This window comes from Gluconobacter albidus, from assembly GCF_002005485.1.
GTDB classification, from domain to species: domain Bacteria; phylum Pseudomonadota; class Alphaproteobacteria; order Acetobacterales; family Acetobacteraceae; genus Gluconobacter; species Gluconobacter albidus.
In genome coordinates, this window is the sequence record NZ_CP014689.1 from 744,567 (window position 1) to 800,865 (window position 56,299).

A 56,299-nucleotide genomic window follows, 5' to 3' on the forward strand; every position below is an offset into this window, starting at 1 on the left:
CGGAAATTGCCCGCTTTGCCGTGCCACTCCAGACGTCAGGGGAAGGACAGTCCGGATCATGACCAGTAAGACCTCCAGCGGAAACAACAGCAAAACTCACAGCGCCAAACTGCCGGATGTTCCGCCGGTCGTGAACGCGGAAGAGGCGCAGGCGCAGGCAGCCATTCTGTCCAGTGCGCTGCCTTTCCTGCGCCGTTATGCCGGGGACACGATTGTCGTCAAATACGGCGGTCATGCCATGGGTGAGGGTAAGCTGGCGCATGCGTTTGGCTATGATATCTCGCTGCTCAAGCTGGTCGGGATCAATCCGATCGTCGTGCATGGTGGTGGTCCACAGATCAGCGCGATGCTGGACCGTCTGAAAATCCGCTCCGAATTTATCGACGGCCTCCGGGTTACGGACCAGTCGATGGTCGACGTGATCGAGATGGTGCTGTCAGGCAGCGTCAACAAACAGGTCGCCGAGCTGATCAACCGTGCGGGGGCGCTGGCCGTTGGCATTTCCGGCAAGGATGGCGGGCTGATTCAGGCGCGTCGTCTTACCCGGACGAAACGTGATCCAGACAGCGAGATCGAAAAGGTCATTGATCTCGGTTTTGTCGGACAGCCGGAAAAGATTGATCCGCGGGTCCTGTATGCGCTGCTCGGGGCCGGGCTGATTCCCGTTATTGCTCCGGTCGGCGTAGGTGCAGACGGTGAGACCTATAACATCAACGCCGATACGGCGGCGGGTGCAATCGCAGGTGCAGTGCATGCTTCGCGTCTGTTGATGTTGACGGACGTTCCGGGAGTGCTGGATGAAAACGGCAAGCTCATCGAGGAACTGAGCGCGGAAGAGGCCCTGCGCCGGATTGCGGATGGTTCGATTTCGGGAGGAATGATTCCGAAGGTCGAAACCTGCCTTGAAGCCGTTCGCCAGGGTGCGAAAGCTGCCGTCATTCTGGACGGCCGGGTGCCGCACAGCTGTCTGCTGGAGCTTTTCACGCGGGCAGGCCCGGGGACGCTCATCAAGGCATAACCGGTCTCTTGTTCAGACCGGACTACAGATTATGGCGCTTCGTGTGAGAAGCGCCATAATCTGTTTTCAACCAGCCCTTCCTGCAATGCCAGCATTCCGCGCTCCAGCAGGGTCTCGGGCGTTTCCTCTGCATTGGCTTCGCGGGAGACGAGGCCGAGTTGCAATGGAAGATGGACAGGCGGGTCGATCAGGATGGGGATTCCGTGCGCAGTCATGCGCTCGGCCCGTTCGGCCGCTGCGAAGCGGTCGCCGCCATCCATCCAGAGTCCGAAGATATTGTTGCCGATGCGACCGATGGCATCCGTCGGACGAACTGCCTTGCGGAGGAGGGCAACGCATTGCCGGAGGGCTTCCTCCCCGGCTTCGAATCCCCGTGTTTTTGACAGTTCCGTCAGACCAGGAACGCGCGCGATGATCAGGGTCGCAGGCATGACCTCCTGATCGAGACGGCGGGTACGGCGTTCTATTTCCGCCTTCAGCCCTTTCCAGTTCAGAAGATTGGACGAAATGTCATAGTCGGAGTCGAACAGGATCCGGCGATGAATGCTGTCCAGTTCCCAGAAACCTGCAAGCAGCGAACACACGGCCTGACACAGCTTTTGCTCCTGCGGTGACCATGAGGTGGCTCGCCAGACGATAAGACACATCTGTTCGAGACTGCGGATGTTCTCGCGGCAGATCATGGCATGACGCGTACCGGCTCGGAAAACGATCGTCCCTGTCTGCGAGGGGCTGGCGGAGAGAACGGCCTGAATGTCGTCTGTCAGGCTTGAAGAACTGTACAGGAGTGTATCTGGAGCCGCCGTATCAAGCAGGGCTCCTTCGGCGCCGAGCGGCTCCAGCAGGGCTTCCATGGCAGCAGCGGCGGCCAGTCGCGGGACGATGGCCTTGCGCAGAGCGGTCGTCACGTCGGCAAGAATGGCAATCCCATCGTGGTCTGCAGGCGAGGCCGTCCCGCTTGCAGACGCGGATAGCGGCTCCGAAACAGCTTTGAGGGTGCCACGTGTTCCGGTGATCTGTCCCTCGTCATCATGGAACGGGCGAGAAGAGAGGATCACCGTCAGAGGCTCGCCCTGTGGCGTCGTGATGGTAGCCGCCGTGCCCGCATGGGACTGAAGGATGTCTACAGAGTCGCATAATGCGCTGAAGGGACGCCCGATCAGAGACGTGGTCGGCTGCCCGAGCCAGGTGTCCGGGGAAATGAGGATGATCCGACCGCGACTGTCTGTTTCGAAGACCAGATCCACGGCCTGATAAAGCAGGGACCGCCAGCGTTCGCGGCTTTCCAGCGTGGACGCCAGCATGTTCCGCAGATCCTGCGGAGTCCTGTCGGATGCGGACGGGTTCATGAACTGGGACAACAGGGAACGCATATCAGGCAAGGGTGACATATCCCGCAGAAAGCTCGAGGTCGGGCCAGCCAGTCAAAGCCCTCCGTTTTCATAAGCGTGGCGGGTTAAGAAGTCATGAACAACGCACGAAACTGTGCAGGTCGGAATCGGAGGTAAAGATCCGTTGACATGCACCGTCGGGAACCGCATGTTCCGGCGGATTTCTGCTTTTCTGACCGGACCGACCTGATGCCGAATGCACCTCTTCGTACTGCCATCGAAGCCCTGTGGGAGCGTCGTACGACTCTCAGCGCCCGTACGGAAGGCGAAGACCGCGACATCGTGGAAAAAGCCCTGTCCGCGCTTGATGCCGGTACCCTGCGCGTCGCCGAGCCCTCCGAAAACGGCTGGATCGTTCACGAATGGCTGAAGAAGGCCGTCCTGCTCTCGTTCCGTCTGAACGACAGCCGTGTCATGGAACGCGGCTGCGGCGGTGAACCGGCTTTCGACAAAGTTCCACTGAAGTTTGATGGCTGGGACCAGTTCCGTTTCGCCGAAGCCGGTTTCCGTGCCGTTCCTGGTGCGATCGTGCGCCGTTCCGCGTTCATCGCGCCCAATGTCGTGCTGATGCCGAGCTTCGTGAACGTTGGCGCACGCGTCGACAGCGGCACGATGATCGATACCTGGGCAACCGTCGGTTCCTGTGCCCAGATCGGCAAAAACTGCCACATCAGCGGTGGTGCGGGGATCGGTGGCGTTCTGGAGCCGCTGCAGGCTGCGCCGGTCATCATCGAGGATGACTGCTTCATCGGTGCGCGTTCGGAAGTGGCCGAAGGCGTTGTAGTCGAGAAGGGCTCTGTCCTCTCCATGGGTGTGTTCCTTGGTGCGTCCACCAAGATCGTGGACCGTGCGACGGGCGAAATTTTCATGGGCCGCGTCCCGGCCTATTCCGTCGTCATTCCGGGTACGCTGCCGCCGAAAGAGCCGGGCATGCCGTCGCTGGCCTGTGCGGTGATCGTCAAGCGCGTGGATGAGCGGACCCGTTCCAAGACCTCCATCAACGACCTCCTGCGCGACTGAGTGTCGTGAGCGGATCACACCTGCCGACAGATCCCGTGACACTGGCACGGGATCTGCTGCGTTGTCCGTCCGTGACCCCGGCCGATGGTGGCGCGCAGGCGCTTCTGGCAGGTGTGCTGGAAGGGATGGGCTTTGAGACAGTCCATCTTCCTTTCGGCCCCGCGGAGGCCCCGACGCCCAATCTGTATGCCCGGCTGGGTACGGGACGCCCCGCGCTCTGTTTTGCGGGCCATACGGATGTCGTGCCGCCCGGCGAAGGCTGGGCGCATGATCCGTTTGCCGCCGTGGTTCAGGACGGGCGGCTTTATGGACGCGGTATTGCGGACATGAAAGGCGGCGTGGCCTGTTTCGTGGCCGCCGTGGCGCGGCGTCTGGAGCAGGGGCCATTGAAGGGTTCCGTTTCCCTGCTGATTACGGGAGACGAGGAAGGCCCCGCGCATTTCGGAACGAAGCCGGTCATTGAATGGCTGGCGGAACGGGAAAAGCTTCCGGATTTCTGCCTGCTGGGTGAACCCACGAATCCCGAGGCTTTGGGTGATGTCATCAAGATCGGCCGACGCGGCAGCATGAACGCTGTTGTGACGGTGCAGGGCATTCAGGGGCATGTGGCGTATCCGCATCTGGCGGACAATCCGGTTCACCGTCTTCTGGCAGCGTTTTCCGAACTGACGGCGCGGGAGCTGGATGCGGGCAGCGAGTGGTTTGATCCGTCTTCGCTTCAGGTTACCAGTATCGACGTGGGCAATTCCGCGACCAATATCATTCCGGCGCAGGCCGTCGGGCGGCTGAATATCCGCTTCAATGACCTTCACACCGGATCCGCTCTAACGGCGTGGATCGAGGATGTGGTCCGGCGTCATGCGCCTTCAGCGGACGTACAGGTGTCCATCAGTGGCGAGGCTTTTCTGACGCAACCCGGAGAGTCGGTCACGTGCCTCTCGGATGCTGTGCGTCAGGTGACGGGGCGCACCCCCCGGCTCGATACGGGCGGCGGCACGTCCGATGCACGCTTCATTGCTCGCTATTGCGAAGTAGCGGAGTTCGGGCTCGTCGGCGCAACCATGCACAAGCGGGACGAGAATGTTGAGCTTGGGACGCTGGAGGATCTGACACGGATCTATCTGGCGTTCATGGAAGGATACGGGCTGTGAATTCCGGACGGCCGGGCCCGTTTCCACCCTCTGGAACCATGGCCATTCCGCTGGGCGTGTGGCTTCTGGGGCGCGGGCGGTCCGAAGGGATCAACTGTTTCGCGCCCGGAGCAGGGGCGCTGTTTGCGGCTCTGGCACCCACGATCGCGCTGGCGCTCATCGGTGTGTGGATGGCGTTCATGCTGCCGCCTGCGGAAAGGATCATGGGGCTTGTGCGGGCTGTGGTGCCGCTGGTGTGCACACTGTTGCAGCTTGTGGTGTCGGAGCTTTATGCGGCTTTCCTGAGCCGTAAGGGGCTGTGGGCGCGTTATGCTACGGCGTCCTTGTGGTGTGGGTGGTTGCCGCTCGCGCTGCTGATTATGGCGCAGGGTGTGCTGCATCTCGTGATGCCGGGGGCTGCTGCCTCCGGTCAGGCGCTGGCAGGTCTCGCTTTTGGTGCACAGCTCTATACGCTGTGGCTGACCTGGTATGTGACTAAAGTCGGGCTTGTGACGACGGGGTGGCAGGCTTTCGTCATGACGCTTCTGCAGACGCTGCCGGTAGCAGCGCTGCTCTGGGTGCTGTGGCTTCTGCCGCCGCATTACAATGCGATGGTGGACCTGCTTGGGGTGTCGTTTTAGGTTCTGCGGAACGGATTGTCGGGATAGCCGACATCCATCAGGCAAAGCCCTTCGGGCGGGGCTGTCTGTCCCGCGGCGCAGCGGTCTCTGGCCTCCAGAATCTCGACAGTTTTCTCGACAGGCCACAGGCCTGCGCCAATCATCATCAGGGTCCCAGCTATGTTGCGGACCTGATGATGGAGGAAGGAGCGTGCCTTCGTGTCGATCATGACCAGTTCGCCATCGCGACGGATGTTCAGAACGTCCAGCGTGCGGACAGGGCTTCTGGCCTGACAGGCGACCGCGCGGAATGACGTGAAATCATGAGGGCCGAGAAGATGGTTCGCGGCCTGCTGCATGCGATCCACGTCCAGCGGGCGCTTGATGTGCCAGACGCGGTTTTCCATCAGACCCGGGCGGGCAGGTCGGTTGAGGATCGTGTAGCGATAGCTGCGCCATGTGGCGGAGAAACGTGCATTCCATTCCGGCCCCACTTTCGCGGCTTCCAGCACAACGACGCGGTGGGGCTTAAGATGATAGCCCATGCCATCGCGGATCTGGCGGGCGTCGATCGGGGCGTCATCCGGGAAATCGAGATGGATGACCATGCCTGCGGCATGAACGCCTGCATCCGTACGCCCGGCGGTGATGCTGGGGACGGGCCGGTTGCGCACGAGCTTCGCGGCGGCGGCTTCAATCAGGCTCTGAATCGAGATGCCGTCATTCTGTTTTTGCCAGCCAAGATAGCCGGTGCCGTCATATTCGATGCGCAGGGCCCAGCGGTTCAGACCGGAGGACTCTGCGACCTGCGTTTCAGACAAGGCGCGTCCCTTTCGGGAGAGGCTGGCCGCGCAGGAAATCGGCGGCGGACATCATGCTGCGTCCCGGCTTCTGGATGCGGTCGATGCGAATCGCGCCGGTGCCGCAGGCGATCGTCAGAGCGTCGTCGAGTGTGGCACCGGGGGAGGAACCGTGGGTTGCGTCCGGCAGCGGGATGGCTGTGCCGATTTTCAGCACGACACCATCAAGCGTCGTAAACGCGCCGGGCCAGGGCGTGAGGCCACGGATCTGGCGGTCGATCTCGGAGGCCGATCTTGTCCAGTCGATACGGCCATCATCGCGGGTCAGGCGCTCGGCATACGTGACGCCGTCTGCGGGCTGCGGCACGGGTGTCGGCTGTTCGACGAGGGCACGCACGACCAGACGGCCGCCGATTTCGGACAAACGGTCGTGCAGCGTGCTGGCGGTATCGGTCGCGCTGATGGGCGTGGCTTCCTCCAGCAGGACCGCGCCGGTGTCGAGGCCTTCATCCATCTGCATGATGGAGACGCCGCTCTGGGTGTCGCCTGCGAGGATGGAGGACTGGATGGGGGAGGCGCCCCGCCAGCGCGGCAGAAGGCTGGCATGGATGTTCAGACACCCCAGACGCGGGGCGTCCAGCATCTCTTTGGGCAGGATGAGGCCATAGGCGGCGACCACGGCGGCGTCGGCATTCAGGGCGGCGAAAGCAGCGTGCTCCGCCGCGTCCCGGCGAACACGCGCGGGCGTCCGTACCTCGATCCCGGCCGCTTCGGCCGCTTCATGAACCGGCGAACGACGCAGCGCTTTGCCACGTCCTGCCGGTCGCGGCGGCTGCGTGTAGACCGCAACCACCTCGTGACCGGCGTCGAGCAGAGCGTGCAGCGCCGGGACCGAAAAGTCCGGCGTTCCCATGAAAATCAGCCGCATCGGGGATCAGCGCCTTCCGAGCTTCTGCTCTTTGGCAAGGCGGCGCATGATCATGTTGCGCTTGAGCGTCGAGAGATGATCGACGAACAGGATGCCGTCGAGATGGTCCATCTCGTGCTGGATGCAGGTGGCGAGCAGGCCCGATGCATCACGCTCGATCGTTTCTCCCGCGAGGTTGCGGTACCGGACACGGATCGATTCGGGGCGGACAACTTCGGCATACTGGTTCGGCAGCGAAAGGCAGCCTTCCTCGCGGGCAGCCATCTGCTCTGAATCCGTAACGATTTCCGGATTGATCAGCAGCATGGGCTCACGCGGCGCATCTTCCTCGGCCACATCCACCAGAGCAAACCGCATGCCAAGACCAACCTGTGGCGCGGCGAGGCCGATGCCGGGGGCCTTGTACATGGCGGAAAACATGCCCGGAAGCTGGTCGCGAATGAAGGTGATGTCTTCAGGGCGCACGTCGCGGGTGACCTCCCGCAGCACGGGCTGGGGGGCGATCAGGATCGGGGTGGGCGGCACATCGTCGATGCCGGACAGAAAATCGAATTCGCTCATGCCCTGCGATGTAGCGAGCGCAGGCTTCAAATGCCAGTGCAACATGCCATGAACGTCGGTTTTGCAGATGCTCAGGTGAGAGCAGAGCTTGCATCTGCGGGGGTGGACACCATATCGTAGGGTCAGCCGGTCGCCGCATAATGGGGCCGGTCCTGTCTGTCTCGCTCATGGAGGAGGCTCTCGCCCTATGTCCGGTCGCCTGTTTACGTCCCCGATGTTCCTCGGTTTCGATCACCTCGAGCAGATGCTTGAGCGTGCTGCCAAATCGACGTCCGACGGGTATCCCCCCTACAACATTGAACAGCTCAGCTCTACGGCCCTGCGGATTACGCTGGCTGTTGCGGGCTTTGTCATGGACGATCTGCAGATTACGCAGGAAGACAACCAGCTTGTGATTCGTGGCCGTCAGACGGATGACAGCCAGGGACGCATTTTCCTGCATCGCGGCATTGCGGCGCGGCAGTTCCACAAGGCGTTCGTGTTGGCGGAAGGCATCGAAATCGGTGGAGCATGGCTTGATAACGGCCTGCTGCATATTGATCTTCTGCGTCCCGAGCCTGAGGTGCGGGTTAAGCGGATTGCAATTTCGCAGGGGCGACGCAGTCCGGCACCAGCGCCGACGGTTCATCACGAAGTGGTGCCGCCCGTTGTGAAAACCCGTCGCACGACGCGTCCTGCGCGCGATATCGACGACGAATAAGACCGGTCGCGCGGTCGCATCTTTTACAGACTGAACTCAAGGTCGGTCGGCAGACGCCGCCGCGGCTTCAGAAGGAACTTGAATTGAACAATCCCTTCGAAAATGGTGATCGTTCGGACGACAAACTCCCTGCGGATCTGCGCCGCATCACGGGACCGCAGCTCCTGACTCTGGGGATGTCGCGTCTCGCCTATGTCAGATCCGTCATGCATGACGGTGAAATGCTCGTGGCTATCCATGCCGCCGATGGCACGCCCATGGCAGTTGCTGAAGACGAGGAAAGCGCACTCGACGCCATCCTCGAACATGAAATGATCCCGACCCTGCTTCAGTAACCTCCCGCCTCAGTAACCGACGTCAGAAAGTCCACGCCCGTGAGAAAAAACGCCGATATTTCCCGTCACCTCGAAGAGCAGCGCCTTGCGGGCGTCGTCGTCCATAACGGGCTGGCCTATCTGGCCGGTCAGGTCGCGGACGACGCTACCCTCGACACGGAAGGGCAGACAGTCGACATCCTGCGCCAGATCGACGCGCTTCTGGCCTCGCTGGGAACGGATAAGAGCCGGATTCTGTCGGTGCAGATTTTCCTGACGGATATCGCGGAAATCGGGGCGATGAACCGGGCCTGGGATGCATGGCTGGACACGGACAGCAAACCGGCCCGCGCTACGGTTGAAGCCAAGCTGGCCGTTCCGGAATGGCGCGTGGAAATGACGGCGATTGCTGCGCTGAAATAAGAGCCTGCTGCTGAATGCTGAAAAGCCGTCTTTCCATCGGGAAGGCGGCTTTTTTTGTGGCGGCAAGAGCCGGTTCAGACAGAGAACAGAAACTCTCTCAGCTGCCTGTCCCGTTCGGGGTGCAGGGGCAGCTCATAATTGTCGATGTCTGATACGGCGGTCAGCGATAATGCATTGACCAGCCACACGCCTGTCACCGTTTTGAGGTCCTGCGGCAAAAGACGGCCTTCGGTACAGAAGCCGCCTTCCAGCAGTCGGGCGCGGGACGTTCCCGGCAACGCGCCGTCATGGATGGGAGGCGTCTGCAGACGCCCTTCCTGCAGGAACAGGACGTTTGCAGCGCTGGCCTCGGCAACAGCCCCTGTCATTCCCAGAAGAAGCGCATCATCCAGGCCGGCTGCGACGGCTTCCATGCGGCTCATGATGGACGACAGACAGGCAAGCGATTTCACGCGCGCCAGAGGAGAGCCCCCATCGCGCCGGTAGCGGCCAAGCCCCAGCCTGACGGGGGCAGGCACGGCCAGCGCGGAAGCAGTCGCCTGAATCAGGACTGTGGGTTGCGGCGTAACAGGCGGTACCAGACCGCGTGGCCCGGTGCCGCGCGTGACCGTCAGGCGCAGCGATCCGTCTGACAGCCCCGTAGCATGCAGCAGATCGGAAACGGCCTGTGTCAGCAGTGTCGGGTCCGGCGTGGGCAGACGGAGGATCGTGCATCCTTCCTCCAGCCGTGCCAGATGCCGTGCCAGATGTGGCGCCTGTCCGTTGGCGACGCGAATTGTTTCAAACAGCCCATCAGAGAGTAGAAATCCCCGGTCATTCGGAGCGAGATGCGCGTCTGTCGCGTCCAGGAGGCGGCCATTGAGCCAGACAGGAGTGCTCATGCCTCAAACGCTTTCAGGATCGGGGAGACTTTCAGAAGCATTTCCTCATATTCCCGCATAGGATCGGACAGCACGGTAATGCCGCCTCCTGCGCCGACGGAAAGGCTGTTGTCCGCTCGCGCCATGCTGCGGATGATGACGGAACTGTCCATGGCCCCATCCTCGCCGATACGGAACAGGCTGCCGCAATAGGCCCCACGGGCAGAGGCTTCCAGAAGGTCGATGATCTCCATGGCGCGTTTTTTTGGTGCCCCTGTGACGGAACCCGGCGGAAGCGTGGCCTGAAGCAGATCAATGGCGTCCAGTTCGGGACGGAGTTGCGCCTGAACGACCGAGACCAGATGCAGGACGTGGGAAAACTGCTCAACCTTCGACAGCTGGGGAACGCGAACAGAGCCGATCTGTGAGACACGACCGATGTCGTTTCGCATCAGATCCGTAATCATCAGGTTTTCGGCGCGTTCTTTTTCGTCCGCAGCCAGTGTCCGGCTGTTCCGGGCTGTTTCTTCGGGCGTGTGTCCAAGAGAAATGGTGCCCTTGATCGGGCGCGTTTCGATTAGCCCGCCCCGCGAGAGAGAAATGAAACGTTCCACGGAGGCGCTGAGCAGCGAAAAATCCGGCGTCTTCAGATAGGCCCCGAACGGAGCCGGGGAGGTCTGGCGCAGTGTCCGATAGGCAGCCAGCTCATCGAAAGCGTCAGCACACTCCGCAACCCAGCGCATCGTCAGATTGGCCTGAAAAATATCTCCGGCCCGGATAAAGGCGATGATGCTGCGAACCGCATCCATCCAGATGTCCCGCGGCTGTTCCGGCCGAAAATGCAGGGAGGGTGTGATGGGGCGGATCGTCGGCGAGGTTAATTCGGGTGCAGGGTGTCCCCTCCGGCTGATCCACCAACAGCGTTCTTCATGCCGGTCGAACGCCAGCACGTCTTCAAAAGAGGCCGCCACCAGTCTGGGCGCAGAAGAAACATGGCGGGATGGAACTTTTTCAAGCGCCATGCCCGCTTCATAGCTCATCATACCGACCACCCCGCCGGTGAAGGGGATGATATCCTCTGCTTCGGGGCAACGGGTCGAGGCGGCGGCCATATCGCGCAGATGCGTCCAGACATCACCCTGTATGGATATGCCATTCCTGCGAAGGCTCCCCGCGTGCCAGTCGAGGGTTTCAGCAGGAGACAGGCACAGAAAGGACCAGCGGGCGCGGTCGTCCGTGTCCGGGCCTCCGCTATCGAGAAACGCGGCCCAGGGGGCGGAGTCCATGGCGGAAAGCGCCTGTTCGGGAGGTCTCCAGGGAATTTCAGTGAGAGGCAGCGGGACGCTAGACATTCAGGCTCCGTAAGGGAAATTCTGTCAGCCTGTCAAAGCCCCGGAGTCTTCAGGCCGTACGGCGCAGCCGCTTGCGCTGGCTGGATTTCGCAATGCCCAGCCCCTCGCGATATTTCGCAACCGTGCGGCGCTGGATGGAAAAGCCTTCCTTTTGCAAAAGGACCGTCAGGGCATCGTCGGACAGGACGTTGTCTCCTTCGGCCGAGACGAGCGCCTGTAGACGATGCTGGATCGCGTGAGCGCTCTGGGACGTGCCGTCTTCGGACGTCAGGGCTGTGGAGAAAAACAGCCTGAGCGGGACGGTGCCCTGTGGCGTGTCGATATATTTGCTGCTGACGATGCGGCTGATGGTGCTTTCGTGCAACTCCGTGCGCTCGGCGATGTCGCGCATGGTCAGCGGGCGCAGGGCGGCGGGGCCATTGCGCAGGAAATCGGCCTGATGCTGCACAATCGCGCGGCCAACCGCGAGCAGGGACTGTTTGCGGCTGTCCATCGCGCGGATCAGGGCCGTGGCCTCTGCCGCACAGGCAAGAAGCGTCCTGCCGGAATCCATGCGTCCATTAAGCTGCGCGCGCATCGTGTCATCAAGCCGGAGTTTCGGCAGCAGGCGCGTGTTGAGGGTCAGACGGAAGCCGGCGCCGTTGAAGCGAACGATCAGATCGGGTTCGATGGGGGGCTCAGGCGGTGGCAGGGTCAGGCCGGGACGCGGATCGAGCGCCTGGATTTCGGCGAGCATCTCCAGCAGGTCGTCCTGCTCAAGAGCGCATTTTTCGCGCAGCCTGCGCCAGTCGCGCCGGGCGAGAAGGTCCAGATTGTCGAGGAGGGTCTGCATCGCGGGATCAAGGCGGTTGCGGACGCGGAGCTGCGCCGCCAGACATTCTTCAAGCGATCGGGCGAAAAGCCCGACAGGTTCAAGATGCATGAGCCTCTGGCGGATCGCTTCGAGCCTTGCGACCTCCATGCGAAGGTCGCCTGCAAGATCCGCTACCGAAACAGGAAGGCGGCCGCTTTCGTCCAGACTGTCCAGAAGATGCAGTGCCGCATCCTGTTCGTCCGCAGGAAAAGACAGGCGGATCTGGAGGATCAGATCATCCCGGGTGGACGGAGGTGGTGCCGCTGCTTCCGGGCGTTCAGAAGCACTGGTGAAGCGGTCCGGGTCGTCGTCGTGAAACTCTTCCGGATCGGGGGTAGGATCGGCCGCGGTCTCGCCGGGCTCCAGGACGAGGAGCGGATTGGCTTCGCAGATCTGCCGCAGGTGCTGGGCGAGGTCGATCTGCGTGTATTGCAGCAGTGCAATCGCCTGACGCAGCTGGGGCGTCATGACGAGAGACTGCGACTGACGCTGGATCAGGCCCGGGACAAGCATCCCGGCATGTTACAGCGAGAAATTCTCTCCGAGATAGACCCGGCGGACATCTTCGTTCGCAACAATGGCTTCGGGCGTGCCTTCCATCAGCACCTGCCCACCGTGCATGATGTAGGCGCGGTCGATGACTTCGAGCGTTTCGCGGACGTTATGGTCCGTAATCAGCACGCCGATGCCACGATCCTTCAGATGCGAGACGAGATCGCGGATTTCACCTACGGCGATCGGATCAATACCGGCGAGCGGTTCGTCGAGCAGGATGTAGTTCGGCTGACTGGCCAGCGCACGGGCGATTTCCAGACGGCGGCGCTCACCACCGGAAAGGGCGAGCGAAGGCGAGCGGCGTAGATGGGTGATCCCGAATTCGGCCAGAAGGCCGTTGAGCATCAGGTCGCGCTTTTCCGGGTCGGGTTCGACGACCTCAAGGGCGGCCATGATGTTCTGCTCGACATTCAGGCCACGGAAAATACTGGCTTCCTGTGGCAGGTAGCCGACGCCGAGACGGGCGCGGCGATACATCGGAAGCTGTGTGATGTCCGCACCGTCCAGCGTGATGGTGCCGGTGTCAGGCTGCACGAGACCAACGATCATGTAGAAGCTGGTCGTCTTGCCCGCGCCGTTCGGGCCGAGGAGGCCGACTGCCTCGCCGCGCTGCACCTGAAGGGAGACGTTTTTGACGACGGCACGCTTCTTATAGGACTTGCCGATGCCGCTTGCGACCAGACCAGTTGCGGGGGACTGAGAGGGGATATGGCTGTCTGTCACTTGGGTGCCTGGCTGCTGTTGGCCTCGTTTGGCACGACGAGCCCCTGAATGGGGGAATCCGTGCCCGGCAGCATGGTTGCGATGCCGGTCTTCATGTTCACGATGGCCTGCGAGCCATTGTTCTGGTTCTGCCCCTGCGTGACATGCACATGGCCGATCAGGCGGGCGATCTGGGTATCGAAAACATAGACGCCACGATCACCCGTGGCGGTCTGGGTCGGGGTGCGCAGAACGACATGCCCCCAGCCATAGGCCCGGTCGAGCTTCGAGGAACCGCCGCCCATTGGATTGGATGAATCTGCGGCTGCCTGTGCCGGCTTTGCAGACGGAGATGGCGCATCGCTGGGTTTGCTGAACGAGACCAGCACGTCCGCCTTGACCTGTTTGCCATCATTGGTCGTGACAGTAGCATCGCCCCGGCCAACCGACATGCGCGTCTTGGCGTGATATTCCATGACGTCGCGGGCCGTCAGAACGTCCTGCGGCGTGGTCAGTTTCAGATGCTTGCCAGTCATGACCATGACGCCCTGATCCATGTCGTACAGCGCGTGATCGCCCCAGCCCTGATCGGTCTGGTTATAGATATGGACGTTGCCGCGCGCTTCGATCCGGTACAGCTCGAGGGAGCCACCCATCGGATCGCCGCTGCTCGCGCTTTTGCCATCGGCCGGTGTTGGCGCAGGAGCGGGCTGTCCGGGAGCGGGCGCTTTTTTGCGCAGATATCCGATCAGCGTATCCGCATCGACTGTCGTATCCCCGCGTACGGCCCGCGCTCCGCCCGTAAGGGTCACGGTCTGGGCATTGCGATCGTAGACCTCTTCCTTTTTCCAGAAGAGCTGCACCGCTTCGCCGTGGGACATGTCCAGTCCGTCCGCGTGGGCAGGAGCGGAGGGGAAGGCCAGAGGAAGGGCGATCAGGAGGGGAAGGAAGGCTGCGGAACGGCGGGTCATTTCTCTGTCTTCAGTCCTTGCAGGTGCAGGCGGGCCGCCGCACTCGGAGGGCCGTTGTCATCGTTGCGGACCGTCAGTCCCGGTCCCGTAAACTGCATGATACCCGCATGCTGGTCCAGAAAATAGCCTTGGGCATCCTGCGTGCCGAAGGGGCCTTCCGCATGGACCCAGTCCCGCGAAGCGATGACGTCTGCCTTGAGGTCCAGGTCTGCGGAAGGACCGTTTAGGAGAAAGCCGTCATCGCGGTAGAGCACGACGTTATCGTCGAGATCGAGGGTCTGTTCGTGCTGCATGTAGACGCCGCGATCAGCCTTGATATGCGCCCAGGAATTACCGGAGAGCTGGATGTCGGCGACGGGATCGACAAGGTCCACGCGATCCGGGCCCTGCTGGTGGGTGGTGCGGGCCGTGATCATGTACAGATGATCGTGGGCATCGAGACCGCGATAGGTAGCCTGTTCCATGTTGCCGCTTTCCACGCGCAGGCGGGCCATTTCCTTCAGGGCGGCGCGGTTCTGGTTCATGAGATGGGAAATCTCGGGCCAGGCCGCGATGGAGCTGAGGAGGACGAGGGCCAGCCCTGGCAGTGCCCATTTGGCGAAACCCAGAAGCGAGCGGCGTCGGGCGAGTTCCTGAGCATTGGGAGCCTGACGGATCCGCTGGAAAGCAGCGCGGCGCAGGTTGTCGAGGCGGGCAAGGCTTTCGGTCCGGTTGGGGTCGAAATCTTCCCGGCGAATGCGGTGTTCGCCATTATCTGGCGTAGGGCCGCTCATGACAGACCGCTCCGCAGGAGGTCGTGGATATGAACGATTCCCGCAGGGCGGTGTTCCGCGTCCACGATGAAGAGGCTCGTAATCGGGCGTTCGCGCTGGTTCATGAGGTGCAGCACGTCCTGCGCCAGCGTGTCGGCGCGCGCGGTGACGGGAGCGGGATTCATGACGTCAGCCGCCGTGGTCGCGTCGAGGTCGCCGGAGAGGGCGCGGCGGAGATCGGCGTCCGTGATGAGACCCTGAAGTTTACCATTGTCATCAATGATACCCATGCACCCGAATGATTTGCGTGTCATCTCGAGAATGACGGAGCGGAGCGGGAGACTGCCCTGCCCGAGCGGCAGGGATTCACCGGTATGCATGAGGTCGCTGATGGGGCGCAGACGGGCGCCGAGAAGCCCTCCGGGGTGGAAAGCGCCGAAATCGCGGGCGGTGAAGCCGCGTTTTTCGAGCAGTGCCAGTGCCAGGGCATCACCTAGGGCGAGTTGAAGCAGGGTGCTTGTCGTCGGTGCCAGACCCATCGGGCAGGCTTCGGTGCTTGTGGGCAGAACCAGCGGGATCTGTGCGGCGCGGGCGAGGGCTGAGGTGTCAACTGATGTTACGGCGATCACGCAGTGATTTTGGCGGGCGGCATAGGCCAGAATCGCGGTGAGTTCGGTGGTTTCACCAGAATTGGAGAAAGCGAGGATCAGGTCGCCGGGGGCGACCATGCCGAGATCCCCATGTGCGGCTTCGGCAGGGTGCAGAAACAGCGACGGTGTGCCCGTGGAGGCGAGGGTCGCCTGAATTTTGCGGGCGATATGGCCGGATTTACCGATTCCGGTCACGATCAGGCGAGCGCTGCTCTCTGCGATACAGTTGACGGCCTCGCAGAACGCGATCCCGAGAGGGCCAGAGAGGGCTTGTTCGAGCGCTTCCAGTCCTTTGCGTTCGATCGAGACGGTCTGAAGAGCCGATTCCAGAGCGGTGCGGGAAAAGCCGGGCGACGGGCGGTGCATGATCAGCCGGACCGGGATTCAGGCGCGATGCGAGAAAATGTCGGATTCGTCATAGCCCAGCAGGTCGAGGCGACAGCGGGCCGGGAGGAAATCGTAGCAGGACTGCGCGAGGTCGCGTCGGTTTTCACGGATCAGCATGGCTTCGAGCTTATCCCACAATGCGTGAAGATGCAGCACGTCCGATGCGGCGTAGCGGAGCTGATCGGGGGTAAGGGTCTCGGCACCCCAGTCCGAACTCTGCTGGTGTTTGGAAATTTCAACGCCGAGCAGGTCCCGGCACAGATAGGCCAGGCCGTGTCGGTCGGTGAAGGTATAGACCAGCCGGGCCGCGATCTTGGTGCAGATGACCGACGGGATCGTGATATTGAAGGCGTTCTGCAGGACTGCAACGTCAAAGCGTGCGAAATGCATCAGCTTGGTGACGGAATCGTCGGTCAGGAGCGCCTTGAGGTTCGGGCAGTCATAGCCGCGGCCGCCCATGGAGACCGGTTTGATCTGCACGAGGTGGGCTTCGCCGTCGCCGGCTGAAAGCTGAACGAGGCAGAGACGGTCACGGTGGGGATTGAGACCCATGGTCTCGGTATCAATGGCAACGACAGGGCCAAGATCAAAGTCATCCGGCAGATCGCCGTCATGAAGATGGATGGCGTTCTGCGAACTCATTTGTCGTCACCAAATTTTTTTGATCACCAGAGGATCGAGGCGATTGATCGCCTGATCGTCTGTGGTGCCCAGAAGAAGACTCGAACTTCCACGTCCTTTCGGACACAGGTACCTGAAACCTGCGCGTCTACCAATTCCGCCATCTGGGCTCAGAAAGCACCGGGTTTTTCAGTTTCCTGAGGCATCCCGGCTCGGTGAAGAGGCGTTTACCCCTGCACGTACGGGGCGTCAACAGCCAAACTGAAAGAAAAGCGAAAATGCGTAGAAATTTTTCCGTGGACGGAACCGGTGGCGGAGCTGGAAATGACGCTGGAACGGGCCACGGCCCAAAGGTTGTGGCGGTTTTAGGCGGCGGAGGGTTTGTCGGGCGCGAACTTGTTGGCCGGCTCGTGGCCCTGGGGCATGTCGTGCGTGTGGGAAGCCGGAATCCCGAAGGCGATCAGGCACTGGCGCGGTTTCCGGGTGACGGACGTGTGGAATTTATCAAGGCATCCGTGAATGACGCGGCTTCGCTGGAGCGTGTGTTCGCCAGCGCGGATGTGGGGATCAACCTGGTGTCGATCATGTCGCCGGATGTGCGGGCGATGCATCGGGTCAATGTGGAGGGCGCGCGGCTGGCGGCGCTCATGGCGCGGCGTCAGGGAGTGGAGCAGTACCTGCACATGTCGGCCATTGGGGCGTCGCTGACGTCGCCGGGGAATTACGGGCGGAGCAAGGGGTTGGCTGAACGTGCGGTGCGGGAGGTTTTCCCGGAGGCGGCGTTGCTGCGACCGTCGGTAATTTTCGGGCCGCAGGACAGTTTCTTCAACATGTTCGCGCTGATTGCGAAGCTCTCGCCGGTTCTGCCGGTGTTGGCGCCCGAGACTCTGTTTCAACCGGTCTATGTAGGCGATGTGGCGCGGGCGATCATCGCGCTTGTGGAGCCGGGGCATGAGGGCATGACGGTTGAGGCGGGTGGGCCGGATGTTCTGAGTATGAAGGAGTTGATGGCGTTCGTTCTGGAAGCGTCTGGGCGCCGTCGAATTCTGTTGCGGGTGCCGGGATGGGTAGCGAAGCTGGAGGCGGGCATTCTTGAGGCGTTGCCGGGGCATCTGCTGACGCGCGATCAGGTTGCGATGATGGGCGTGGACAATGTGGTGCAGTCGGGAATGGCTGATCTTCAGGCGCTGGGGATCAGGCCTGCGGCGATGCGGAGTATCGTTCCGGACTATCTAAGGGGGAGTGTTTGTGAGAGCTGGAGGCGGTTTCGGAAATAAATGGTCCGTTTCGGTCCTAAAAATTTGTGTGAAAAATGGCTCATGGAGCGAATAGATGGGCCATTTCACGCGAAAGGTCAGTATCACTGACTGTTATTGGATAAAGTGACGGAATAGCTGCATTCTCACTCGCATGTTTGCAGGAGACACGACGCATGGCCGAACGGATGTTGCAGTTCGTCACCCACCCCCAGGTGCTTCCGGAGAAGCGCGACGCGCACGAACGCCGTCAGGACTTCGGGGAGATTTATCGTGGGTTCGCGCGCAGCCGGGCGGAAGAGCAGGCGTCGCGTTGCTCGCAGTGCGGGATTCCGTTCTGCTCCGTGCATTGTCCGCTGGGGAACAACATTCCCGACTGGCTGAAGCTGACGGCGGAAGACCGGCTTGAGGAAGCGTATGAGATGTCGTCTGCGACGAATACGTTTCCGGAGATCTGCGGGCGGATCTGTCCGCAGGACCGGCTGTGCGAAGGCAACTGCGTCATCAACAAAGGCTTTGAGAGCGTCACCATTGGCGCTGTTGAGCGGTTCATTACCGAAAATGCGTTCGAGCAGGGCTGGGTGAAGCCGGCGCTCCCGGATCGTGAACTCGGGCGCAGTGTCGGAATCGTGGGGTCGGGGCCTGCGGGGCTGGCCTGTGCGGAGCGGCTGCGGGCGCAGGGTTATGAGGTTCATGTCTATGAGCGTCAGGACCGTGTGGGCGGGCTCATGACGTACGGTATTCCGAGCTTCAAGCTGGAAAAGCATGTCATGGCGCGGCGTCACGCGCTGCTGGAGGCGCAGGGGATCGTGTTCCACCTCTCCACGCCGGTTGGTTCGGGCGAGGGCGAGACGGCGCTTGAGGATCTGCGGGCGCGGCATGATGCGGTATTTCTCGCAACAGGCGTGTATCGCTCGCGTGATGTGAAGGTGCCGGGAGCCGGGCTTGAGGGTATTGTCGATGCGATCGACTTCCTGACGGCATCCAACCGTCGGGGCTATGATGAGGATCCGGGCGAGGATGCGGCGCTTCATGCGAAGGGGCGTCGGGTCGTGGTGATTGGCGGTGGTGACACGGCCATGGACTGCGTGCGCACGTCGATCCGTCAGGGTGCCGAGCGTGTGACATGCGTTTACCGTCGGGACCGGGCGAATATGCCGGGGTCGCGACAGGAAGTTTACAATGCCGAGGAAGAAGGCGCGCATTTCGAATGGCTGGCCTCGCCGGAAGCGTTTCTGGGCGATGACAGCGTGTCGGGTGTACGGGTGCTGAAGATGCGTCTGGGTTCTCCGGATGCATCGGGGCGCCGGTCCATCGAGGGCACGGGGCAGCATGACGTGATCGAGGGCGATCTGGTCATCAAGGCTCTTGGCTTTGATCCCGAGGATCTGCCGGGGCAGTTCAATACGCCTGAGCTGGCTGTGACGCGCTGGGGCACGCTGACGGTGCCGCCGGGGGGCTTTGAGACGAGCCTGCCAGGTGTGTTCGCCGGGGGCGATATTGTGCGCGGAGCGAGCCTTGTTGTCTGGGCTATCAAGGACGGCCGGAATGCGGCCGATGCGATCCATCATCATCTGACTGAAACAGTAACCGGTTCTCTGGAGGCCGCGGAATGACACAGAATAACGATTTCATCCGCGAGTATGCCGAGAACGTCGAACGGCTGAAGGGGCTGTATGACCCGTCGCAGGAGCGCGATTCCTGTGGTGTGGGTCTGGTCGCGGCGCTGGACGGCAAGCCGTCGCGCAGTGTGGTTCAGGCGGGAATCGAGGCGCTGGGCAATATCTGGCATCGCGGTGCGGTGGATGCAGACGGCAAGACCGGCGATGGCGCGGGCATTCATGTGGAAATCCCGCAGGATTTCTTTGCCGAGGCGATCCATAACGGCTCCAGCGACGACACGATCGACGGGCGCATTGCGGTGGGCATGGTGTTCCTGCCCAAGACCGATCTGGGATCGCAGGAGCGCGGCCGTCAGATCATCGAGACGGAGATCCTGAACTTCGGTTACGGGATCTATGGCTGGCGTCAGGTGCCGATTGATACGGCATGCATTGGCGAGAAGGCCAACCAGACGCGGCCGGAAATCGAGCAGATCATGATCCGTAACCGGCTTGGCCGGTCCGAGGACGAGTTTGAGCGCGACCTGTACGTGTTGCGTCGGCGGATCGAGAAGCAGGCGACGGCGCAGCAGGTTGATCTGTATGTGTGTTCGATGTCTTGCCGCTCGGTAATCTACAAGGGCATGTTCCTGGCCGAGAACCTGACGGATTTTTATCCGGATCTGCTGGATGAACGGTTCGTGTCGCGGTTTGCGATCTATCATCAGCGATATTCGACCAACACGTTCCCGACCTGGAAGCTGGCCCAGCCGTTCCGCAAGGTGGCGCATAACGGCGAAATCAACACGATTTCGGGCAATACGAACTGGATGCGCTCGCATGAGACGCGGCTTGCACATCCGGAGCTGGACCCGTACATGGCGGATCTGAAGCCTGTGGTGCAGGCTGCCGGTTCGGATACGGCGGTTCTGGACAATGTGTTCGAGCTGCTGACCTTCGCCGGGCGGGATGCGCCGATGGCGAAGACGATGCTGGTGCCGGCCTCTGGCGGTGCGAATTCGGCGATGTCTGACGCGGCGCGGGCGCTGTTTCGGTACTGCAATGCGGTGATCGAGCCCTGGGATGGTCCGGCGGCGCTGTGTGCGACGGATGGGCGCTGGGTCGTGGCCGGGCTGGATCGCGCCGGGCTGCGCCCGTTGCGGTACAGCATCACGCAGGATGGTCTGCTCATCGTGGGCTCCGAGACGGGGATGGTCCGGGTGCCAGATGCGCGCGTCAAAAGCCGCGGGCGGCTTGGTCCGGGGCAGACGCTGGCGCTCGATCTGAAGGAAGGGCGGCTTTACCAGTCTGAAGAGCTGCTCGAGATGCTGGCCTCGCGTCAGGATTTCCAGGGCTGGGTGAAGCGCATCCGCGATATCGAGCCAATCGTGCGCGATGTTGTGGAGCCTGAGGCGCTGGACCCGGATGTGCTGCGGCGGCATCAGGTGGCGGTCAGTCTGACGCATGAGGAACTGGAGACCATTCTGCACCCGATGGTGGAGAATGCGGCCGAGGCTCTGGGCTCGATGGGTGATGATACGCCGCTTCAGGTCCTGTCGAAGATCTATCGCGGGTTGTCGCATTATTTCCGTCAGGGGTTCAGCCAGGTCACGAATCCGCCGATCGATTCCCTGCGTGAGACGCGGGTGATGAGCCTGATTACGCGGCTGGGCAATCTGGGGAACATCCTCGATCAGGCGCCGGAGCAGTGCGATCTGTTGCAGCTGCCGAGCCCTGTGCTCACGATTGGTGAGTTCGACGAGCTGCGGAAGGTCTGCGGCGAGAATGCTGGCGTGATCGACTGCACCTTTCCGGCTGAAGAGGGCGAGGAAGGTCTGCGAGCGGCGATTGCGTCCATCCGGGCGCAGGCTGAGGATCATGTTCGTGGCGGGTGCACGCATCTGTTCCTGACGGATGACAATACGGATGCGACGCGGGTTGCGATTCCGATGATCCTCGCCACCGCAGCCGTGCATATCCATCTGGTGCGCAATTCGCTGCGGACGTTTACGTCGCTGAACGTGCGGACGTCCGGGGCGATCGACGTTCATGCGATTGCCGTCACGATTGGTGTGGGTGCGACGACGGTGAATCCGGCTCTGGCGCAGTATTGCGTGGCGGACCGGCTGCGGCGCGGGCTGTTCGGCAAGATGTCGCTGCGTGAGGCGATGGAGCGGTATCGCAAGGCCGTGGATAAGGGTCTGTTGAAGATCATGTCCAAGTCGGGCATTTCGATCATTTCGGCCTATCGTGGCGGGTATAATTTCGAGGCAATCGGGCTGTCCCGTGCGCTGGTAGCAGAGTTCTTCCCGGGCATGCCGTCGCGGATTTCGGGGATTGGTCTGCCGGGAATTGCGCGGAACGTTCTTGGCGCACATGCGGCCGCGTGGAACCGGAAGGTCGAGGCGCTGCCGGTCGGCGGACGCTACAAGCTGCGGCGTCAGGGTGAGACGCATGCGTTCTCCGGCCAGCTGGTCCACATGCTCCAGAGTGCGGTGACGGCGAACAGCTTTACGCTATACCGGCGTTACGCGGATGCGGTGCGTCAGATGCCGCCGGTGGCGCTGCGGGATCTGCTGGATTTCAAGCCGCTTCATGCGCCGGTTCCGGTGGATGAAGTGGAGAGCATCACGCAGATCCGCCGTCGTCTGGTGGCACCGGGAATTTCGCTGGGCGCTCTGAGCCCCGAGGCGCATGAGACGCTGGCGATTGCCATGAACCGGATTGGTGCGAAATCCGATTCCGGTGAGGGTGGCGAGGATGCCGAGCGCTCCAAGCCGCGTCCGAACGGGGACAATGCGTCTTCGGCGATCAAGCAGGTGGCGTCCGGGCGTTTTGGTGTGACCGCGCAGTATCTGAATGACTGCCGCGAGATCGAGATCAAGATGGCGCAGGGTGCGAAGCCCGGCGAGGGTGGGCAGCTTCCGGGGTTCAAGGTGACGGAACTGATCGGGCGTCTGCGTCATGCGACGCCGGGGGTGACGCTGATTTCGCCGCCGCCGCATCACGACATCTATTCGATCGAAGATCTGGCGCAGCTCATTTACGATCTCAAGCAGATCAATCCGACGGCGACCGTCACGGTCAAGCTGGTGGCGCGGACGGGCATTGGCACGATTGCGGCCGGTGTTGCGAAAGCCAAAGCGGATGCGATCCTGATTTCCGGCCATTCGGGAGGGACGGGTGCGAGCCCGCAGTCTTCGATCCATTATGCGGGTCTGCCGTGGGAAATGGGGCTGTCGGAGGCGCATCAGGTGCTGATGCTGAACCGGCTGCGTCATCGTCTGGTGCTGCGGACGGATGGCGGCATCAAGACTGGCCGCGACGTTGTCATGGCGGCGATGCTGGGCGCGGAAGAGTTCGGCATTGGTACGGCCGCGCTCGTGGCGATGGGTTGCATCATGGTGCGCCAGTGCCACTCCAACACCTGTCCGGTGGGCGTGTGTGTGCAGGACGAGAAGCTGCGCGAGAAGTTCGGGGGATCGCCGGAGAAGGTCATCAACCTGTTCACGCTGATTGCGGAAGACATCCGGCATATTCTGGCGGATCTGGGCGTGCGGTCGCTTGAAGAGGTGATCGGACGGACGGATATGCTGCGTCAGGTGTCGCGTGGTGCGGATTATCTGGATGATTTGGATCTGAACTCCCTGCTGGTTCAGGCCGATCCGGGCGAGCATGCGCGTTACTGCACCCGTGAAGGGCGTAACGAAGTGCCGGAGACGCTGGACGGGCAGATCATCCCGGATGCGACCGCGCTGTTCGAGCGTCGGGAGAAGCTGCACCTGCATTACACCGTGCAGAACACCCATCGTGCGATCGGTACGCGGGTTTCGGGGCTGATCACGCGCAAATTCGGCATGAAGGAGCTTCCGGAAGGCCAGCTTACGCTGTCGCTGCGCGGGTCTGCCGGGCAGTCTCTGGGTGCGTTTGGTGTGCAGGGGCTCAAGATCGAAGTCGAGGGCGATGCCAACGACTATGTCGGCAAGGGGCTTTCGGGGGCGACGATCGTTGTCCGCAAGTCACCGGCGGCGCAGTGGGCGTCCGAGCAGAGCGCGATCATCGGCAATACGGTTCTGTACGGAGCGACGGCGGGGACGCTGTTTGCGGCCGGGCAGGCGGGTGAGCGCTTTGCAGTGCGAAACTCGGGTGCGACGGCGGTGGTCGAGGGCTGTGGCTCGAATGGCTGCGAATACATGACCGGCGGGACGGTTGTGATCCTTGGGGAGACGGGCGACAATTTTGGTGCCGGTTTCACGGGGGGCATGGCTTATGTGCTGGACGTGAAGGGGCGGTTCGAGGCGCAGATCAACCCCGATACGGTGATCTGGAGCCGTGTGCAGGCTGGCAGCCGCTGGGATCAGGAGCTTCGGGCGCTGGTTGAGCGGCATGTGGCGGAGACCGGCAGCACCTATGCCGAGGATCTGCTGCATTGCTGGGAGCGGACGCTGGAGCGCTTCTGGCACGTCGTGCCGCGCGATTATGCGCGGATCATCGGCTATGTTCAGGAAGATCTGTCCCAGCTTTCGGCCTGAGGCGCGTTATCCCTGCCTGGGGCGGAGTTTCAGGCAGGGGCGCTCCACGAGGCGCCATGACAGGATCGCGCCACCGATCGTGGTGAGGAGCGTGAAGATCACGGCATGTCTGCGGCCAAGGCCGTAGCGGGCCTGAAGGTCGCCAGCCATCATCACCAGCGGGAGATGGCACAGATAAAGCCCGTAGCTGTGGGTGCTGAGGCTGCGGACCGCCGGGCCGATCAGGGGCGGCAGGGTTCGCAGGCGCATCATCGCGGGCATGCAGAGCGCATAGCCGAAGCCCACGACATCGAAAATCGCCATAGTCTGAAAATGGTGTGTCCAGAGCGGGATGGGCAAAAGGTCTGCCAGCCATGTCGTCAGGACAATCCCCGTGCCGATGAGGGCCAGTGGGATGTGCAGGCGGGAAACGGTTTTCGCGTATCGGGTGAGGCACGCAGCAGTAATGCCCCATGCAATCGAGTCGAAACGGCAGGGAACGATCTTGCTGGTGACCTCGTCCCAGTTGACGTCTGCGGGCAGAGATAGCCGCCAGCAGAGCGGCACGATGAAGAAGGCTGCAAGCGTGCTTCCAAAGGCCAGGGCCGGTTTGACGCGGCAGGCGAGAAGGGTGAGCAGCAGGGCGGGGAAGGTGATGTAGAACCATTCCTCCACGCAGAGTGACCATGTGACGCCATACCAGTTCGAGACCATGGGCCAGCCGAGATTTTGCGTCAGGGTCAGGAACCATGGCAGGACGCGGCGGGCTTCGTCCCAGACCACGCCGTAGGGGCCGAAATAAGCGAGCGGGATCAGCAGGAAGAACAGCCAGACATAATAGGCCGGGAGGGTTCGCATCCATCGGCGGATAAGGAAAATGCCCCAGCCTTTCAGGGAGGTTCCGCGTTCCAGCAGGTCCAGCATGATCGTGCCGATCAGGAAGCCGCTGAGGACGAAGAACAGCATCACACCGTAGAAGCCCAGCACCGCAAGATGGAACGGGAGTGTGCGGTGCCACCAGTCCAGAAACAGGCTTCCGTCATGGCAGATCAGGACATCGAGAATGGCGACCGAACGCACCAGATCGGGGCCTACGATTCGCTCCCGAAGATTTTCAAAGGATGTCAGGCGCTCAGATGCCTGGGGGGGGTATTTATGCATGAAGTGGCGGAAGATCCGGGGTTGCGGGCTGTGTCGCGGTTGGGCGGCAGTTTTACACTACGGATTTGTCATCAACATCCCGTTTGACGGCGGGGATTGTGGCTCTAAGGTCAGGGTATGACCATGCTCTTTTCTGCCGCTGACGGCACGCCCAATTCGTCCTCCGGGGAGCAGATGCCGCCCCGCTGGGACCTCTCCGATCTCTATGCTTCGCCGGAAGATCCGGTGCTGGCGGCGGATTTTGATCGCTGGGCGGGGGAGGCGCGCCGTTTCTGTGAGACGTACAAAGGACGTCTGGGCGATCTGGGCGGGGCGGAACTCGCTGCGGCCTTCGCCGAATATGAGGCGATCGAGGAAGGTCTCGGGAAGATCGGGTCGTTCTCCAGCCTGGGCTTTGCTGCGCATACGACTGACCCGGTCTGGGGGCGGTTCGCGCAGGGTGTGCAGGAGCGGATGACGGAGGTGGCCTCCGACCTGATGTTCTTCACGCTGGAGCTGAACCGGATCGCGGACGAGGATCTGGCACAGATCTGCGAAGCGCCGGAAATGCGCAAATGGGATGCGTATCTGCGGGATCTGCGGATGTACCGGCCCTATCAGCTTTCTGATGAGGTCGAGCAGGTGCTGATGGACAAGTCGGTGACGGGGCGAAATGCCTGGAACCGGCTGTTCGATGAAACCATGGCGACGCTGAGTGTCACGATCGACGGTGAGGACAAGCCGCTGGGCGAGGCGTTCAATCTGCTGACAAATGCGGATCGTGCGAAGCGTGAGGCTGCGGCGCAGCAGATCAGTGCGGTTCTGGGTGAAAACTCGCGGCTGTTGACGATGATTACCAACACGCTCGCCAAGGACAAGGCGATCGGGGACAAGCTGCGGGGTTATCAGCGCCCGACGAGTTCGCGCAATCTGGCGAACATGGTTGAGGACGAGGTCGTTGATGCGCTGGTGGGCGCAGTGGATGAGGCCTATCCGCGACTGGCACACCGGTATTATGCGCTCAAGGCGAAGTGGCTCGGGCTTGAGAAGCTGGAGCACTGGGACCGCAATGCGCCGTTGCCGGGTGTCGAGGTGCGGAAGATCGACTGGGAGCAGGGCAAGGAGATTGTGCGCACGGCCTATGCCGGGTTTGATCCGGGTCTGGGCGAGATCGTGAACCGGTTCCTGACGCATCCTTGGATTGATGCGGCACCCGTGGCGGGCAAGTCTTCAGGGGCGTTCTCGCATTCCTGCGTGCCGTCAGTGCATCCCTACATCCTGATGAACTATCGCGGGCAGCCGCGGGATGTCATGACGCTGGCGCATGAGCTGGGACATGGCGTGCACCAGACGTTGGCCGGGAAAAAGCAGGGCTATCTGAACGCCGATACGCCGCTCACGCTGGCGGAGACGGCGTCGGTGTTTGGCGAGATGCTGACGTTCCAGTCATTGCTGGATGCGGAGAGCGATCCGAAGCGCCGTCGTCACATGCTGGCGGCGAAGGTCGAGGATATGCTGAACACGGTTGTCCGGCAGATCGCATTCTATCAGTTTGAAGTGAAGGTTCATGACGAGCGCGCGAAGGGCGAACTTTCGCCGGAGCGTCTGGGAGAAATCTGGCGTGAGGTCCAGGTGCGGAGTCTGGGGCCTGTGTTCCACTTCACACCGGATTATGACCTCTACTGGTCGTATATTCCGCATTTCGTGCATTCCCCGTTCTATGTTTATGCGTATGCTTTCGGGGACTGTCTGGTGAATGCGCTTTACGGTGTTTATCAGGAAAAGCCTGAGGGTTTTGCTGCGAAATACCGCACCATGCTCGAAGCGGGCGGAACGCTGCGACACAAGGAACTGCTCGCGCCGTTCGGACTTGATGCGACAGATCCGAGTTTCTGGCGTAAAGGACTGGATGTGATCTCGGGGCTGATTGATCAGCTCGAGCAGGAGGACTGAGGAGCATCATGGCGAGGGATCTCGACAACACCGGCCTTATGGGGGAACTGCGTCGCATGGCGCGGACTTCCGGCGCGGTCGGCGGTATTGCGGCGCGGATGGCGGGCAACCGTCTGGGCTTCAAGACGGACAAGGGCGTTCATGCAGAGGGCCTGAAGTCGGCGTTGGGAAACCTCAAGGGCCCGCTGATGAAGGCGGCCCAGCTTCTCTCCACTATCCCGGGTGCGCTTCCGGATGAATATGCGGAAGAACTGGCGCATCTGCAGTCCAACGCGCCGCCGATGGGCTGGAGCTTTGTGCGCCGTCGGATGCAGGCGGAGCTTGGGGCGGGGTGGGAAAAGCATTTCCGCTCCTTCAGCCATGAAGCCGTGGCGGCAGCGTCGCTCGGACAGGTGCACCGGGCGCGTCTGGTCGATGGGCGCGAGGTGGCGTGCAAATTGCAGTATCCGGATATGCAGGCTGCTGTGGATTCGGATCTGCGGCAGTTCCGGGCGGCTTTGGGCATTTACAAGCAGTTCGAGACGACGATCCGGCAGGATGAGGTTTATACAGAACTCGCGGACCGACTGCGCGAAGAGCTGGATTACCGGCGGGAAGCGAGCCATTTGCGGCTGTATCGGGACATGCTTTCCGAGACGCCCGAGGTGACGGTTCCGGCGCCGGTGGAGGAACTGTCCACCGGACGGCTGCTGACGATGGATTGGGTGAGCGGCCGAAGCATGCGGGTCGTTCTGGGCGAAAACCTGCGGCTGGAAGATCGCAACGCGATGGCCACGGCACTGTTCAAGGCCTGGTACACGCCGGTCTATCGCTATGGTGTCATTCACGGTGATCCGCATATGGGCAACTTCACCGTGCGGGACGACTATGGTCTGAACCTGCTGGATTTCGGAGCTGTGCGGATCTTCTCGCCGCGTTTTGTGGAGGGGATCATTGATCTGTTCACGGCCCTGCGTGAGAACAACGAGGAAATGGCCTTCCATGCCTACAGCAAGTGGGGCTTCGTCGGAATCTCGCGTGAGACGGCGGGTATTCTGAATGAATGGGCACGCTTCTTCTATCGTCCGCTGATGACGGACCGGGTTTGCTCCATGCAGGAGAGCAACGATCCGGCGGAAGCGCGCCAGGTTCTGGAGAAGGTATATGACGGGCTCAAGCGCACGGGCGGTGTGAAACTGCCGCGTGAGTTTGTGCTGATGGACCGCTCCGCGATCGGACTGGGCAGCGCGTTCCTGCGCCTGGAGGCGCGGCTGAACTGGCACAATATGTTCGAGGAACTGATCGAGGGCTTCGATGTGAATGTGCTGGCAGCACGGCAGAAAGAGGCTCTGGCGAAGGCGAAGGTGCCCCCGGCGCTGTCTTCGCTCTGAGACAAAACGGCCCACCTTCCTGCTGTTCAGATGGTGCTGAGGAGCAGGCTGGTTTCTGAGTTGAGAATGCCATCCGTCATGCGGACGTCGCGCAGAACGCGGTCGAAGTTCTGAAGTGTGTCTGTGCGGATTTCGGCGATCAGGTCCCACGCGCCGTTCGTCGTGTGAAGGGCGTGAAGCTCGGGGATGGCGCGCAGGGAGCGGATAACCGCCGTCGTGGATTTTCCAGCGACTTCGATCAGCATGATGGCGCGGATTTCGTCGTGATGTTCGCGCGCTCGGACTGTGAAGCCCAGAATGGCACCACTTTGCAGCAGGCGATCCAGCCGTGATTGTATGGTCGCGCGGGACACGCCCGCGATAGTGGCGAGTTTTGCGACGGGCGCGCGGCCATCTTCACGCAGGACGGCAATCAGTTTGCGGTCGAGATCATCGAAAATATGCATCTGACATTATGATATTTCAGAATTGACGATCTGTCATAAGAATCCTGAAAGACTGTACAGATTGTGCATTCAAACCGCTTATTCGTGACGGCACCATTTTCCTGTAGCAGCAAGCAGGAGAGATCATGGTCCAGTATGTCGGTGTCGGGAACCTCATCAGTCTGGTGCGTGCGGTCGGGGTAGAAACCTTTTTGAGCGAACTTGCCGGGTTTATCGAAAACGATTTCCGGCGCTGGCCGGAATTTGACAAGACGCCGCGTGTGGCCAGCCATTCTGCCGAAGGCGTGATCGAACTGATGCCGACCGCTGATGCTGCGCTTTATGGCTTCAAATACGTCAACGGGCATCCCGGAAATACGCGGCAGGGTCTCCAGACCGTGACGGCATTCGGGGTGCTGTCGGATGTGGCGTCGGGGTATCCCCTGCTGCTGTCGGAAATGACGCTGTTGACGGCCCTGCGGACTGCGGCGACGTCTGCGCTGGCTGCGCGCTATCTTGCACGGCCCGACAGCAGAGTGATGGCGATGATCGGACTGGGCGCGCAATCCGAGTTTCAGGCGACGGCGTTCAGGGTGCTGCTGGGGATCACACATGTGCGGGTGTATGATGTCGATCCGGCTGCAGCTGAAAAATTCTGCCATAACATGGCGGAAAGCGGGCTGGAAATTCTGGTGGCGCGGAGCAGTCAGGAGGCGGTGCTGGGCGCAGATGTGATTACCACCGTGACGGCCGACAAGCTGAAGGCGACCATCCTGTCAGACAACATGATTGGCGCCGGTGTTCATATCAACGCCGTGGGAGGCGACTGTCCTGGCAAGACGGAGCTTCAGGCAGATATTCTCAGGCGCGGGCGTGTTTTCGTGGAATATCCTGAACAGACGCGCATCGAAGGCGAGATCCAGCAGATGCCGGAAGATTTTCCGGTGACGGAGCTGTGGCAGGTCATCACCGGAGAGGCGGAGGGGCGCCGGTCTGGTCAGGAGATCACGATTTTTGATTCGGTCGGCTTTGCTACGGAAGATTTTTCGGCGCTGCGATATTTGCGCGACAAGGTTCAGGGAACCGGATTCTATACGGAGATCGACCTTGTGGCCGAACCGGAAGATCCCCGGAACCTGTTTGGTCTTTTGCAGCAAAACTGAATTTTTCTGGTCCATGGGAATACAGTGATGACGTCTTTCTCAATTCAGGCCCCCAGAGCGGTTGTCATGATCCGGCCGCATCATTTCCACCCCAATCCGGAGACGGAAGGGGACAATCTGTTCCAGACCCGTGATGGCACCCGGACGGGTGTAGAGATTGCGGAGCAGGCTTATGCCGAGGTCAGCCGGGCTGCGGAGAGCCTCGAAAAGGCGGGGGTTCAGGTTCATCTGTTTGAGGATGAGGGCCGGGATACGCCTGATTCCGTGTTCCCGAACAACTGGTTCTCGACGCATGCGGGCGGTCACGTCGCCATTTATCCGATGTTTTCACCGAACCGGCGGCGGGAGCGGCGTTCAGATGTGATTGAGATGCTGAAACAGCAGTATCGCGTTCAGGATGTCATTGATTATTCAGGGCTGGAGCAGGATGGCCTGTCGCTGGAAGGAACGGGGGCCATGGTTCTCGATCATATCAGCCGGATTGCGTATGCGGCGAAGTCCAACCGGACCAACGAAGTGGCCATGGAGCGCTTTTGCACGCATTTCAATTTCGAGCCGATCGTTTTCGATGCCGCAGATGAGGGCGGACGACTCATTTACCACACCAATGTCCTGATGTGTGTGGGAACGGAGTTTGCGCTGATCGGCCTGGAGACGATCGGTAATCCCGTCCGCCGTCGGGAGGTGCATGACAGGCTTGCAGAGAATGGTCGGGAGATCGTTGATCTTTCTTTTGGGCAGATCAACGATTTTGCAGGAAATGCTCTGGAGCTTTCGGGCGCCGGAGGGCGCGTTCTGGCGTTGTCACGCCGCGCCCTGACGGCGCTCCGGCCACAGCAGATCCGGGCGATCGAACGTTCGGCCACGCTTCTGCCGCTCGACGTACCGACCATTGAACTGGCCGGTGGGTCTGTGCGCTGCATGATGGCGGGCATTCATTTGACCCGGCGCCCCTGAGGGAAGGGTCTTGAGGAAAATCAGAAGATTTCCTTGATGAGATCGTTGCCGATGCTGAATCCGGCACCGGCTTCGACAGAGCGGGCGAAGCCGGAATTGAGAATGTTCGAGATGAAGTTGTTGTCGGGCACGGACTGCACCGGCTGGACGGGGATCTGCTGCGTCGGAGCCTGATAGGGGTTTTGTGTGCCGTAATCGGGCTGCGCGTTGGCGAGGGCCGCGTGGAGCTGTTGCAGGAGGTTCGTGACCTGCTGCTGTTCAGCCTGAAAGGCGAGAGCGAGTTCGCGCAGGTCGAGAGACCATTCGCGGGCCTGCATGTCACCGGTCTGGGCAGCAGCCTGCATCTTGGAGCCGAGAGCCTGAAGCGCCTGCGCGGATTGCTGGGCCTGCTGCTGGAGCTGGGTGTAGGTCTGCTCGATCGTCTGGACGTCCATGACGGTTTTTCCTTCAAAGAGACATGGCTGTTGATACCGCCGGGCTGCGAGTCTCTCCATCCCTTTCAGCAATAAAATGTCATAAAGATACGCAGGCGGAATGCTGTCCGTCCGGATGTGTGTGCAGATGCCTCTTGCCCTGTGTCACGGGGTTTCCCATCTTGCGATGATGGCCACAAAACCGACCTCTTCCGTGCGCAATGCCGCATCCATGCCCCTGACGCAGTTTCTTCCCGAGAGGCAGCCCGTCAAACCCAAGACGCGTAAACTCGTCGTCAAGTCGGACTATGATCCGGCGGGCGATCAGCCGACAGCGATTGCGGAGCTTGTGCAGGGCGTTGAGGGCGGCGAGCGGGATCAGGTTCTGCTGGGCGTTACGGGGTCTGGCAAGACGTTCAGCATGGCGAAGGTGATCGAGGCAACGCAGAAGCCGACGCTTATCCTCGCGCCAAACAAGACGCTGGCGGCGCAGCTTTACGGGGAGATGAAGCAGTTCTTTCCGGATAATGCGGTCGAGTATTTCGTGTCCTACTACGATTACTACCAGCCGGAGGCTTACGTGCCACGGTCGGACACGTATATTGAGAAGGACAGCCAGATCAACGAGCAGATTGACCGGATGCGCCATGCCGCCACACAGGCGCTGCTGGAGCGTAATGACGTCATCATCGTTGCATCCGTCTCCTGCATTTACGGTATCGGGTCGGTCGAGACATATTCGAAAATGGTGGTGCGGCTTGAGGTCGGGGGGTCCATTGACCGCGAACGGCTGATCAAGGCGCTGGTGGAGTTGCAGTACCGGCGCAATGACGCGGCGTTCGAGCGCGGGACGTTCCGGGTGCGGGGGGAGCAGATCGACATCTTCCCGGTGCAGAACGAGGACCGGGCTTGGCGTGTGTCGCTGTTTGGCGATGAGATCGACCAGATCGTGGAGTTTGATCCGCTGACGGGAAACAAGACGGCGGATCTGGCGGAAATCAGCGTCTATGCGAACTCGCATTACGTGACGCCGCGTCCCACGCTCAATCAGGCGATGATCGGGATCAAGAACGAACTTCGCGGGCGGCTGACGCAGTTCACGGAAGACGGAAAGCTGTTGGAAGCGGAGCGTCTGTCGCAGCGGACCACGTTCGATCTGGAAATGATCGAGACGACGGGGGCGTGCAAGGGGATCGAGAACTACTCGCGCTATCTGTCGGGGCGTGGCCCCGGTGATCCGCCGCCGACGTTGTTTGAATATCTGCCGGAAGATGCGCTGCTGATCGTCGATGAAAGTCATGTCACGGTGCCGCAGATTGGCGGAATGGAGCGTGGGGACAGGGCACGGAAAAGTGTGCTGTCGGATTACGGGTTCCGTTTGCCGTCCTGCATCGACAACCGTCCGCTGGCGTTCGGGGAGTGGAATGCGTTTCGGCCGCAGTCGATCTTTGTCTCCGCGACGCCTGGCCCTTGGGAAATGGAGCAGACCGGCGGTGTGTTTGCCGAGCAGATCATTCGTCCGACGGGGCTGATTGATCCGGTGACGGATGTGCGTCCGGTTGAGGGGCAGGTGGATGATCTGCTGCACGAATGTCGGGATGCGATCAGCAAGGGCGGCCGTGTGCTGGTCACGACGCTGACCAAGCGGATGGCCGAGGATCTGACGGATTATCTGGGCGAAGCGGGCGTCAAAGTCCGGTATCTGCACTCGGATGTGGATACGCTGGAGCGGATTGAAATCATCCGCGATCTGCGACTTGGGGCCTTCGATGTGCTGGTGGGAATCAACCTGCTGCGTGAGGGGCTGGATATTCCGGAATGTTCGGTCGTGGCCATTCTCGATGCGGACAAGGAAGGGTTCCTCCGGTCCAAGACTTCGCTGATCCAGACGATCGGGCGTGCGGCGCGTAACGTCGATGGGCGTGTGCTGCTTTATGCGGACAAGATGACGGACAGCCTGAAATACGCAATCGAGGAGACGGCGCGACGTCGGGCCAAGCAGACGGAATGGAACGAGGCGCACGGGATTACGCCGATGACGGTGCGCTCGAAGATTGGCGATGCGCTGTCGTCGGTGTTCGAGCAGGATTATGTGACCGTGGCGCCGGATGGCTCTGGCGATACGGAACAGTTCGTCGGCAAATCGTTGCCTGCTACGATTCAGGATCTGGAAAAGCGGATGCGGGAGGCCGCGGCCAATCTGGACTTCGAGCAGGCAGCCCGGTTGCGTGACGAGGTCAAGCGCCTGGAAGCTATTGATATGGGGCTTGAGCCGCCGCCGATTGCCAACTCGACCGCTGGAAGACCTGGTGCGCGTAAGGCTCCGAAGACGCCTGTGCCTTTGGGGCCGGGTGGGGGCGGGTATGATCCGGCCAAGAAGAAACGCGGACGGGGAGGCCGCTGAGATGGCTGAAAAGACGCCGCTTTCGTATTATCTGTCGCCGAAAGGTGCGGCGGTGATGCGCGCTGAACTGAAGGAACTCGCGCAGAAGGAACGGCCGCGCATTGTGGAGATCGTGTCCTGGGCGGCGAGTAATGGGGACCGTTCGGAGAACGCGGATTATCAGTATGGCAAACGCAGGCTGCGGGAAATCGACCGGCGGATGCGGTTTCTGGGCAAGCGTCTGGAAAATGCGGTGATCGTCGATCCCGCCGGTCAGACGACGCGGGACCGCGTGTTTTTTGGCGCGACCGTGACATATGTGGACGAGGATGACGTCGAGCATACGGTGACGATCCTTGGCGTGGACGAGTCCGATCTGGCGCGCGGCGAGGTCAGTCTGGTCTCGCCGGTGGCGCGGGCACTAATGCGGACGCGCGTGGGCGATGTTGCGATGTTGCAGACGCCGCGCGGGCCGGTTGAGATCGAGATTTTGAAGATTGTCTATCCCATGGCGGTGGCGGCGGCTTGATTGCTCATGGCAGGAGCGTGCGGTCGCGCAGGCGTTCGGCTGTTTCCCAGAGTGCCGTGCGGTTGGAGTCCCAGGTCAGGTGCTGGCGGGCGTCTTCGTAAGAAAACCAGCCACAGGTCGTGTGTTCGGCAGAGAGAGACAGGGTTTGACCCGTGGCGTCGGCTGCGAAGCAGTGTTCCGGGATAGCGTAGAGCAGCGGCGACCATTCGGAGCGGGCTGCAAAATGGCTGACCGGGATGGTGGCGCTGGCCTGTAGCGGAAAAAGGGGTGTGTCGGCCGAGAGGCCGCTTTCTTCCTGCATTTCGCGTCTGGCGGCTTGCAGGGGTGTTTCGCCGTCGTCACCGCCGCCTGCGATGGGTTGCCAGTCCCCGGAATCGCTGCGGCGGAAGAGGGCGTATTCGGTGCCGCGATCGGTTTTGCGGAACGGCAGGACGAGAACCTGAAACGGAGCGCGACGTGGGGTAGTCATTTAAGAAACTCCGGGGTGCGGGATTTTGAAAAACCGTGTCATGCGGTTACAGAGGACTGGACCACTCCCCTTTCTCCCTGCCGGAGTTTTCCGATGTCCCGTTCTCTTCGTGTTGCTGTTCAGATGGACCCGCTGGAGTACGTCAATATTGATGGCGACTCCACGTTTGCGATGATGCTCGAAGCGCAGGCGCGCGGCTATGAGCTGTGGGTCTATCCGGTGACGACGCTGAGCCTTGTCGAAGGGCAGGGTCAGGGTGGCCGTGTGCAGGCACGAGCGCGACGGGTCGAGGTGCGGCGCGAGCGTGGCAATCACGCGACGTTTGGCGAAGAGCAGGTGCTGGATCTGGGGCAGACGGATGTGATCCTGATGCGTCAGGATCCGCCGTTCGACATGGGATATATCACGGCGACGCATATGCTTGAGCACGTGCATGGTGTGGGCGAAGGTCGCTCGCTGGTGGTGAACGATCCGGTGGCTGTGCGCAATGCGCCGGAAAAGCTTCTGGTGACGCATTTTCCGCATCTGATGCCGCCTACACTTGTGACGTGGGATACGCGCGAAATTCTGGCGTTCCGTGAGAAGTATCAGGACATTATCGTCAAGCCGCTGTTCGGCAATGGCGGTGCGGGGATTTTCCGGATCAAGCCGGATGATGAGAATCTGGGGGCGCTGCTGGAGATGCACTTCGCACGTTCGCGTGAGCCGCTCATGATTCAGCGTTATGAGCCGGCCGTGCGTCAGGGCGACAAGCGCATCATTCTGGTGGATGGCGAGGCCATCGGTGCGATTAACCGGGTGCCGGCAACGGGAGAAGCGCGCTCGAACATGCATGTTGGCGGCAGGGCCATGAGCGTCGAACTGACGGCGCGTGATCGAGAGATCTGTGAGGCGATCGGGCCCTATCTGCGCGAACATGGCCTGATTTTCACCGGGATCGACGTGATCGGGAACTGGCTGACGGAAATCAACGTCACGTCACCAACAGGTTTGCAGGAACTGGATCGTTTTGACGGAATCAACAGTGCGGGGCTGATCTGGGATGCGATCGAAAGACGCGTTCTGGCTTGAAGGAAAGTTGGAATGGGCTGCCCGAAAGGGCGGCCTGTCAGGGCGTATCCTCGTCTGAAGAAGGCATGTGGGCGAAGGATGTCCGGGGTTCATCCGGAGCAAGTTCTTTGATTTCGGGAGTGCTTTCCCGGCCGAAACGATTACCGAACCAGTCCTGAAGAGGTATGCGGAAATACAGGAAATAGACGGCGCCCCAGGCGCCCAAAGTGACCGCAACAAGGAAATAGATCAGCACGTTTGTTCTCCTGAGCCCGTTTTGAGGCATGGGTTTGAAACGTCATGCACACTGCGTGTCTTGCCAGATGCCTATCGGGGAGGGCAAGAAGGTGCGAATTGAACATGTTCCGGATAGCTCTGGCCTGTGAAGGCCGGGCGGACAAAGAAGGTCGCATATCACAATGTCCTCAACCCTTTCCCCGCGTTCGGCACTGGACGCGGAAGCCGTCAAAACGGCTTATCGTCGTTGGGCCCGTGTTTATGATACTGTTTTTGGCGGTATCTCGGGTTACGGGCGCAAGAGAGCAGTGGCTGCAGTCAATGCCCTGCCAGGAGAAAGGGTTCTGGAGGTCGGTGTCGGGACGGGGCTGGCCCTGCCGGCTTATTCCCAGAGCAAGCGCATCACGGGAATCGATCTTTCCGAAGACATGCTGGAGCGTGCACGGATGCGGGTGCTTCAGGAGCATCTGACGAACGTGGACGATCTGCTGGAAATGGATGCGGAAGCCACGACGTTCGAAGACGACAGTTTCGACATTGCGGTGGCGATGTTTGTGGCCTCTGTTGTTCCGCATCCTGACCGCCTGCTGGCCGAGCTCAAGCGTGTTGTGAAACCGGGTGGACATATCCTGTTCGTCAATCATTTTCTGGCAACCGGTGGCGTGCGTCTGTCTGTTGAGCGTGGAATGGCGCGGGCATCGCGTTCGCTGGGCTGGCATCCGGATTTCGCCATTGAGTCGCTTCTGCCGCCGGAAGATCTGCGTCGTGCCACGCTGACGCCGGTTCCACCTGCAGGGCTGTTTACACTCGTGACATTGCCGCAATGCGAGAGTAAAAGCGACGCAGCAGCCCTGGTCGCCTGATCGGCGTTTGGTTCCGCACGTGTGTCGGCGCCGAGTATTCCGACGCTCGCTGCGGTATTCCTAGTTCAGGGACCGACTACGCGATCATGACTTATCAGGCCGTCGATACTGCTCCGGATACTGCCTCGGCCCGCTCCGGCCGCCGAGTCGGAACATCCTTCATTCTGCTGGCTCTGTTTGCGGGCCTGCTGGGTGGGTCGCTGGCCCTGCCAATTCTTCAGACACACCCCACGAGCGGGCAGGCCTTCTGCCACGGTATTCTCATGACGTTCTTCGTCATGTGTCCTGCGGCGCTTGGTGGTTTCGGGCAGTGGCTTCTGCCAGTCGCGCTCGGGACCGACCGGACGGTGCTCCGGGGGCTGACACTGGCCGGTTTCGGTTTTCTGTCAGCTGGTGTGGTTCTGTTACCGGTTCTGCCATTTGTAGCACTGCTGCTCTGGTCGGTTGGTATTCTGGCGGTAGCGATTGATGTTATCACTACCTGTCTTGAAGGGCGCACCTGCCGCTTCCGGGACATGCCGCCGCTGGCCTGGTCGCTTTTGGCCACAGCGTGCAGCGTTGTGCTGGTCGCGCCTGTTCTGGCTGCTGTCGTTACGCGCGGCATGATGGACGGACTGACCACCAACGCCCTGATTGAGACGCTCCATCTGCCTGAAATGGCACTGATGCTGACCCCGGCACTCGGGCTGGTCACGTCGGCGCTGCTCTCGCGTACGGTTCGTGGCGGAATGTCTTGGACGGTTGCGCCTTATGTGTTCGGTGTGATGGGGATTGGCGGACCTCTGTTCTGGATGGACGGGCTGTATGGCTCTCTGGCGTCCGGAGTGGGGGCCAGCCTTGTCCTGATGACGCAGATCGTGCCGTCAGTGGTGCTGATTGGAGCGCTGTGCCGGGATGTGTGGCAGCAGAAGCGCGATCTGGATGGCGCCGCGCTGTGGGCGATTGGCAGCATTCTTCTCTTCGCTGCGGGTTGGCTGTCTGATGGGTTGCCCGGGCATTCCGGCGATCATACGGCCGTGGCGTTTGGCGGGATCATGGCGTTGTGTGGCGGGTTTTATGCCTGGGTCGAGAGGCTTCTCCCCGGTCGTGTTCCTGCTTTGCTGAGCCGGGTCCATGCGGGTCTCATGCTGGTGGGGGCGTTCTGTTCGATCGTACCGGGCGTGATGATCTATGGTGAGATTCTGATGGGTGTCAGCCTGTTGGCCTTTGGTCTGGTGGGGCTGTTTCTGTTGAGGGAGACCGGGCGTGCCCGGGTCTCGGCATGAGCGATACGGCGACACCTCTGGCCCCTTCGGGGGTTTTTTCCATTCCGGGGAAGGATGGTGATCCCTCCCTGCGTGAATGGTTGGCGCTTCTCAAGCCGCGCGTGATTTCGCTGGTGGTGTTTACGGGCGCTGCGGGTATGGCCGTGGCGCCGCGCTGGCCGTCCATTCCCATCGGGCTGATTACCATTCTGTGCATCTGCATCGGGGCTGGTGCCGCTGGTGCGATCAACATGTGGTATGACCGCGACATTGACGCGATTATGAAGCGGACGGTCGTACGCCCCATCCCCGACGGTCGGATGCCGGAGCAGGCGGCACTGGTTTATGGTGTCGTGCTCTCGGCTCTGTCCGTGGTTGTGCTGTGGCTGGCGACGAATGCGCTGGCGGCCGGGATCTTGGCGTTCTCGATTTTCTTCTACAGCGTCATTTACACGATGTGGCTCAAGCGAAGCACGCCGCAGAACATCGTGATTGGTGGGGCTGCGGGGGCGTTTCCGCCGATGATCGGCTGGGCTGCAACCATGAATTCCATGGACGTGCTGCCGGTGGCGATGTTTGCGATCGTGTTCCTGTGGACGCCGCCGCATTTCTGGTCCCTGTCGCTCTATGCGTGCAAGGATTACGGCAAGGCGGGCATACCGATGCTGCCGGTCGTGAAGGGTGCACGCCATACGCGCTGGCAGATCCTGATCTACACGTTCATTCTTGCGGCAGTGTCGCTGGTGCCGAGCTTCGTGCATGAAGTCGGGCTGACCTATACGGTTGTGACCAGCCTGCTGGATCTGGGCTTCATTCTGTGTGCGTTCCGGGTTCTGACGGACCAGCAGGATGCGGAAGGGGTGAGCCTGACGAAGGACAAGCCGGCGCGGTTCGCGTTCCGCTATTCGCTCGCTTATCTGTTCCTGCTGTTCTGCGGGCTTCTGGTTGACCGGGTGCTGATCGGATGAGCATGACCACTGATATTGATCTGGCCCGTAAACGGCGACTGAGTCGGATTACGGGGATTGTTGGCGGCGTGGTGCTGCTGGCCGTCATCTTTTATGTAATTACTCTGACGCGGCTTTAAGAAGCGTTCAGGCAATAAAAAAGGCCCGGGGGTTTCCCGGGCCTTTTTCTGTTTTGGGGTTTGTCAGCCAGCCTGCTGGATGGCGGAGAGGATCCAGTTGCCGCGGCCATCGGCGCGGACGAAGGTCCAGAGTTCGGTTACGGTGACGGGCTCGGTGGAACTGCCGTCGATGACGTTGCCCATGGAGTCCGTGGTGACGTCCGTCATGGAGTAGCGCATGGCGACGGTTGCGTAAGTGAGGTTACCTTCGCGCCAGGCTTCGGAGAGGTCTCCGCGCTGGAACTGGACGTTGGACACGATGTTCCGTGCGCCACGGCTCGCCAGATCGGAAAGCTGGGCGTTGAAATAGCCCGTCATTTCCGGAGTGGCCATGTTGGAGAGCGCGCGCATGTTCTGTGCGCTCCAGGCGGCCTGGATGTCGAGCAGGAGCCTCTGGAAGCTCGTGTAGTCGTCGTTGGTAAGCGTCACGGGGGTGCTGCCGCCATTATTGCCGAAAGGCGGTGCCGCGCCAGCAGATGACGGCATGCCCATCGGGCTTCCGCTCATCTGGTTCTGGCGGCGGTTGCCGAACATACGAAGCACGAACGCGATCAGGCCACCGATGATAAGGACCTGAAACAGGAAGCCAAAGAAGGACGTGCCGCCTGTCATGCCACCCATCATGCCGTGACCGCTCAGCAGACCGAAGAGGCCCGCGCCCAGAAAGCCACCTGCGAAGCCGCTCAGGAACGGATGGCGGACAGGGTAGGAGGGCCTGTATGCCGGAGCGCCGTAACCGGGCATAGGACGGGCCGGAGAGGCATAGCCGGGTGCGCCGTAATTGGGCGAGGGACGCGGGGTGGCCGACTGGTCCATCGGGCGGGCCCAGCCGGGCGTGATGGAGGTGCGCGGGGGCGCGCTCCAGGTGTGGGAGCCACGGCTTCCGATGGAGCTGCCGCCGCCTGGCCGTGCATCTGCGGTTCCGAGGACGCAGAGAAAGGCAAAGGCGATCGGGAGAAGTCGAAAATTACGCATCAAAGTCCTGCAATGTTCATGCCGTCGATCCGGATACTCGGAGCATTAACGCTCTGCCGGAACATTAGATCACTGCCCGGAACCATGCGGGCAAACATGTCTTTCAGGTTGCCTGCCACCGTGAGTTCGGCGACGGGTTCGGCGATTTCGCCGTTGCGGATCATGAAGCCCGAAGCGCCACGGCTGTAATCGCCGGTCAGCATGTTGACCGACGAGCCCATGAGCTCGGTGATCAGGATCCCTTCACTAATATCGGAACGCAGGGCCTCGGAAGAAAGGGTTCCGGCTGCAAGATGAAGGTTTGTCACACTCGGGGAAGGCGGCGAGGCGACGCCGCGGCTGGCGCGGCCGTTCGTGGGCATGTTGAGCTGGCGGCCGCTGCGGGAGTCGAGCAGCCAAGTCTGGAGGACGCCGTTTGCGATCAGATCCAGCGGAAGAGCGGCACAGCCTTCGGCGTCGAAGGGGCGGGATGCCGCGCCCCGGATGCGGCGCGGATCGTCATGCACGGTCAGGCCCGAGGAGAGGATCTGTTTGCCAAGACTGTCCTTGAGGAAAGATGTGCCCCGTGCGATGGCCGCACCGTTGATGGCGCCGACCAGATGGCCGAGCAGAGATGCGGAGACGCGCGGGTCATAAATGACGCTGTACGTGCCGGTGCGGGGGCGGCCGGGATTGATGCGTGCCAGCACCCGCTCGGCGGCTTCACGACCGATAATGTCGGCGCTTTCGAGGTCTTCGAGATGCACGGCGCTGCGATAGGCGTAGTCGCGCTGCATCGTGGCACCTTCGCCGGCGAGGACGCTGGCGCTGGTGGAGTGTGCGGTACGGCTGTAGGCGCCGAAGAAGCCTGCCGAGGTGCCGAGTGCGACCGAGGTGCGGCCGTGACCGGCGGAGGCGCCGTTGGTGTTGGTGATGCCTTCAAAGGACAGGGCGGTATCCTCGGCTTCGCGGGCGCGGGCGAGCAGGTCGTCCATGCTTGGGACGGAGCTGCATTCGATGTCCAGTCCGGCGGCGTCGAAACGGCCCTGAAGGGCGGATTCGGCCAGGCCGGCATACTGGTCTTCGGGGATGACGAGAGCCATGGCGCAGGCCTGTTCGGCCAGACGGTCGAATTCGGCTTCGTTCAGAACGCTGGTCGAAACCGTCGCTGCGCGTTTGCCGCGAAAGACGCGCAGGCCGAGGGCGACGCTCTCGGAGCGCTCGATACCTTCGGGGACGCCTTTGCGGACGAGTGCGGATTCGGACTCGTCGCGGACGAGAATGGCGTCCGCGTGGTCCGCGCCATGGCGGCGGGCGGCGGCGAGGAGGGCTTCGACGGGCGTTGTGGTCATGCGGCGAGCCTTGCTGTGATGTCCTCCAGGGAGGGCATGTTGCCGACGGGGCCGATGGCGGTGAAGGTCGGCGTGCCGGAGAAAATGGTGCGGGCGACGCGCAGGATGTCGTCTTCCGTCACCGCATCAATCTTGCCGACCGTTTCGGCCGTGGGGATCGGGCGGTTATGGACCTGGATCTGGCGGGCGAGCTGTTCGCAGCGGCTGCCGGTGCTTTCCAGCGACATCAGGAGTGAGGATTTGAGCTGGGCGCGGGCGCGGGAGAGTTCCGCTTCGCTCAGGCCATCCTGAAGGCGCTTGAGTTCGTCGATCATGACGGGGACGAGTTCGGCAGCTTGCTCCTCGCCTGTGCCAGCATAGAGGCCGAACAGGCCGCTGTCGCTGAAGGGGGAGGCGAAGGAATAGACGCTGTAGACCAGACCGCGGCGCTCACGGATTTCCTGGAACAGGCGCGAAGACATGCCGCCGCCGAGGAGCGTCGAGAGAATCATGACCGCGTAATGGTCGGGATGCATGTAGCTGACGGACGGAAAGCCCATGACGAGATGGGCCTGATCCAGTTCGCGGGTTGTGCGAAGTTCGCCGCCTTCATAGGCCGCGCCGCGAGGACGGGGTGTCTGATGGGAGGGAAGGTCGCGGAAATGCTCCTTCACCAGATCCACGACGTCCTGATGGTGCAGGTTTCCGGCAGCGGCGATGGTGATGTTGTGGGTCGTGTAGTGCTCGCGCATGTAGGACATGAGCGTGTCGCGCGTCATGGTCGAGACGAGCTCTTCAGAGCCCAGTGTGGGGCGGCCCATGGGCTGTTCGGGGAAGGCGCGTTCCTGGAACTGGTCGAAGATGATGTCGTCCGGGGTGTCGTTGGCCTGACCGATTTCCTGAAGAATCACGCCACGTTCGCGCTCGATTTCGGCGTCAAGGAACGTGCTGTGGGTCAGGATGTCGCCGATGATGTCCACGCCGAGGGCGAGGTCGTTCTTCAGCAGCTTGACGTAATAGGCTGTGGTTTCGCGGGCGGTATAGGCGTTGATATAGCCACCAACATTCTCGATGTCTTCGGCGATCTGCGCCGCTGAGCGGCGTTCGGTGCCCTTGAAGGCCATGTGTTCGAGGAAGTGGGAGACGCCGTTATTGGCGGCAGTCTCGTCGCGCGTGCCGATGGAGACATAGGCTCCGAAAGACACGGTTTCAACACGGTCCATTCGTTCGGTGATGATGGTCAGGCCGTTATCGAGTCTGGTGACTTCAATCGTATCGGGCATGAGGTTCCGTAATGTCGAAGGAAGGCAGGCTTCCCGGATGGGAAGCCTGTGTTTTTCTGAAGATCAGGCGCGCTTGATATGGGCGCGAACGGCGTCCTGAAGACCGGCAATCTGGCTGTCCATGCATTCGTAACGCTCGGTGCGTTCGAACAGGTCCGACAGATGCGGCGGGAGTTTGGGGTGGATGCCGGTGGCGGCAATCACGGCATCCGGGAACTTGGCGGGGTGGGCCGTGGCGGCTGCGACCATGGGGATGCCGGCTTCCTGAAAGCGCTTGCCGACGGCGAGTCCGATCGCGCTGTGCGGGTCCGCGAGATAGAGGCTCTCGTTGTAGAACAGGCGCATGGCTTCGCTGTTCTGCTCGTCGGTGAGGGTCATGCCCTCGAAGACGTCCTTCATGCGGGTCCAGGCGTCATGCGGGACGGCCATGCGGCCGGTTTCGCGGAATTCGCGCATGATGGCGGCGCAGCGTGTGGCGTTGCGGTCCAGCAGTTCGAATAGCAGACGCTCGAAATTGGACGAGACCTGGATGTCCATCGACGGTGACAGGCTAGGCTCGACCGTACGCACGCTCATGTCATTGTCGATGACGAAGCGCGTGAGGATGTCGTTGCGGTTGGAGCCGATGCAGAGCTTTTTGATGGGCAGGCCCATCTGCTTTGCGGCCCAGGCGGCGAGGACGTTGCCGAAATTGCCGGTCGGAACCGAGAAGGAGACTTCGCGGTCCGGCGCGCCGAGGGCGAGGGCTGCGCGGACGTAATACGGGATCTGGGCTGCGATGCGGGCCCAGTTGATGGAATTGACGGCCGAGAGCGAGACTTCGTCACGAAAGGCATGGTCAGCGAACATCGCCTTGACCAGATCCTGACAGGTGTCGAAATCGCCTTCGACGGCAATGTTGAGGATGTTGTCATCCTGAACGGTCGTCATCTGGCGGCGCTGAACGTCCGAGGTGCGGCCCTTGGGGTGCAGGATGACGACGGAGAGGCGTTCGCGGCCACGGCAGGCCTCGATGGCGGCCGAGCCAGTGTCGCCGGAAGTCGCGCCGACGATCGTGACATGACGGTTGCGCTGGGTCAGGACGTGATCGAACAGGCGGCCGAGCATCTGCATCGCCATGTCTTTGAAGGCGAGCGTCGGGCCGTGGAACAGCTCGAGGGAGTAGAGATCCTGCTCGACTTCGACCAGGGGGACCACGGCGGCATGGTCGAAACCGGCATAGGCATCGCGGGTCATGTCGCGAAGAGTGCCGACGTCGATAGCGCCTTCGGTGAAGAGGGCGATGACTTCGGCGGCGAGGTCCGGATAGGAGAGCGTGCGCCACTCGCGCAGGGTCTGCGGGCTGATCTTCGGCCAGCTCTCCGGCATGTAGAGACCACCATCTCCCGCAAGGCCGGCGAGAAGGATGTCAGAAAAGTTCGGGGCGTCGGCGGTCAGCTCGCCGCGGGTCGATCGGTAGCGCATGGGGAAATTTATATCACGTCCTGTCAGGGCAAAGCGATGCGAAGAATGTGCGTTGTGCCATCTTCCGTGGCCAGCACGGCCATCTGGTGACTGTTGGGAACGGCGGGGGCGCCTGCATCATAGAGGCGCGGGTCCTGGAGGATCCGCAGGGGAATCCGGTCACTGCCGAATTTCAGGATGCTGCCGACAGTAATGTCGGACAGGTAAAATATGTTGTCCGGGGTCAGGGTTTCCCCGCCAATGCTGGGGGTAGTCCGCCATTCGGTGATGCCGTCAAGCTGCTCGACGGGGGTGAAATCCGTATCGGTCAGCAGGGCGGTGTCAATGCGGGACATCGGGCCGCAGGCGGGCTGATAGAACAGCCACTGGCCTTTTGTGTCCAGAAGCAGAAAGCGCACATTGCCACCGGCCATGGGGCGTCCGTCTGGTCCCATCCGGGGCTCGCTGGCACGCAGGAGCGGATGGCGACCGATAAGGGACATGTCATAAGACAGGAAGCGCTTTGCGGTGCCAGTCTTGAGGTCAGCGACGACGAGGGCGGGCTTGCCTTCATCGGCCAGATAGGCCTGCGCGCCGTGAATCTGGAGCGCGACAAGATTGCTGCCCGTAACTGTAGCGCCTGTCAGTGCGAGGCGAGACTGGGCCGCTCCATCCATGGACATGCGGATGAGCGTGGGCATTTTTTCTGTCGAAAGCCCCCAGAGATCATTGCCTGATACCGTGAGGGACACCAGAGGCTCAGTGGGAACGTCGGGACCTGACAGGGGAGTCGAGGTGTTGGTGGCATCGATCCGGACGGGATGTCCACTGCTATCGAGGGCCAGATAAGTTCCGTTTTTGCCGGCTAAAAGTGTTGTGCTTCGAAGGCCGGGAAGTGCCGCGTCGGCTGTGATGGACGCCTGAGCGGGCGAGTCCTGCCAGGGGTGATCCGCTCTGGCGGGGGAGGCCATGCAGGTCAGTGCCACCAGGCCTGTTAGGACGGCGGCGTGCAGAAGACGGGTTTTCATAAGACTGACATTGCCTTGCCAGAGCTGTTTGGCAAGGATGAAGTGGACTCAGGAGTTCGCGTCGGTTTTCTGTTTGAGGGTTTTCTGAGGGGCTGGAACGGGCCCCTGGCCGTCAGCGATGGGGCTCTTTATCGGTCCAGCTGCGTTGCTGAGGGCGGACGGTGCAGGCTTCGGATTGGAAAGCCATGGAGAGAGTTCCTGTTCGATCGGGAACAGGACCGCGGCATGCATGAGCAGGGCGGCTTCGACAGTCAGGCATTCGATTGACCAGCGATTGTCGGGCATGCGGGAGATATAGTGTCCGGAAGCTGTGCGGCGCACTTCAATAGGAAATGTACGGGTGGTCATTCCCTGCCGGACAGTCGCGTACACCAAGCCCGGCACAGGGCCAGTTCGTTGCTCAAGATGCATTGCTGAAAAACCTCTGCTTCTGTCTCGGACTTACGATTTTGACCAAAGAACCGTGAAAACTTCGTTAACACCATCTTTGTGGATTTTTAGGATTTTTTGGAGCACGAAAAGTTGATGACTATGCCGTTTGCTCCTGATCCCACTGAATCCGCCTTCGCCTGTTTCGATGCAGGAGATCTTTCGGGGGCTGAGGATGCCTTTCGTGCCATTCTGGCGATGGAGCCGGGACAGGCAGATGCGTTGCACGGCATGGCATGTCTTGCCCGCGTCCGAGGGCAGAGCGGCATGGCAATTGCACTGGTGGGACGGGCTCTACAGAAGCCGGCTGTGTCTTCCGATCGCAAGGCGCGGATGCATATGACGCTGGGATTGGCCCTTTCCGAGCAGGGACATCTCGAGGCAGCACGAGCGGCATTGCATGTATCCGTGCTGTTGCAGCCTGCCGATCCGAGAGCCCACACTGCTCTGGCGGAGGTGTGTGTCGGGCTGGGGCGTCGTGGGCAGGCGCGTGAGGCTCTGCAGAAGGCGGCGGCTCTGCTGGCGGATGAAAGTAATGTGAGGACCCGAATCGGGGAACTTTTTCTGGATGACGGTCTGGTAGAGCTGGCTGTCGGAGAGTTCCGATGGGTTGTGCGTCACAGGCCTCGTGACGGAGCAGCACTGGCAAATCTGGGGGCGGCACTTTTTGCCGGGAATGCGTTTGATGAGGCGCACGGGGTTCTGGTGCAGGCCTGCGAATTCGGGGCCGGGACTGCGGAGACGCTCAACAGTCTGGGGCTCGTGGAGATGGCGCGGGGCGAACTTGCGGCGGCGGTCGAAACATTGCGGCGGGCGCTGGAGTTGCGGCCTTTGGATGCCCGGATTGCGAATAATCTCGGCACGATCCTGATGGAAATCGGAAGGGAAGACGATGCTGCAACTCTCTTCCGGACGATCATGGGGCGTGAAACGGGAGAGGAAGCCGAGCGGGCACGTTTTAACCGGGCGACCATTCTGCTGGGCCAGGGGCAGTTTGCGGAAGGCTGGCAGGACTTCGAGAGTCGCCGAACGATTCTGGGGCTGGTTTCGGAAAATCCGCAATGGAATGGCTCGGCGGGAGAGGACCCCGTTGCCATTGTAAGGGAGCAGGGACTGGGCGATGAGGTGCAGTTTCTACGCTTTCTGCAGCAGGCAGCCCGGCTTCGGCCATTGCGTCTGCGGTTTCGGACAGCGGAACTGGCGGGATTGATGCCCGGGCTGGATCAGGACCGGATTTTGCCGCCCGAAGGGCCTGTAGCGGCGGAGATTAATCTGCTGAGCCTGCCGAATGTTCTGGGGCTGGGGGAAATGCCTTCAGCCGAGCCGTATCTCGCGGTTAGGGAGACACCTGAAGCAGATCGGGTTGGGGTCTGCTGGTCGGGAAATCCGTCTTACCGGTTTGATCGCAGACGTTCGGTTCCGGTGGGATGTCTGGAGATATTGCGGCAGGTTTCAGGCGCCCGCTTTGTGGCACTTCAGCCTGGTGATGCGCCGGACTGGATGGAGCGGGTGTCTCTTAAGACGCCGCTGGATCTGGCGCGGGAAGTGGGGCTGTGCGCACTAGTCATCAGTGTGGATACGCTGGTGGCGCATATGGCGGGCGCACTGGGGCGGCCGCTCTGGCTGCTCAATCGGGAAGGGGGCGACTGGCGCTGGAAAGACGTAGACTGGTACCGGGATGTCCATCAGTTTCGTCCGCCCGCCGGAGCAGATGTTTCCAAAGGGTGGACGGTTGTTCTTCAGGAGGTTGCGGTGGCGCTTACTTTGCGGGGGCAGGAACCGGAGGGCTCGTGAGAGAAGCCAGCAGGGTTTCGCGCAGGCGGGCGAGACGGATCGGATCGGTGATTTTCAAGCCCAGCAGATCCCGAACATAGAACACATCGACGGCGCGCATGCCGTAGGTCGTGATATGGGCCGAGGAAATCTGGAGAGACTGGCTGCTGAGGGTTGATGTGATGTCGTGCAGCAGGCCGGGGCGGTCGCGTCCGTTGACTTCAATGACGGTGTGACGGTCCGAGGCCGTGTTGTCGATGACAACGCGGGGCGGAACGTGAATTGCGCGCATCCGGCGCGAGGTGCTGTGGTGGCTGGCGTCCTCGATACCTTTGCGGATGTCGAGGCGGCCCGAAAGCGCCTGTTCCACGAGATGGTTGAGGCGACCCAGTTGGTGAGGTTCCTCGAAGGAGCAGCCTTCGCCATCCTGCACCCAGAAGGTGTCGAGCGCCATGCCGTCGCTCAGTGTGTGGATGCGGGCATCCACGATGGAGGCGCCTGCGACGGCGAGGGCACCGGCGATCTGGGAAAACAGGCCCGGATGGTCGGCGCAGAGAACGGTGAGTTCGGTGACGCCGCGTTCGGGGATCGGGAAGGCTTCGACCGTGACGGGGGAGCGGTAGCGGTCCGAATCGTGGACCATGCGGGCATGGCGCATTTGAGTGTCGGTGTCGAAGCCGAGCCAGTAGCTCGGATAGCCGAGGTCCAGAAAGCGGTCGATGCTACTTTCGGGCAAGGTGCCGGTGAGGCCATCCCGGGCCAGGTCTCGGGCGTGGTTGACGCGGCTGTCGCGTTCGGTGGCGGCCAGTCCGCCTTCCAGCACCTCGGCGACGCGAGAGAAAAGTTCGCGCAGGAGCGTGGCTTTCCAGGCGTTCCAGACCTTCGGGCTGACGGCGCGCATATCGGCGATGGTCAGGAGAAGGAGGAGACGCAGGCGTTCGGGGGACTGGATGGTGTCGGCGAGGTCGAGGATTGTGCGGGGATCGTCGATGTCGCGGGTAAAGGCGGTCTGAGACAGCAGGAGATGGTGCAGGACCAGCCAGGAGACGGTATCGGTTTCTTCGGGATCAAGGCCAAGCTGCGGACAGATCGTGAGCGCGAGGTCGGCGCCGATTTCGGAATGGTCGCCGCCGCGTCCCTTGCCGATGTCGTGCAGCAGGACGGCGACGTAAAGCGCACGTCGGGAGCGCAGGTCGCTGGCCAGCGTGTAGGCCAGGGGGATTTCGTCCGCCATGCGACCGGCTTCGATCTGGCCCATCATGCGCACAGCTTCGACGATGTGCTCGTCAACCGTATAGATATGATAACTGTCGAACTGCATCTGCCCGACAACGCGGGACCAGTCTGGCAGGAGGCGCCCGAGAAGGCCGGTTTCGTTCAGGATCGGGAGCCAGAACGGAACGGCTTTGGTTTCGTCTGCACTCGGCTCGCAGAGCAGATCCAGAAAGATTTTCGCGGTTTCGGGATCATCACGCAGGGCGACGGCATGGCGTTCGTTGCGGATGATCTGCTGCATCGCGATGGGATGCAGGGGCAGGTCGTGGCGCCGCCCGCAGTCCAGCAGGCGAAACATTTCGCGGGGCTGGGACGCAAAGGTGACAGGCTCGATCGGACAGATGCGCCCGGCGATCGTCTGGAATTCTTCAGGTCCGGTAACGATTTTGGGTGGCTCGCCGGTCGTCTGGTCCTGAAGATGCATCAGAACGACGGGTTGCAGCACGCTGGTAAGACGCATGACGTCGCGTGCGGTCAGAAAATAATGCCGCATGAAGCGCTCAACACCACGCTGACGGCCGTGTGTTGCATAGCCCATACGACCGCCGATGACGGGCTGGACGTCGAAGGTCAGGCGTTCTTCAGCGCGGCCCGTGATGTAGTGCAGGTGCAGGCGAACGGTCCACAGGAAGTCCCATGAGCGACGGGCACGGTGTGCTTCGCGTTCCGTCAGCAGACCGAAGGACGCAAAGGAGGGGGTCTGGGGGGCTTCGGCGGGGGCACCGTTGCGGTCCGGTGTCGAGACGGCGCAGCCGAGGGCTGCACGGCCCATCCAGTTCAGGGTTTGCAGATCCCGCAGGCCGCCGCGGCCTTCCTTGATGTTGGGCTCGACCATGTAGGGGTTGTCGCCGAAGCGGCGGTGACGCTGCTCGCGTTCGCCGATCTTGCCCATGACGAATTCGCACAGGCGGTCGTTCTGAAGGTCTGCGCCCAGGGCGCAGCGCAGGTTTCGCGCCAGTGTGCGGTCCCCGTGGAGGAAACGCAGGTCCAGCAGGGCGGTGCGGATCGTCAGATCGGTATCGGCGTCGCGGACGCATTCGGCGATGGAGCGCGTAGCGTGGCCAACGCGCAGGCCGAGATCCCACAGGGCGTAGAGAATAAACTCGATCCGGGCCGTCATGGCCGCGGATGGATCGCCGGGGATCAGGAACAGGATGTCGATATCGCTGAAGGGGGCAAGCAGGCCCGCACCATAGCCGCCGGTGGCACAGAGACACAGGGATTCTTGAGGGGAGGAGGCGGGGGATTCGTGTTTGCTGGCCGCAAGGTCGGCCAGTGCGCAGACCATGTCGTCGGCCTGATGGGCGAGAGCGCGGGCAGCATCGATTCCCGAAACCCGGCGCTTTTCGAACTGGTAACGGACTGAGGCGTTTCCGCTGCCCAGATGCCGCCGAAGGATGGAAAGCACGGCCTCGCGGCTCGTCTGCCCCTGTTCCGCGGCCGTATCGAGAGCGCTCTGCAGGGATGAGGCCGGGTCATACGGGAGGGGGGCGGTTCGGTCAGACAGGGGCTTATCCGTATCGTCAGCGAAGGAAAGAGGGAGAGTTTCGCCCCAGAAAGAGTTTTCTTTCAAGTGCCGTTTCCTGAGGCAAGGCGTTTCAGATTGTATAACGCATCCAGCGCGTCCCGTGGAGAGAGATCATCGGGGTTTATGGCGTGTATTGCGTCTTCCAGCGGGGTACGGGCGATGGGCGCGGCGGGAGCGGGCGACGCTGGTTCCGCAACCGCTTCAAACAGGGGCAGGGAGGAGCGGGAATCGGCCTGTTCGCGCTCGAACTGGGTCAGCAGGCGGTTGGCGCGGCTGATAACGGAGGCGGGGATTCCCGCCAGTTTTGCAACATGCAGGCCCCAACTCTTGCGGGCGGCACCGGGGCGGACTTCGTGTTGGAAGATGACCTCGCCCCGCCACTCTTTCACGGCCATCGTGTAAGGCGCCAGGCGGGGAAGGAACTCGGTCAGCGCGCCGAGTTCATGGAAATGTGTTGCAAAGATTGTCCGTGAGCCAAGCTGTGTGTGAAGGGCTTCGAGTGTGGCCCATGCGATGGACAGACCGTCGAGAGTTGCGGTGCCACGCCCGATCTCGTCCACGACGACAAGCGATTTCGGACCGGCCTGATTGAGAATCGCCGCCGTCTCGGTCATTTCGACCATGAAGGTTGAGCGTCCCCGGGCCAGATCGTCCGCGCCGCCAACGCGGGAGAACAGGCGGTCTACGACGCCGATCTGTGCGGATTTTGCCGGAACGGGAAGGCCCGCCTGTGCAAGAATAACGGCAAGGGCGGTCTGGCGCAGGAAGGTCGATTTGCCCGCCATGTTCGGGCCTGTGAGCAGCATGGCGCGGTGTTCGGGCGGCAGGGCGCAGTCATTGGGAATGAAACGGGCATCCGCGCTTCCCGACTCGGCCAGTGCGGCTTCGACGACCGGGTGTCGGCAGGCGACGAGGCTGAACTCCGTGCCTTCCGTGACGGTGGGGCGGCACCATGAACCCCCTTCCGCGAGCAGGCCGCAGGAGCGCAGGACGTCCGCAAGGGCCAGGAACTCCGCGATTTCATCGAGAGCCGGGGTTTGCAGGATGCGGGCACAGAGTTCGGCGAAGATGCGGCGTTCCAGCGCAGAGGCTCTGTCGGCGGCTTCGAGGATCGCGCGATCCAGACCGGCAAGCTCTTCGGTCGAGAAGCGGGCGAGGCTGGCCGTGCCCTGCCGGAAAGACAGTTCGGAGTTGTCGCGCAGTTTCGTGCCAGCCGCGGACGGGACTTCGATGACGTAGCCAAGCTGGGCGTGGTGTTTGATTTTCAGCGTCGTGACGCCGAATTTTTCGGACAGATCGCCCTGCATGGCCGCGATGATGCGGCGGCTTTCGTCACGCAGGCCGCGATAGCGGTCCAGTTCCGCGTTGTAGCCGGGGGCGATGAAGCCGCCATCTTCGATGCGGGCGGGCAGGCTCTCGGCGACGGCGGCCTGAAGCTGTTCGAGCAGGGTATCGGCGCGGCCATACAGACCAGCGGTGAGCGTGCGGATCAGCGTGGGTGTGTTCGGGTCGCAGGCGGGCTGGAACAGGGCGGTGATGTCGTTGGCGGCGATCAGCGTGTCGCGGATGGCGGCGAGATCGCGCGGCTGTCCACGGCCGGCGGAGATGCGGCCCAAGGCACGGGCAGGATCGGGCGTGAGGCGCAGAATGTCGCCGAGTGCGCTGGACAGGCCGGGGATGGATTGCAACCAGAGCCAGCCGTTCTGGCGATCCGTGATGGCGATGGCGTCCGTCAGCGGAGAGGCCAGCCACTGCGCGAGGAGGCGGGAGCCTGCGGCCGTGGCAGTGCGGGTGACGGCACCGAGGAGGCTGTGTTTCGTTTCGCCGTCGCGGGTGCGGAGAATGTCGAGGCTGGCGCGGGTGGCAGGGTCGATACCGAGAACGCCGTCCGTGCCCTGCGGAATGGGGCGGGAGAGGCGCGGGAGCGCTCCGGCCTGACTGCGCTGGACGTAGTTCAGCGCGATGGCGCAGGCAACGGCCTGTTCGGGCGGGAAGTCTCCGAGGGCATCGATCTGGGCGACGCCATAGGCGCGGGCGACGAGAGTGCGGGCGCTGTCGAGCGTGGGCGGGACGGCGACGGGAGCCAGTCGGTTCGCATAGTCGGGCGCGATGAAGTCGGGCTCGGACAGGATTTCGGCAGGGTCGAGCCGTGCCATCAGCTCCGGCAGGGCGGCATCGCTGACCGAAGCTGTTTCGAAAGCGCCGGTGGAGATGTCGATCCAGGCCGCGCCGATCGTTTTTGCGCGTTTTTCCGGGCTGCGGGCGAGGGCGAGCAGGAGATTGGCGCGTCCGGCTTCGAGCAGTTCGTCTTCGGTCAGGGTGCCGGGGGTGACGACGCGGACGATGGCGCGGGAGAGTGGGCCTTTGAGGGGTTTTTCGCCCTTTTTCGGGGGTGTCTGCGTCTGTTCGGCGACGGCGACGCGAAAGCCGCGCCGGATCAGCCGGGACAGATAGGCCGGGGCGGCCGCGACCGGGACGCCGCACATGGGGATCGGCTCGCCCTGATGCGTGCCGCGGGCCGTGAGCGCGATGTCGAGCGCCATGGCGGCCGCCTGTGCATCGGCGAAGAACAGCTCGTAGAAATCGCCCATACGGAAAAACAGCAGGGCGTCGGGTTCGCGGTGTTTGAGATCGAACCACTGTGCCATCGCGGGGCTGGCGTTTTCGGCGGTAGGCAGGGGCATGAAGGTGCCGATGGGTCCGGTCTCCGGGTTGTCAGGTCGGGGAAGGGGAAAGGAGTGCTTTGGCAATAACGCCTTCCTGCCGGTGTGTGAACCGGCAGGGCGGGGTCAGCGGGTGCGTCTGCGGTTCATGCGTGACTGGAAAGCCACGGCGACGTCGCGCAGGCGCACCACCTTCAGCGCGTCGAGCGTTATGACATAGACCAGCATGCCAAAGACGATCAGGGCCATCAGCATGCCAAAGCGCCAGGCGCCGTGCCAGAACGGCAGGCCAGGCGCTGCGAGTTTTTCTGATGCTGCCACCCAGAGCGCCATCATGACGGCGGCGCCCGCAATCCGCAGGGCGCGGCCTTTGAGGAGCGGATCTGCGATGAAGAGGCCGCGCCGGTGCAGGATCACGGCGAGCAGCGTGCAATTGACGAAAGCGGCGATCGTGCTGGCCAGCGGCGGTCCGATATGGCCAAGCGGGCGGTAGAGCAGGAGGTTCATGATGAGGTTCAGCCCCAGCGTGAAGAAGCCGATCCGTACGGGGGTGACGGTGTCGCCTTCCGCGAAGAAGGCCGGGGAGAGAACCTTGATGAGGACGAAAGCGGGCAGTCCGAGCGCATAGGCCTGAAGGCACTGACCGGAAAGGATGGCATCCGCGACTGTGAAATGGCCGTAGCTGAAAAGGGCGGCCATGATGGGGGAGGCAAGAACCATCATGCCGATCATGGCCGGCAGCGTCAGGAGCAGCGTATAGTCGATGGCGCGGTTGACGCTGGAATGGACGGCAGCGCGGTCGTTGTTCGCGATATGGCGGGTCAGGAGCGGCAGCAGGGCCGTCCCGGCGGCCGAGCCCAGAACGCCGAGGGGAAGCTGGTTGATGCGGTCCGCGAAATACAGGATCGAGGGCGTTCCGACCGGGAGCTTGGTTGCGATGATCATGTCCACGGTCAGGTTGATCTGGGTGACGCCGGAGCCGACGAGGGCCGGTCCCATGCGGCGCATCAGGGCACGCATGTCCGCGGACAGGCTCGGCCATGTCAGATGGGGCGCCATACCCGCGCGGTGGGCGGCCCAGTACAGCGCGCCGAACTGCACGACACCGGAGAGCGTGACGCCCCAGGCACTGACGACGGCGGTGTTGTGCCAGACCAGTGCGCCGAGGAGGATCGCCGCGATGCCGATGATGTTGAAAGTGACGTAGGCTGCTGCTGCTGCGGTGAATCGTCCGAGGCCGTTGAGAATGCCAGAGACGAGGGCGGCGCCGCAGATCAGCATCATGTAGGGGAAAGTGATTCGTGACAGATGCACCGCAGTTTCGAAACGGGTGCCGCTGAGGCCCCAGCCGACGAAGCTCACGACCAGAGGCATGAAGATTTCGGCCAGAACGGTCAGCAGTGCCAGCCAGAGCATCAGCCCGGACAGGGCTTGCCCCGCGAAACGCAAAGCGGGCTGGGGGCCTTTTGTTTCGTACCGCTCGGTGAACATCGGGACGAAAGCGGCGTTGAACGCGCCTTCACCAAAGAGACGCCGGAACATGTTGGGCAGCCGCAGCGCGATCAGGTAGGCGTCCTGAACGGGGCCGGCACCCAGGAACGCGGCGAGAATCTGGTCACGAACGAGGCCGAGGACACGCGAAAGCATGGTCCAGCTGCCGACTGTCAGGAAATTGCGAAGCATTTCCTGATCCTAGCCTATCATTCAGCGCCGCGACATATGCTCCGTGACAGGAAAAGCACGCCGTGGCGGATTGGCTTCAGCGCAGGATCGTTTCGCGGTTGTACGGGGTCGTGGTGGTGCGCTGCGACTGGCCCATGCTGGGGCGGACCGCGGCGAGGCCGATGCAGAGCAGCGTGACTTCCAGCATCAGCATGGCACTGGCCCAGAAAATGCCGGACAGGCCGAGGAATGTCGTGACGTGATGCGCCACGGCCGGGGTCAGCGCACCGAGGGCCGCGACCACCAGAAGGGGCAGGATCGGACGGAGTAGTGAGTCCTTCATAACGAATCTCCTGTCACATTTCTGACTTGAACTGTGACGGATTTCGATACGGGTATTCAAGGAAAAAAGACGCACCTCCGCATCTCTCCTGCGTGAGGGCGACGCTTCAGTTGCTCAGGATGACCTTGCGGATGGCTTCCTCGACCCGGTTTGAGGCGGGCTTGACCAGTGGGGTGAACCAGTTGGTGAGCTTGCCGTCGCGGTCGATCAGATATTTGTAGAAATTCCAGCGCGGGCGGGCGAGGAACCCTCCCTGTTTATCAAGCCATTGAAAAAGCGGTGTGATTCCGGAGCCGCGGACATGCTGTTTGGCGGCCATGGGAAAGGAGACGCCATAGTTGCGGTAACAGAAAGTCTTGATGTCTTCCGCGGAACCGGGTTCCTGCTCGCCGAAATCATTGGAGGGAACGCCGATGACCATCAGGCCGTCGGAGGTGTCGCGACCATAGCGGGACCAGACATGCTGGAGGTCTTCATACTGCGGGGTAAAGCCGCATTTGGAGGCTGTGTTGACGATCAGCAGCGGTCGTCCGCGATAGGCCGAAAGGTCGATCGTATCGCCGGACAGGCCGGGGAGGCTGAAATCATAGGCACAGGTCATGGGGTGTTTCCCTATCAGTCGGGCGGCATTCTAGCGGCTTGAGCCCGTGCAGGCGAGAGAGGAGGGGTGGACAGAACGTGACATGATGGACAGGTTCAGGTCGTTTCAGGTTCAGTTCTACCTGTTTTTGTGAGGAGTTTGCCTGAGTGATCCTGCGCGTCCTTTTCGGCATGGCCGGTCTTCTGTTTCTGGGGGCGCTTCTGTCTACCAACCGCCGGGCCATCGACTGGGCTCTGGTGGGGCGGGCCCTGCTGTTGCAGGTGCTGATTGCGGCGGTCGTGCTGTGGGTGCCGGCGGGCGCGCATGGACTGCACGTTGTCTCGGATGCGGTGACGAAGGTTCTGTCCTTCGGGGATGTGGGCAGTGCGTTTCTGTTTGGTGGTCTCGTCGGGCCGAAAATGAACGCGTTGTTCGGCAATGAGGGGTTCGTTTTTGCGCTGAAGGTGTTGCCGGAAATCGTTTATGTGGCAGCACTTCTGGGGCTTTTGCAGCACTGGGGCGTATTGCAGTTCCTCTCGAAGCTGATTGGGGGGGCGCTCTCACGGGTTCTGGGAACAACAGGGCTGGAATCATTTGCGGCGGTGCTGACGATTTTTCTGGGGCAGAGCGAAATTCCGATCGCGCTTCAGACCTGTCTGGCGGAAATGTCGGAAGGGGAGCTGGCGACGGTTCTGTGCAGCGGAACATC

Annotated in this window: 51 protein-coding genes and 1 tRNA gene (2 of these 52 only partly in view); 23 read left to right on the forward strand and 29 right to left on the reverse strand. The window is 61.8% G+C overall.

Features of this window, described 5'->3' with window-relative positions; translation table 11 throughout:
- Both yihA and argB read left to right on the forward strand, forming a co-directional pair.
- Positions 1 to 62: the 3' end of a ribosome biogenesis GTP-binding protein YihA/YsxC gene (gene yihA / locus A0U94_RS03280; protein ID WP_062033495.1), read on the forward strand. 619 nt of this gene lie to the left of the window's left edge; the window shows 62 of its 681 coding nt (coding positions 620-681); the start codon falls outside the window, past its left edge; the stop codon is at positions 60 to 62.
- Entirely contained in the window at positions 59 to 1,018 is a 960-nt protein-coding gene (argB, locus tag A0U94_RS03285; RefSeq protein WP_077802426.1) for an acetylglutamate kinase, read from the forward strand. Before yihA ends, argB begins: the two co-directional genes overlap by 4 nt.
- A gap of 29 nt (positions 1,019 to 1,047) precedes the next feature.
- Here the strand turns inward: argB and A0U94_RS03290 are convergent, their stop codons facing one another.
- Entirely contained in the window at positions 1,048 to 2,409 is a 1,362-nt protein-coding gene (locus A0U94_RS03290) for a sensor domain-containing diguanylate cyclase (RefSeq protein ID WP_077802427.1), read from the reverse strand.
- Positions 2,410 to 2,598: 189 nt separating this feature from the next.
- On the opposite strand from A0U94_RS03290, the gene dapD reads away from it, so the two are divergent.
- Genes dapD through A0U94_RS03305 form a run of 3 tightly spaced genes read left to right on the forward strand, consistent with a single transcriptional unit; the run spans position 2,599 to position 5,200 of the window.
- Positions 2,599 to 3,429: a 2,3,4,5-tetrahydropyridine-2,6-dicarboxylate N-succinyltransferase gene (gene dapD / locus A0U94_RS03295; protein ID WP_062033875.1), complete on the forward strand. Its 831-nt coding sequence runs from the start codon at positions 2,599 to 2,601 to the stop codon at positions 3,427 to 3,429.
- A gap of 5 nt (positions 3,430 to 3,434) precedes the next feature.
- Positions 3,435 to 4,580, forward strand: a complete 1,146-nt coding sequence (gene dapE, locus A0U94_RS03300; RefSeq protein WP_077802428.1) for a succinyl-diaminopimelate desuccinylase — start codon at positions 3,435 to 3,437, stop codon at positions 4,578 to 4,580.
- A complete protein-coding gene (locus tag A0U94_RS03305) occupies positions 4,577 to 5,200 on the forward strand; it encodes a hypothetical protein (RefSeq protein ID WP_244178057.1) in 624 nt (207 codons plus the stop codon). The genes dapE and A0U94_RS03305 overlap by 4 nt, the downstream gene beginning before the upstream one ends.
- Here A0U94_RS03305 and truA read toward each other — a convergent pair.
- From truA to def, 3 genes are read right to left on the reverse strand one after another with little or no spacing between them, the layout of a single operon-like run.
- On the reverse strand, positions 5,197 to 6,000 hold the full coding sequence (gene truA, locus A0U94_RS03310) for a tRNA pseudouridine(38-40) synthase TruA (RefSeq protein ID WP_077802429.1): 804 nt from the start codon (positions 5,998 to 6,000) through the stop codon (positions 5,197 to 5,199). The two genes, A0U94_RS03305 and truA, sit on opposite strands and share 4 nt — an antisense overlap.
- Positions 5,993 to 6,907, reverse strand: coding sequence for a methionyl-tRNA formyltransferase (fmt, locus tag A0U94_RS03315; protein ID WP_077802430.1), 915 nt, complete (start codon positions 6,905 to 6,907; stop codon positions 5,993 to 5,995). The genes truA and fmt overlap by 8 nt, the downstream gene beginning before the upstream one ends.
- A 6-nt stretch (positions 6,908 to 6,913) precedes the next feature.
- On the reverse strand, positions 6,914 to 7,468 hold the full coding sequence (def, locus tag A0U94_RS03320) for a peptide deformylase (protein WP_077802431.1): 555 nt from the start codon (positions 7,466 to 7,468) through the stop codon (positions 6,914 to 6,916).
- Between the two features lie 187 nt (positions 7,469 to 7,655).
- Here def and A0U94_RS03325 point away from each other — a divergent pair, with 187 nt between their 5' ends.
- The 3 genes from A0U94_RS03325 to A0U94_RS03335 all read left to right on the forward strand — a co-directional run bounded on the left by A0U94_RS03325 (position 7,656) and on the right by A0U94_RS03335 (position 8,905).
- On the forward strand, positions 7,656 to 8,168 hold the full coding sequence (locus tag A0U94_RS03325; protein WP_077802432.1) for an Hsp20 family protein: 513 nt from the start codon (positions 7,656 to 7,658) through the stop codon (positions 8,166 to 8,168).
- 83 nt (positions 8,169 to 8,251) lie between these two features.
- A complete protein-coding gene (locus tag A0U94_RS03330; protein WP_077802433.1) occupies positions 8,252 to 8,503 on the forward strand; it encodes a DUF1150 family protein in 252 nt (83 codons plus the stop codon).
- Positions 8,504 to 8,542: 39 nt separating this feature from the next.
- A complete protein-coding gene (locus A0U94_RS03335; RefSeq protein ID WP_077802434.1) occupies positions 8,543 to 8,905 on the forward strand; it encodes a RidA family protein in 363 nt (120 codons plus the stop codon).
- Positions 8,906 to 8,979: 74 nt separating this feature from the next.
- Here A0U94_RS03335 and A0U94_RS03340 read toward each other — a convergent pair whose 3' ends face one another.
- From A0U94_RS03340 to A0U94_RS03380, 9 genes are all read right to left on the reverse strand, one after another.
- The gene (locus tag A0U94_RS03340; protein WP_077802435.1) at positions 8,980 to 9,786 is read right to left on the reverse strand and encodes an aminotransferase class IV; all 807 of its coding nucleotides are present in this window, start codon (positions 9,784 to 9,786) and stop codon (positions 8,980 to 8,982) included.
- Positions 9,783 to 11,117, reverse strand: coding sequence for an anthranilate synthase component I family protein (locus tag A0U94_RS03345; RefSeq protein WP_077802436.1), 1,335 nt, complete (start codon positions 11,115 to 11,117; stop codon positions 9,783 to 9,785). The genes A0U94_RS03340 and A0U94_RS03345 overlap by 4 nt, the downstream gene beginning before the upstream one ends.
- Positions 11,118 to 11,166: 49 nt before the next feature.
- Positions 11,167 to 12,483: an RNA polymerase factor sigma-54 gene (gene rpoN, locus A0U94_RS03350; RefSeq protein WP_077802437.1), complete on the reverse strand. Its 1,317-nt coding sequence runs from the start codon at positions 12,481 to 12,483 to the stop codon at positions 11,167 to 11,169.
- 9 nt (positions 12,484 to 12,492) lie between these two features.
- A complete protein-coding gene (gene lptB, locus A0U94_RS03355; protein ID WP_077802438.1) occupies positions 12,493 to 13,248 on the reverse strand; it encodes an LPS export ABC transporter ATP-binding protein in 756 nt (251 codons plus the stop codon).
- Positions 13,245 to 14,198 (reverse strand): LptA/OstA family protein, encoded by a 954-nt coding sequence (locus A0U94_RS03360; protein ID WP_062110568.1) that lies wholly within the window; start codon positions 14,196 to 14,198, stop codon positions 13,245 to 13,247. The genes lptB and A0U94_RS03360 overlap by 4 nt, the downstream gene beginning before the upstream one ends.
- A complete protein-coding gene (gene lptC / locus A0U94_RS03365; RefSeq protein WP_077802439.1) occupies positions 14,195 to 14,971 on the reverse strand; it encodes an LPS export ABC transporter periplasmic protein LptC in 777 nt (258 codons plus the stop codon). The genes A0U94_RS03360 and lptC overlap by 4 nt, the downstream gene beginning before the upstream one ends.
- Positions 14,968 to 15,966, reverse strand: coding sequence for a KpsF/GutQ family sugar-phosphate isomerase (locus tag A0U94_RS03370; protein ID WP_062110564.1), 999 nt, complete (start codon positions 15,964 to 15,966; stop codon positions 14,968 to 14,970). The genes lptC and A0U94_RS03370 overlap by 4 nt, the downstream gene beginning before the upstream one ends.
- Positions 15,967 to 15,984: 18 nt before the next feature.
- A complete protein-coding gene (locus tag A0U94_RS03375; protein ID WP_077802440.1) occupies positions 15,985 to 16,629 on the reverse strand; it encodes a ribonuclease D in 645 nt (214 codons plus the stop codon).
- Positions 16,630 to 16,691: 62 nt separating this feature from the next.
- Positions 16,692 to 16,778, reverse strand: a tRNA-Leu gene (locus A0U94_RS03380).
- Between the two features lie 108 nt (positions 16,779 to 16,886).
- On the opposite strand from A0U94_RS03380, the gene A0U94_RS03385 reads away from it, so the two are divergent.
- From A0U94_RS03385 to gltB, 3 genes are all read left to right on the forward strand, one after another.
- Positions 16,887 to 17,885, forward strand: coding sequence for a complex I NDUFA9 subunit family protein (locus A0U94_RS03385; protein WP_077802441.1), 999 nt, complete (start codon positions 16,887 to 16,889; stop codon positions 17,883 to 17,885).
- Positions 17,886 to 18,040: 155 nt separating this feature from the next.
- Positions 18,041 to 19,480: an NAD(P)-dependent oxidoreductase gene (locus A0U94_RS03390; RefSeq protein ID WP_077802442.1), complete on the forward strand. Its 1,440-nt coding sequence runs from the start codon at positions 18,041 to 18,043 to the stop codon at positions 19,478 to 19,480.
- Complete coding sequence (gene gltB / locus A0U94_RS03395) at positions 19,477 to 23,997, forward strand: glutamate synthase large subunit (protein ID WP_062033430.1); 4,521 nt, start codon at positions 19,477 to 19,479, stop codon at positions 23,995 to 23,997. Before A0U94_RS03390 ends, gltB begins: the two co-directional genes overlap by 4 nt.
- A gap of 6 nt (positions 23,998 to 24,003) precedes the next feature.
- Here the strand turns inward: gltB and A0U94_RS03400 are convergent, their stop codons facing one another.
- Entirely contained in the window at positions 24,004 to 25,137 is a 1,134-nt protein-coding gene (locus tag A0U94_RS03400) for an acyltransferase family protein (RefSeq protein WP_077802443.1), read from the reverse strand.
- Positions 25,138 to 25,260: 123 nt separating this feature from the next.
- Between A0U94_RS03400 and A0U94_RS03405 the strand changes: the two genes are divergently transcribed.
- Together A0U94_RS03405 and A0U94_RS03410 are read left to right on the forward strand one after the other, a co-directional pair.
- Positions 25,261 to 27,069 carry a M3 family oligoendopeptidase gene (locus A0U94_RS03405; protein WP_077802444.1) on the forward strand — a complete coding sequence of 603 codons (1,809 nt, stop codon included), beginning with the start codon at positions 25,261 to 25,263 and terminating at the stop codon, positions 27,067 to 27,069.
- A gap of 8 nt (positions 27,070 to 27,077) precedes the next feature.
- On the forward strand, positions 27,078 to 28,439 hold the full coding sequence (locus A0U94_RS03410; protein ID WP_077802445.1) for an ABC1 kinase family protein: 1,362 nt from the start codon (positions 27,078 to 27,080) through the stop codon (positions 28,437 to 28,439).
- Positions 28,440 to 28,465: 26 nt separating this feature from the next.
- On the opposite strand, the gene A0U94_RS03415 is transcribed toward A0U94_RS03410, so the two are convergent.
- The gene (locus A0U94_RS03415; RefSeq protein WP_062033416.1) at positions 28,466 to 28,885 is read right to left on the reverse strand and encodes an Lrp/AsnC family transcriptional regulator; all 420 of its coding nucleotides are present in this window, start codon (positions 28,883 to 28,885) and stop codon (positions 28,466 to 28,468) included.
- 125 nt (positions 28,886 to 29,010) lie between these two features.
- Here A0U94_RS03415 and A0U94_RS03420 point away from each other — a divergent pair, with 125 nt between their 5' ends.
- Both A0U94_RS03420 and ctlX read left to right on the forward strand, forming a co-directional pair.
- Entirely contained in the window at positions 29,011 to 30,027 is a 1,017-nt protein-coding gene (locus A0U94_RS03420; protein WP_077802446.1) for an ornithine cyclodeaminase, read from the forward strand.
- Between the two features lie 27 nt (positions 30,028 to 30,054).
- Entirely contained in the window at positions 30,055 to 30,984 is a 930-nt protein-coding gene (gene ctlX, locus A0U94_RS03425) for a citrulline utilization hydrolase CtlX (RefSeq protein WP_077802447.1), read from the forward strand.
- A 20-nt stretch (positions 30,985 to 31,004) separates the two neighbouring features.
- Here ctlX and A0U94_RS03430 read toward each other — a convergent pair whose 3' ends face one another.
- A complete protein-coding gene (locus A0U94_RS03430) occupies positions 31,005 to 31,418 on the reverse strand; it encodes a hypothetical protein (RefSeq protein WP_062110543.1) in 414 nt (137 codons plus the stop codon).
- A gap of 169 nt (positions 31,419 to 31,587) precedes the next feature.
- Between A0U94_RS03430 and uvrB the strand changes: the two genes are divergently transcribed.
- Complete coding sequence (gene uvrB, locus A0U94_RS03435) at positions 31,588 to 33,801, forward strand: excinuclease ABC subunit UvrB (protein WP_077803814.1); 2,214 nt, start codon at positions 31,588 to 31,590, stop codon at positions 33,799 to 33,801.
- 1 nt (position 33,802) lies between these two features.
- Entirely contained in the window at positions 33,803 to 34,309 is a 507-nt protein-coding gene (gene greB / locus A0U94_RS03440; protein ID WP_077802448.1) for a transcription elongation factor GreB, read from the forward strand.
- Positions 34,310 to 34,313: 4 nt separating this feature from the next.
- Here the strand turns inward: greB and A0U94_RS03445 are convergent, their stop codons facing one another.
- Positions 34,314 to 34,778, reverse strand: coding sequence for an NUDIX hydrolase (locus A0U94_RS03445; RefSeq protein WP_077802449.1), 465 nt, complete (start codon positions 34,776 to 34,778; stop codon positions 34,314 to 34,316).
- Between the two features lie 93 nt (positions 34,779 to 34,871).
- Between A0U94_RS03445 and gshB the strand changes: the two genes are divergently transcribed.
- Complete coding sequence (gene gshB, locus A0U94_RS03450; protein ID WP_077802450.1) at positions 34,872 to 35,849, forward strand: glutathione synthase; 978 nt, start codon at positions 34,872 to 34,874, stop codon at positions 35,847 to 35,849.
- A gap of 37 nt (positions 35,850 to 35,886) precedes the next feature.
- Here gshB and A0U94_RS03455 read toward each other — a convergent pair whose 3' ends face one another.
- Complete coding sequence (locus A0U94_RS03455; protein WP_062033395.1) at positions 35,887 to 36,084, reverse strand: hypothetical protein; 198 nt, start codon at positions 36,082 to 36,084, stop codon at positions 35,887 to 35,889.
- Between the two features lie 163 nt (positions 36,085 to 36,247).
- Here A0U94_RS03455 and A0U94_RS03460 point away from each other — a divergent pair, with 163 nt between their 5' ends.
- The 3 genes from A0U94_RS03460 to A0U94_RS03470 all read left to right on the forward strand — a co-directional run bounded on the left by A0U94_RS03460 (position 36,248) and on the right by A0U94_RS03470 (position 39,140).
- Complete coding sequence (locus A0U94_RS03460; protein WP_062033393.1) at positions 36,248 to 36,928, forward strand: class I SAM-dependent methyltransferase; 681 nt, start codon at positions 36,248 to 36,250, stop codon at positions 36,926 to 36,928.
- 86 nt (positions 36,929 to 37,014) lie between these two features.
- Positions 37,015 to 38,193, forward strand: a complete 1,179-nt coding sequence (locus A0U94_RS03465; protein WP_077802451.1) for a cbb3-type cytochrome c oxidase subunit I — start codon at positions 37,015 to 37,017, stop codon at positions 38,191 to 38,193.
- Entirely contained in the window at positions 38,190 to 39,140 is a 951-nt protein-coding gene (locus A0U94_RS03470) for a heme o synthase (RefSeq protein WP_077802452.1), read from the forward strand. The genes A0U94_RS03465 and A0U94_RS03470 overlap by 4 nt, the downstream gene beginning before the upstream one ends.
- A gap of 182 nt (positions 39,141 to 39,322) precedes the next feature.
- Here A0U94_RS03470 and A0U94_RS03475 read toward each other — a convergent pair whose 3' ends face one another.
- The 6 genes from A0U94_RS03475 to A0U94_RS03500 form a co-directional block, all read right to left on the reverse strand.
- Positions 39,323 to 40,273: a Tim44 domain-containing protein gene (locus A0U94_RS03475; protein WP_077802453.1), complete on the reverse strand. Its 951-nt coding sequence runs from the start codon at positions 40,271 to 40,273 to the stop codon at positions 39,323 to 39,325.
- Complete coding sequence (locus A0U94_RS03480; RefSeq protein WP_077802454.1) at positions 40,273 to 41,604, reverse strand: TldD/PmbA family protein; 1,332 nt, start codon at positions 41,602 to 41,604, stop codon at positions 40,273 to 40,275. Before A0U94_RS03480 ends, A0U94_RS03475 begins: the two co-directional genes overlap by 1 nt.
- Complete coding sequence (locus A0U94_RS03485; protein WP_077802455.1) at positions 41,601 to 42,866, reverse strand: M16 family metallopeptidase; 1,266 nt, start codon at positions 42,864 to 42,866, stop codon at positions 41,601 to 41,603. Before A0U94_RS03485 ends, A0U94_RS03480 begins: the two co-directional genes overlap by 4 nt.
- A 63-nt stretch (positions 42,867 to 42,929) precedes the next feature.
- On the reverse strand, positions 42,930 to 44,330 hold the full coding sequence (gene thrC, locus A0U94_RS03490) for a threonine synthase (RefSeq protein WP_077802456.1): 1,401 nt from the start codon (positions 44,328 to 44,330) through the stop codon (positions 42,930 to 42,932).
- Between the two features lie 23 nt (positions 44,331 to 44,353).
- Positions 44,354 to 45,337 (reverse strand): hypothetical protein, encoded by a 984-nt coding sequence (locus A0U94_RS03495; protein WP_077802457.1) that lies wholly within the window; start codon positions 45,335 to 45,337, stop codon positions 44,354 to 44,356.
- 48 nt (positions 45,338 to 45,385) lie between these two features.
- Positions 45,386 to 45,622, reverse strand: a complete 237-nt coding sequence (locus A0U94_RS03500; RefSeq protein WP_231878158.1) for a hypothetical protein — start codon at positions 45,620 to 45,622, stop codon at positions 45,386 to 45,388.
- 240 nt (positions 45,623 to 45,862) lie between these two features.
- On the opposite strand from A0U94_RS03500, the gene A0U94_RS03505 reads away from it, so the two are divergent.
- Positions 45,863 to 47,560, forward strand: a complete 1,698-nt coding sequence (locus tag A0U94_RS03505; RefSeq protein WP_077802458.1) for a tetratricopeptide repeat protein — start codon at positions 45,863 to 45,865, stop codon at positions 47,558 to 47,560.
- Here A0U94_RS03505 and A0U94_RS03510 read toward each other — a convergent pair.
- From A0U94_RS03510 to A0U94_RS03530, 5 genes are all read right to left on the reverse strand, one after another.
- Positions 47,526 to 50,387 carry a [protein-PII] uridylyltransferase gene (locus A0U94_RS03510; protein WP_077802459.1) on the reverse strand — a complete coding sequence of 954 codons (2,862 nt, stop codon included), beginning with the start codon at positions 50,385 to 50,387 and terminating at the stop codon, positions 47,526 to 47,528. The genes A0U94_RS03505 and A0U94_RS03510 overlap by 35 nt on opposite strands.
- Entirely contained in the window at positions 50,384 to 53,026 is a 2,643-nt protein-coding gene (gene mutS, locus A0U94_RS03515; RefSeq protein ID WP_077803815.1) for a DNA mismatch repair protein MutS, read from the reverse strand. Before mutS ends, A0U94_RS03510 begins: the two co-directional genes overlap by 4 nt.
- 105 nt (positions 53,027 to 53,131) lie before the next feature.
- Positions 53,132 to 54,688 carry a murein biosynthesis integral membrane protein MurJ gene (murJ, locus tag A0U94_RS03520; protein ID WP_077802460.1) on the reverse strand — a complete coding sequence of 519 codons (1,557 nt, stop codon included), beginning with the start codon at positions 54,686 to 54,688 and terminating at the stop codon, positions 53,132 to 53,134.
- A 76-nt stretch (positions 54,689 to 54,764) separates the two neighbouring features.
- The gene (locus A0U94_RS03525) at positions 54,765 to 55,010 is read right to left on the reverse strand and encodes a hypothetical protein (protein WP_062033356.1); all 246 of its coding nucleotides are present in this window, start codon (positions 55,008 to 55,010) and stop codon (positions 54,765 to 54,767) included.
- Positions 55,011 to 55,116: 106 nt separating this feature from the next.
- Positions 55,117 to 55,611: a glutathione peroxidase gene (locus A0U94_RS03530; protein WP_062033353.1), complete on the reverse strand. Its 495-nt coding sequence runs from the start codon at positions 55,609 to 55,611 to the stop codon at positions 55,117 to 55,119.
- Positions 55,612 to 55,757: 146 nt separating this feature from the next.
- On the opposite strand from A0U94_RS03530, the gene A0U94_RS03535 reads away from it, so the two are divergent.
- Positions 55,758 to 56,299 carry the start of a NupC/NupG family nucleoside CNT transporter gene (locus tag A0U94_RS03535; protein WP_077802461.1) on the forward strand. It continues 664 nt past the right edge of the window, so the window shows 542 of its 1,206 coding nt (coding positions 1-542); it begins with the start codon at positions 55,758 to 55,760; the stop codon falls past the right edge of the window.

What these genes read in the sequence shown, in the direction of transcription:
- argB (WP_077802426.1), top strand. Translation starts at nt 59, where the DNA reads ATGACCAGTAAGACCTCCAGCGGAAACAACAGCAAAACTCACAGCGCC.
- A0U94_RS03290 (WP_077802427.1), bottom strand. Translation starts at nt 2,409, where the DNA reads ATGTCACCCTTGCCTGATATGCGTTCCCTGTTGTCCCAGTTCATGAAC.
- dapD (WP_062033875.1), top strand. Translation starts at nt 2,599, where the DNA reads ATGCCGAATGCACCTCTTCGTACTGCCATCGAAGCCCTGTGGGAGCGT.
- fmt (WP_077802430.1), bottom strand. Translation starts at nt 6,907, where the DNA reads ATGCGGCTGATTTTCATGGGAACGCCGGACTTTTCGGTCCCGGCGCTG.
- def (WP_077802431.1), bottom strand. Translation starts at nt 7,468, where the DNA reads ATGAGCGAATTCGATTTTCTGTCCGGCATCGACGATGTGCCGCCCACC.
- A0U94_RS03325 (WP_077802432.1), top strand. Translation starts at nt 7,656, where the DNA reads ATGTCCGGTCGCCTGTTTACGTCCCCGATGTTCCTCGGTTTCGATCAC.
- A0U94_RS03340 (WP_077802435.1), bottom strand. Translation starts at nt 9,786, where the DNA reads ATGAGCACTCCTGTCTGGCTCAATGGCCGCCTCCTGGACGCGACAGAC.
- A0U94_RS03345 (WP_077802436.1), bottom strand. Translation starts at nt 11,117, where the DNA reads ATGTCTAGCGTCCCGCTGCCTCTCACTGAAATTCCCTGGAGACCTCCC.
- rpoN (WP_077802437.1), bottom strand. Translation starts at nt 12,483, where the DNA reads ATGCTTGTCCCGGGCCTGATCCAGCGTCAGTCGCAGTCTCTCGTCATG.
- A0U94_RS03360 (WP_062110568.1), bottom strand. Translation starts at nt 14,198, where the DNA reads ATGACCCGCCGTTCCGCAGCCTTCCTTCCCCTCCTGATCGCCCTTCCT.
- lptC (WP_077802439.1), bottom strand. Translation starts at nt 14,971, where the DNA reads ATGAGCGGCCCTACGCCAGATAATGGCGAACACCGCATTCGCCGGGAA.
- A0U94_RS03370 (WP_062110564.1), bottom strand. Translation starts at nt 15,966, where the DNA reads ATGCACCGCCCGTCGCCCGGCTTTTCCCGCACCGCTCTGGAATCGGCT.
- A0U94_RS03375 (WP_077802440.1), bottom strand. Translation starts at nt 16,629, where the DNA reads ATGAGTTCGCAGAACGCCATCCATCTTCATGACGGCGATCTGCCGGAT.
- A0U94_RS03385 (WP_077802441.1), top strand. Translation starts at nt 16,887, where the DNA reads ATGCGTAGAAATTTTTCCGTGGACGGAACCGGTGGCGGAGCTGGAAAT.
- A0U94_RS03390 (WP_077802442.1), top strand. Translation starts at nt 18,041, where the DNA reads ATGGCCGAACGGATGTTGCAGTTCGTCACCCACCCCCAGGTGCTTCCG.
- gltB (WP_062033430.1), top strand. Translation starts at nt 19,477, where the DNA reads ATGACACAGAATAACGATTTCATCCGCGAGTATGCCGAGAACGTCGAA.
- A0U94_RS03400 (WP_077802443.1), bottom strand. Translation starts at nt 25,137, where the DNA reads ATGCATAAATACCCCCCCCAGGCATCTGAGCGCCTGACATCCTTTGAA.
- A0U94_RS03405 (WP_077802444.1), top strand. Translation starts at nt 25,261, where the DNA reads ATGCTCTTTTCTGCCGCTGACGGCACGCCCAATTCGTCCTCCGGGGAG.
- A0U94_RS03410 (WP_077802445.1), top strand. Translation starts at nt 27,078, where the DNA reads ATGGCGAGGGATCTCGACAACACCGGCCTTATGGGGGAACTGCGTCGC.
- A0U94_RS03415 (WP_062033416.1), bottom strand. Translation starts at nt 28,885, where the DNA reads ATGCATATTTTCGATGATCTCGACCGCAAACTGATTGCCGTCCTGCGT.
- A0U94_RS03420 (WP_077802446.1), top strand. Translation starts at nt 29,011, where the DNA reads ATGGTCCAGTATGTCGGTGTCGGGAACCTCATCAGTCTGGTGCGTGCG.
- ctlX (WP_077802447.1), top strand. Translation starts at nt 30,055, where the DNA reads ATGACGTCTTTCTCAATTCAGGCCCCCAGAGCGGTTGTCATGATCCGG.
- A0U94_RS03430 (WP_062110543.1), bottom strand. Translation starts at nt 31,418, where the DNA reads ATGGACGTCCAGACGATCGAGCAGACCTACACCCAGCTCCAGCAGCAG.
- uvrB (WP_077803814.1), top strand. Translation starts at nt 31,588, where the DNA reads ATGGCCACAAAACCGACCTCTTCCGTGCGCAATGCCGCATCCATGCCC.
- greB (WP_077802448.1), top strand. Translation starts at nt 33,803, where the DNA reads ATGGCTGAAAAGACGCCGCTTTCGTATTATCTGTCGCCGAAAGGTGCG.
- A0U94_RS03445 (WP_077802449.1), bottom strand. Translation starts at nt 34,778, where the DNA reads ATGACTACCCCACGTCGCGCTCCGTTTCAGGTTCTCGTCCTGCCGTTC.
- gshB (WP_077802450.1), top strand. Translation starts at nt 34,872, where the DNA reads ATGTCCCGTTCTCTTCGTGTTGCTGTTCAGATGGACCCGCTGGAGTAC.
- A0U94_RS03460 (WP_062033393.1), top strand. Translation starts at nt 36,248, where the DNA reads ATGTCCTCAACCCTTTCCCCGCGTTCGGCACTGGACGCGGAAGCCGTC.
- A0U94_RS03465 (WP_077802451.1), top strand. Translation starts at nt 37,015, where the DNA reads ATGACTTATCAGGCCGTCGATACTGCTCCGGATACTGCCTCGGCCCGC.
- A0U94_RS03470 (WP_077802452.1), top strand. Translation starts at nt 38,190, where the DNA reads ATGAGCGATACGGCGACACCTCTGGCCCCTTCGGGGGTTTTTTCCATT.
- A0U94_RS03475 (WP_077802453.1), bottom strand. Translation starts at nt 40,273, where the DNA reads ATGCGTAATTTTCGACTTCTCCCGATCGCCTTTGCCTTTCTCTGCGTC.
- A0U94_RS03480 (WP_077802454.1), bottom strand. Translation starts at nt 41,604, where the DNA reads ATGACCACAACGCCCGTCGAAGCCCTCCTCGCCGCCGCCCGCCGCCAT.
- A0U94_RS03485 (WP_077802455.1), bottom strand. Translation starts at nt 42,866, where the DNA reads ATGCCCGATACGATTGAAGTCACCAGACTCGATAACGGCCTGACCATC.
- thrC (WP_077802456.1), bottom strand. Translation starts at nt 44,330, where the DNA reads ATGCGCTACCGATCGACCCGCGGCGAGCTGACCGCCGACGCCCCGAAC.
- A0U94_RS03495 (WP_077802457.1), bottom strand. Translation starts at nt 45,337, where the DNA reads ATGAAAACCCGTCTTCTGCACGCCGCCGTCCTAACAGGCCTGGTGGCA.
- A0U94_RS03500 (WP_231878158.1), bottom strand. Translation starts at nt 45,622, where the DNA reads ATGCCCGACAATCGCTGGTCAATCGAATGCCTGACTGTCGAAGCCGCC.
- A0U94_RS03505 (WP_077802458.1), top strand. Translation starts at nt 45,863, where the DNA reads ATGACTATGCCGTTTGCTCCTGATCCCACTGAATCCGCCTTCGCCTGT.
- mutS (WP_077803815.1), bottom strand. Translation starts at nt 53,026, where the DNA reads ATGCCCCTGCCTACCGCCGAAAACGCCAGCCCCGCGATGGCACAGTGG.
- murJ (WP_077802460.1), bottom strand. Translation starts at nt 54,688, where the DNA reads ATGCTTCGCAATTTCCTGACAGTCGGCAGCTGGACCATGCTTTCGCGT.
- A0U94_RS03525 (WP_062033356.1), bottom strand. Translation starts at nt 55,010, where the DNA reads ATGAAGGACTCACTACTCCGTCCGATCCTGCCCCTTCTGGTGGTCGCG.
- A0U94_RS03530 (WP_062033353.1), bottom strand. Translation starts at nt 55,611, where the DNA reads ATGACCTGTGCCTATGATTTCAGCCTCCCCGGCCTGTCCGGCGATACG.